This window comes from Mycobacterium sp. shizuoka-1 (assembly GCF_002723835.1).
Lineage (GTDB): Bacteria > Actinomycetota > Actinomycetes > Mycobacteriales > Mycobacteriaceae > Mycobacterium.
Genome location: NZ_BEWG01000015.1, coordinates 1 through 56,211 on the forward strand (window position 1 = coordinate 1; position 56,211 = coordinate 56,211).

Here is a 56,211-nt window from a genome sequence, read left to right on the forward strand (position 1 = left end):
TCGCAGTTGGGGAACCGGCAGGTGAGGTCGCGCATGCGGATGAAGTCGTCCAGGGCGGTGGAGGGCCGGTAGCCGGGTTCGGGCGTGTCGCTGGGGCGGCGTAGTGGTCGGATGGTGGCGCCGGCGGTGATGAGGTCGGCGAGCAGGGGGGCGGGCACGATGCCGCGGGTGCCGGTCAGCACGCCACCGGCGCGGGACTCGCGCACCGGGTCGTCGGTGTCGGCGTCGGTCAGCACGTGCACCACGACGGTGGCCGCGCGGGCGTCGGGTGCGGTGGCGGGGCAGTCGGGGTTGTCGCAGGTGCAGGCCAGATGCTCGGAGCCGGCGCCCAGGGCGCCTAGGGCGTCGGAGCGGCGTTGGCCGAGGGTGCGCGGATCGTCGTCGCAGACGGCGTGTGCCATGGCGCTCAGGCGTCGGTCGAGGGCGGCGGCGTCGGTGACCAGCAGCGATCCGCGGATGTCGGCGACCCCGCCGTGGGCGTTGGGTAGGTCGACGACGATATCGCGGTCGCGCAGGCGGGATTGGGTGCGGCGCAGCGCGCCGGGGTCGTAGCGGTCGACCCAGGCGTCGATGGCGCGTTGCAGTTTGAGGGCGGACATCGGTCCCCAGGTGAGCGCGTCGTCGGCGATCGCGCGGTCGAGGACGGCGAGCACGGCGTGGTCGTGGACGAGGTAGGTGCGGTCGACGATGGCCTGGCACACCCGGTAGCTCAGAGCGCCTTCGGTGAACAGGGCGGCGACTCGGGGCAGGCGGTGGCGCAGCGACATCGCCATCAGCATCTCGGCGCTGGCGCGGCCGTGGGTGATGCCCAGGGCTGCGGATACTTCGGCTGCGGCGGCGTCCCAGTCGTCGCAGGCCCAGTGGGCGCGCTCGTCGTCGGGGCAGCGGCGGGCGACGAGTTCGGCGATCGCGGCCAGTCGGCGGGCGGCGGCCTGGGCCTCCTGGCGGGCTGAGTCGGTGATCGCGGCGACTACCGCCGCGTCACCCGATCCACCCAACCCACCATCGAACACGTGTTCGAGTATGCCACCGGGGTCCGACAGAACTCGCCGAGTCGGGCTACGCGGTGTACCGGCCGTGCCGTCCGGTGTCGGCGTGGGCGAGTGCCCAGTCCAGTGCGTGATCGGCGACCGCCTCCCAGCCCGGCGCACCGCAGGTCCAATGGTCCCGGCCGGCGAACTCGTAGTACTCCGTGACCGCCGGCGACTTGTGATAGTGCTTGGCGTTCGACTTGTTGACGGCCGGCGGCATGATGTGGTCCTTCTCGCCGCCGATGAACAGCAGTGGGGCTCGGTCGGCCTGGTAGTCCACCCAGGTCTCCTGGTGCCCGGGCTGATAGTTCGCGAGCAGGCCGTAGTGCCACACCCAACTGCCCGGTGCCGCAATGGCATATCGCTCCCACACCTCGTCGGACTCCGCGCGGGTCATCGTGTTGGTGAAGGCGTAGTGGAACTCCTCGGGGGTGAAGCCGACGGCCTTGTGGATGTTGGCGGGGTTCTTCAACGCCGGGAACAGTGACTTCACCTGGGACAGCGGGCTGACCCGCACGCCTTCGGTCGGCGCGGAGTCGATGACCACCGCGGCCGCGCCGAGCCCCCGGGCCAGCAGCAGCTGGGTGAGGGTGCCGCCGAACGAGTGGCCGATGATGATCGGGGGGACATCGACCGACGCAATGACGCCGGCCAGATGATCGACGGTCTCGGGCACCGTGAGTTTTGCGATGACCTCGGGGTGCTTGCGGAGTTCTTCCACCTCGATCTCGAAACCCGGGTAGGCCGGGGTCAGTACTCGGAACCCCTTGGCCTCGTAGTAGGTCTTCCACTCCGCCCAACTGGCGGGGGTCATCCACAGGCCGTGGACCAGAACGATGGTGTCGGGACGGTCGGACATGACGATCTCGCTTTCTTCAGGAGACGAACGTGAGTAGATCTGCGTGCAAACGGTCGCGGTCGGTGTCGGGAAGGCCGTGCGGCCGGTGGTGATAGACGATGAGACGCGCACCGGGGATCAGCGCCGCCGAGCGTTTGCCGCCCACTTCGAACGGCACGATCTGATCGTCGTCGCCGTGGATCACCAGCGTCGGTATGTCGATCTTGGCCAGATCCCCGCGAAAGTCCGTGGCGGAGAATGCTGCTATGCACTCATAGGCGGCTCGGTGCCCGCAGGCCATTGCGCGTGCCCAGAACGCGTCACGGATTCCCTGTGAGATGTCACCGCTGCGGTTGTGGCCGAAAAACGGTCCATCGGCGAGGTTTCGGTACAACTGTGAACGGTCGGTGGTCTCGCCGGTGCGCAGTTCGTCGAACGTGGCGGCTGAAAGACCGCCGGGATTGTCGGGGCCCTCCAGCATCAATGGTGGGACTGCGGCGACCAGTACCAGCTTGGCGACTCGGCCGGTGCCGTGCCGGCCGATGTACCGGACGACCTCGCCGCCGCCGGTCGAGTGGCCCACCAGGGTGGTGTCGCCGAGATCGAGAGCATCGATCAGGACCTGCAAATCGTCTGCGTAGGTGTCCATTTCGTTGCCGTGCCAGGTCTGCGAAGAGCGGCCGTGGCCGCGGCGGTCGTGGGCGATCACCCGGTATCCGTGGCCGGCGAGGAACAGTGCCGCCGCTTCCCACGAGTCGGAGTTGAGCGGCCAGCCGTGGCTGAGGATGACCGGCCTGCCGCCGATCGCCCCCCAATCTCTGAAGAAGATCTGCGCGCCGTCTTCGGCGGTCACGAACGGCATAGGGTCAGTGTTGTCTGGCGACCTGCCGCACCGCACCACGTGCGGCTCGTAGTCGTGACCGTCAGCCGTCGGCGCCGAACCTTTCGGCGAGCTGTCTGCGGGAGGACACACCGACCTTGGCGAAGACCTTGCGCAGGTGGTAGTCGACGGTATTCGAGCTGATGAACAGGGTGGCGCCGATCTCGGCGTTGGTGTGGCCGTCGGCTGCCATCCGGGCCACCGACGCCTCCTGCGGTGACAGCTCCACCCCGCCGACGAGCTTGCGTCCGGTGCTGCGTTCTCCGGTGGCGGCCAATTCGGCGCGGGCCCGGTCGGCGAATGCGGGTGCTTCCAGCCGGTCGAACAACGCGATCGCCGACCTCAGCTGGTCGCGGGCGTCACGCCTGCGTTTCATTCGGCGCAACCACTCGCCGTACAGAAGATGGGTCCGCGCCAGATCCGCGGGAAGGTGCGCCTGTTCGAGTAGCCCGAGCGCCTGCCGGTACTGGTCTTCGGCTTCGTCGTCGGCGGCCAGCAGCGCCTGACACCGGTGGTCCTGGCTGTGCAAGGCGACGGTGCCACTTGCCGCCGCCATCATGGTGATTCGCGCCGCCACTCGGCGGGCGTCGGCGTCATGGCCGCTTCGGGTGGCGGCCTCGACGAAGTCCGCGAATCGGACGTAGGCCACCTGCAGCAGCGGCGCATCGACCACAGTCCGCAGTGCGGTGTACGCGTCGTGGTAACGGCCTTCGGCGATGTCGCTGAGTGCGATCGCACTGACGGCCGAGGTGTGCACGCCGCCGAACCCCATCTCTTTGACGGCCTGCGCGACCAGCTCCAACTCATCGCGGGACATCCCGGTCCAGGCCAGATAGCCGGCGTTGACGACGTTTTCGGCGTCGTAACCGATGGCCCGTCGAAGCTCTCGAACCTGGCGGATGGATGCGCCGCATGCGGCAGGCTCACCGTGTTCGAGTTCGAAGATGGATCGTACCCACAACACCGTGTCCAGCGCGCGCAGTGCGCCGGCGTCGCGGGCGATCGCGGCAAGTCGGTCCAGGTATCGGCCGCCGGCGTCCTTCTCGAAAAGTGCTGTCGCAATCGTAATTCCGACGAAGCCAAAGTCGGTGACGGTGGCGTCGTCGAGTTCGCCGAGCATGTCCAGTGCGGTGCGCATCAGCGGCACGGCATCGGGATAGGGGTCCAGGATGTGGGCGGCCAGTGCGTGCAAGACCACTGATCGCGGTCCCGGGAGCACGTCGGCGCCGGCCCCGATGCGCCGGCCCAGCTCGTCGAGTGTGAGGCCTTCCATCTGCAGCTCGGTCACCGACCACAGTTCGAAGGCCCGCAACAGGGCGGCCTGTTCCAGTTCGGGAGCGCGGTCGTGGAAGAGCGCCGCCGCGCTGAGCAGGTCGGCGGGTCCGCGAACCACGAGTGCCGAATCCGCCAGGAACAGCGCCAATTCGGTGCGGATCATGATCAGCCGACCGTGTGCGACGGCGTCGAGTCCGTCGGCGGAGATCCGATCCACCAGGTCCTGTGCCAGTTGGGCGGCGCCGGCGTCCGCGGCGGCCCGGGCCGCCGCCAGCAGCAGATCGTCGCGGCCGGCGCCCGGCGGGGTCAGGTCGGCTGCGCGGATCAGTAGTCGCGCCTGAGACACCAGGCCGCCGCGGCGGGCGGCTCGGTCGGCCACAGCGGCCAAGCGGTCCGCCACGACCGGGTCGGGGCCCTCGGCTGCCTCCGCCGCATGCCAGGCCTCGAGGTCGGCGAGGCCGAGGGTGGCCGCCGCGGTGCGCAGCGCCGCGTGGACCCGGCGGCGGTCGGAGCCGGTCATTGCACCGTAGACCGCGGATCGCACCAGCGGATGGCGGAAGGCGATGGTCTCGCCGGCAGTCACGAGCCGAGCGCGTTCGGCCTCGATGCGGCAGTCCGGCGAAAGGTCCAGCGCCGCAGCAGCGGTGGCGATCAGCATCTGCTGGGCCGACGGCTCGGCCGCCGCCAGGGACAACCACAGTCGGATGTCGTGCGGCAGTTTTCGAATCCGGTGGAGGTAGTGCTCCTCGAGTTGGCTGCCGATCGGGGCCGGCGCCGACGACAACCACAACCGGCTCAGCTGATGCGGGCGCAGGTCCTGGGTCAGGTCCAGCAAGGCCAACGGGTTACCGCCGGTCGCGGTGGCGATGCGCGTGGCGGCATAGGGGTCGATCGGCTCGGCGGCGGATGCGGCGAGCAGCCGGACCGCGGACTGGGCGTCCAGGCCACCGAGTTCGAGTACCGGGATACCGGCCAGCTGGATCTGCGATTCGGCGCTGTCGCGCGCCCCGAACAGCAGCACAGTGGACTCCGCTTGCAGCCGGCGAGCCACGAAGGCCAGCACCTCCCGCGATTCCGAATCCAGCCAGTGTGCATCGTCGACCACACAGAGCACCGGTCGCTGCCCGCTCGCCGCGGCGAACAGGCCGAGCATGCCCAGCCCCACCAGAAACCGATCGGGCGGCGGGCCGTCATCCTGCCCCGCCGCGACCCGCAACGCCTGCTGCTGACGTGCGGGCAGCCTTTCGAGGTGATCGGTCAGTGGCGACGCAATCCGCTGCAGTGCCGCGTACGGCATCGCCAGCTCCGCCTCGAATCCGTCGGATCTGATCACGGCGGCGTCGCCCGCGTGGGTGGTGGCGGCGTCGAGCAACGCGGTCTTGCCGATTCCGGGCTCACCGCGGACCACCAGCGCGCCGCCCACCCCGTTGCGGGCGCGCGTCATCAGCGCTTTGAGGGTGTCCAGCTCCTCGACGCGGCCGACGAACGTCGTGGGCGACGTCATCGCGCTAGACCCAGTACGGCACGCGCGCCCGGTACTGCCGCAGCGCGAACGCGGCGACCAGCCAGCCGATCACAGTCAATGCGATCACCACCAGCCAGTGCCGCAATTCCTGATCGGCGCCCAGCAGCGGCGCGCGCAGGATGTCGAGGTAGTGCAACAACGGGTTCAATTCGATGATCTTCGCCCATTGGCCGGCACCTTGCTGCCGCAGCGTGTTGTCGTTCCAGATGATCGGCGTCATGAAGAACAGCAGTTGCACGATCGAGAACAACAGCGGCCCGATGTCGCGGTAGCGGGTGGCCAGGATGCCGAAACAGAACGACACCCACACGCAGTTGAGCATGATCAGCAGCAGCGCCGGGATCGCCGACAGATCCGCCCACGACCACGGTTTCGGGAAGATGATCGCGATCACCACATAGATGACGATGTTGTGCGCGAACAAGATCATCTGCCGCCACACCAGCCGGTAGACGTGCACGCTCAGCGGAGTCGGCAGCTGTTTGATCAAGCCCTCGTTGGCGATGAAGACGTCGGCGCCCTCGATGATCGCTGCGTTGATCATGTTCCAGATGATCAATCCCAGTGTCACGTAGGGCAGATGCTCGGACAGTTCCAGGTGGAACAGCTGCGAGTACAGCCCGCCCATCGCCACAGCGGTGGTACCGGTGGCGATGGTGATCCAGAACGGGCCCAGCACCGAACGGCGGTACTTCTGTTTGATGTCCTGCCAACCGAGGTGCAGCCACAGTTCGCGCTTGCGGTAGCCGTCGATCAGGTCGCCCCACGCGCGAGTGAATGTCTTCGACTGCGCGGCGGCGTCAATGAACGTCATCTGCTGAACCTTTCGCGCCTACCCAGGCGTCGCAACCTCATCCACTCCACGAATCCCGCGGGATCGCGGCGCGTTATCAAGAAGTACCAGCCGAACCGCAGCCATTCCTGCGGCACCAGCTTGCGCATGCCGCGCTGCGACTGCAGGTATCCGCGGTTGCGATAGGTGAAGAACCGTTTGGTCGGGTCATCGGGATACTGGGTGTGCATCCGCCCGCCCAGGATCGGCTTGAACTCGTCACTGCCGTACGGATGCAGGTAGGTCGCCTGAAGGCTGGTGCCGAACGGCAGGCCGGAGAGCACCAGCCGCCGGTGCATGTCGACCTCGTCGCCGCGGATGAACAGCCGGATATCCGGAATGCCCACCGCCAGAATCGTTTCCGCGCGAAACAGCGCACCGTTGAACAGTGACGCGATCCCCGGCAGCAGGTCGCGATCGCCGAGTTCGGAGACGTTGCGGCGCCACTCCAGGCCGCGCCGCAACGGGAACGCCAAGCGCGTCGGGTCGTCGATATCGCACACCATCGGCGACACCTCGGCCAGCCCGTGCCGCTGCGCGCAGGCCAGCAGGGTGGCCAGCACCTCGGCGTTTTGAGGGCGGCCGTCGTCGTCGGCCAGCCAGACCCAGTCCGCACCGAGGGTCAGCGCGTGCAGCATCCCCAACGCGAATCCGCCTGCGCCGCCGAGGTTTCGGCGGGAGCCCAGATAGCTCGTCGGAACCGGCTGACCGGCCACGAGGTCGCGCACCCGGTCGTCGGCATCGTTGTCGACGACGATCAGGTGGTCGATCATGCGGGTCTGGGTGGTCAGCACGTCCAGCGACTTGGCCAGTTCGTCGGGACGGCGATGCGTGACGACGACGGCGCACACCATGTCGGTCACGGCGTGACTGCCCCGTCCGACCAATCGGACTTGTGCTCGTCGAGCACCTCTCGGACATGGCGCGCCGCGTCTTCGCCCTCGTAGGCCCGGACCACCTCTTCGATGCTGCCGGCCATCTTCACGGTGCCGTGGTCGATCCACATCGCGGTCTTGCACAGCCGCGCGAGGAACTCGTTGGAGTGACTGGCGAACACCAGGATTCCGGATCGCTCGACCAGGCTCTGCAGCCGGGACTGCGCCTTCTTGAGGAACTCCGCGTCGACCGCACCGATCCCCTCGTCGAGCAGCAGGATCTCCGGGTCGATGCTGGTGACCACCCCCATCGCCAGCCGAACCCGCATACCGGTCGAATACGTCCGCAGCGGCATCGACAGGTACTCGCCGAGTTCGGTGAAGTCGGCGATCTCGTCGACCTTGGCCAGCATCTGCTTGCGGGTCTGGCCCAGGAAGAGCCCGCGGATGATGATGTTCTCGTAGCCGGAGATCTCCGGATCCATGCCGACACCGAGGTCGAACACCGGGGCAACCCGGCCGCGCACGGTGGCCGACCCGCGAGTGGGCTCGTAGATGCCGGACAGCAGCCGCAGCAGGGTGGACTTGCCCGCGCCGTTGTGTCCGACCAGGCCGACCCGATCGCCCATCTTCAGCGACAAGGTGATGTCCCGCAGCGCCTCGATGACGACGACGTTCTCAGTGTTGCGGCCGATCGCGCCGCCGGCCTTGCCCAGGAAGGTCTTCTTCAGTGAGCGTGTCTTCGCGTCGAAGATCGGAAACTCGACCCAGGCGTCCCGGGTTTCGATGAAGGGATCGTCGGCAGCCACCGTGCGTCTCGGATCAGAGGTACTGGCCGGTGCCGTGACCGGGGACACCGGCCGGGCCGGGTTGCGCCATTCCCGGCGGGAGCGCGCCCTGGCGCATGTGCTCGAGCTGGGCGCGGGCGGCCATCTGCTGAGCGAACAACGCGGTCTGGATGCCGTGGAACAACCCTTCGAGCCATCCGACCAGCTGGGCCTGTGCGATGCGCAGTTCGGAGTCCGACGGGATGGTGTCCTCGGAGAACGGCAGCGCCAGGCGTTCCAGTTCGTCCCGCAGTTCAGGGGCGAGGCCGTCTTCCAGCTCGCGGATGGAGGTCGCGTGGATCTCTCGCAGCCGGCTGCGGCTGGCGTCGTCCAGCGGTGCCGCACGCACTTCTTCGAGCAGCTGCTTGATCATCGTGCCGATCCGCATCACCTTGGCGGGCTGCTCCACCAGGTCGGTGACCGAGCGCTGGTCGTCACCCTCGGCCGAGCCGCCGTCGGGCCCGGTGATGATCTCGATGTTGTCGTCGTCTGTGTTCGTCGTCATGGAAGTGAGCATTCCCTCGGGTTCCATTGTTATCGGCCGTCCGGCGGCGAAGATCCGCGCCATTCGTAGATGCGAGCCTCGCCGTTGTCGTAGATCTTCGCCCACGACTTGGACTTGTCTAGTGACACTAGACCGTCGGGCATGACGAACCCGCGGACCACCGGGGTACTGGTCAGCACATAGCGGATGTTCAGCGCCTTCACCGCCTCGGCGATCCTCGGATCGTGGTCGGCGTCGTCGGCGTACGCCCAGAAGATGAACCGGTGGTATCCGGGCCCCTGCTGCACGGGATAGTCGTAGTGCGTCCACAGCGGGTGCAGGCCCGCCACCGCGTACATCCATGCGGTTCCGTCGACATTGGCGTCGCCGATGATCGTGTCGCGGGCGCCCGGCAGCGTGGCCAGGTAGGCCATCGCCTCCAGATCTTTGTCGTCGATGATCACCTGGTCGTACTTTTCGCCGAGCAGGAAGCGGTGCCGGGGGAAGTAGTGCCAGGCCAGCCCCGCCGTCACCGCGACGAGCAGCATCGCGGTGGCCCCGATCCAGAACCGGCGGTCGGGATCCCGGGCGGCGGCCAGGCGTCGCGTCAACCGGCGTGCACCGGCGACCACCAGCAGCACGGCCGAGTACAGCGCGATGCCCGCCATCGGCGCCAGCAGGAGCGTGACGACCGCCGACAACCGGCGCGGATCGCTGTAGAACAGGTCGCTGTACTTGCCGATGATCGCCCCCACCGGGCCGCCGAACGGTGCTCCGGAGTGCACGATCGACACGATCATCACCAGCCACACCGCCGCCGGCCACCAGATCCGCTTGGTCAGCAGCAGCACGAAGCCGACACCCGCCAGCGCGATCAGGATGTTCTGGATCGGGAAGTCGTTGAGATGGCGGGTGTGCTGAACGATCGCGTTGAACAGGGTCCGTTTGCGGCCCTGGTAGGTCAGGAAGGCGTGGCCCGCGATGACCTCGGCCTGTTGCAGGACGCCGAGGAACTGCGGCAGCAGGACCGCCAGGGTGGGTGCGGCGATCGCGACCAGGGTGATGAAATCGCGCAGCCGGCCCAGCACCGGCCGCCGCAGGGCATCCAGCAGCCACCAGGCGGCCACGAATGTGACCACCACCACGCCGCCGGTGATGTGCACCGAGAACACGCCCACCAGCGCCAGCACCGCCAGCGGGATCCGGTCGCGATGCCGCAGCGACGAGGTGATCAGCACGAACGCGGGTATGGCGATGCCGTAGGCGGCCATGTTGGGCATCGAGGCGGTGTCGAACTCCACGTAGGGCACCGCGGTGAACGACGCCGACAGCGCGGCCGCAGTGGCCGCCGCTCCCGCGGTGCGCCACTGTGAGGTGCCGCGAGAGCGGAGCAGCTGCCAGGTCAGCAGGGCCGCGCTGAGCGGGAACAACCACACCGCAGCCGCCAGTGAACTCAGCGTGTATGCGGTGGTCGGCGCGGCGCCGATCAGCTGGGCGAGCACGGCGCCCAGCGCGTGGAAGACCGAGGGGTAGTAGAGCGCATCGTGGGTTTCGACGTTGCGCAGCTCGCCCATGTGCGTCGACGACGCCTGCCCGGTGTCGAGGATCCAGCGGATGGTGTTGGCGTGCCAGACCGAATCCCAGTTGCTCGGGATGGACTGCCAGTTCGGCATGCCCCGCCAGGCCGCGAGCGCGATGAACAGTGCGCCCAAGATCACGCCGGCCGCCACGGTCAGGGCGGGCCACACGGACACCGCGTCCGTGTCGGCCCCGGCGACGCGATAGCGGGAGAGCAGAATCCGCAAACCGAATGCCGCGGCGGACACGATGGCCAGGGCCAGCAGTGCCGTCCAGACATTCCAACGTATTCCGACAGCGCCGAACGGGATGATGGCCAGGCCCACAACGCCGTACGTCAGCACCGGGCCGACACCGAGCGCGACGGGCCAACTCAGCCGCCCGGCCAGCGCGACCACCGCGCCCGGCAGGATCAGCAACAAGACCGCGATCATCAGTCCGAACGCGAAGCTCACTGGACTAGTATGGCTGCCCAGGTGAACCTGTCCGCGGGGACCGCAGGCGCCCTTGCTGTCTCGATAGCGCTATCACCAACGCTTTAAGGTGGTCTCCATGGCATACGACGTCGCCCGGGTGCGTGGTCTGCACCCCGCGCTGGGCGACGGATGGATGCGCTTCGACGCCCAGGCCGGGATGTTGATCCCCGAGTCGGTGGCCACCACGGTGTCCACGGCGTTCCGCGGTTCCGTGCCCAACACCGCCAGCCCGCATCCCGCCGCCCGCCGCAGCGTGGCGGTGCTGGACGCGGCGCGCCAGGCGGTGGCCGATCTGGTCAACGGCGATCCGGCCGGGGTGGTGCTCGGTGCCGACCGCTCGATCCTGCTGACGTCCCTGGCCGATGCGTCGTCCTCGCGGGCCGGGATCGGTTACGAGGTGGTCGTCAGCAGGCTCGACGACGAGGCCAACATCGCGCCGTGGCTGCGTGCGGCCAACCGGTACGGGGCCAAGGTCAAGTGGGCCGAGGTGGACATCGAAACCGGCGAGCTGCCGTCCTGGCAGTGGGAGAACCTGATCACCGCGCCCACCAAGCTGGTGGCCATGACCTCGGCATCGTCGACGCTGGGGACGGTCACCGATGTCGGTGCGGTCACCAAGCTGGTGCACGACGTCAGCGGGCTGGTCGTGGTGGATCATTCGGCCGCCGCGCCATACCGGCTGATGGACATCGAGGAGACCGAGGCCGATGTCGTCGTGCTGAACGCGCCCGCGTGGGGTGGCCCGCCGATCGGCGCGCTGGTGTTCCGCAACCCGTCACTCATCGACACCTTCGGATCGGTGTCGATGAACCCCTACGCCAGCGGGCCGGCCCGGCTGGAGTTGGGCGGGCACCAGTACGGTCTGCTGGCCGGTGTGGTCGCCAGCATCGAATATCTGGCCGGACTGGACGAGTCGGCGCGCGGCACACGCCGCGAAAGACTGGCCTTGTCAATGCAATCCGCGGGTGCTTACCTCGGCGGGTTGTTCGACTACCTGATGGCATCGCTTCGGTCGCTGCCGCTGGTGATGGTGATCGGGCGGCCCGAGGTGCACATCCCGGTGGTCAGCTTCGCCGTCACCGGGGTGCCTGCCGAGCGGGTGGTCCAGCGGCTGGCCGACAACGGGATCCTGGCCGTCGCCAACGCCAATTCGCGGGTGCTGGACTTGATCGGTGTCAACGACATCGGTGGCGCGGTCACGGTCGGGCTGGCGCATTATTCGACGACGGCCGAGGTCGATCAGCTCGTGCGGGCGCTGGCGTCGCTGGGCTGACGCCGCCCGCTCACTCCAGGGTCAGCAGGACCTTGCCGAAGGTCTCGCCGGCGGCGAGCACCCGGTGCGCCTCGGCGGCCTCCTCGATCGGGAAGCGGGCACCGATGATCGGGCGGACCCGGCCGTCGGCGACCATCGGCCACACCGACGTCACCACCGCGTCGACGATCGCGCCCTTGCCGTTGGCGCCGGTGACGGGCCTGCCGCGCAACGAGGTGGCGATGACCTGCAGTCGCTTGGCGACCATCTTGCCGATGTTGAGTTCGCCCTTGACACCGCCCTGCATGCCGATGATCACCAGTCGGCCGTCGGCGGCCAGCGCGTCGAGATTGCGATCCAGGTAGGCCGCGCCCATGATGTCGAAGATGACGTCGGCGCCATGACCGTCGGTCGCAATATTGACGCGAGCGACGAAATCTTCGTCGCGGTAGGAGATTAACGTCTCGGCGCCCAGTTCTGCGCACAGGTCGAGCTTGGCTTGCGAGCCGGCGGTCACCGCGACCCGGCTGCCCAACGCCGTGGCCACCTGGATGGCATGGGTGCCGATTCCGCTCGCCCCGCCGTGCACCAGCAGCATCTCGCCGGGAGCCAGGTGGGCGGTCATCGCCAGGTTCGACCACACCGTGCACGCGACCTCGGGAAGCGCGGCGGCGTCGGACACGCTCACGCCGGCAGGGACGGGCAGGACCTGGGCGGCCGGCACCGCCACGTACTGGGCGTAGCCACCGCCGGCCAGGAGAGCGCAAACCTCTTGTCCGACAGTCCATCCGGATACGTCATCGCCGAGCTCGGCGATCACGCCGGAGACCTCGAGGCCCATGATGTCGCTGGCTCCCGGCGGGGGCGGATAGTGCCCGGCGGCCTGCAGCAGGTCGGCCCGGTTGACGCCCGCGGTGGTGACCTTGATCAACACCTCACCGTGGCCCGGTGTCACGTCGGGCACGTCGCGCCAGGTCAGACGGTCGGCGGATTCAGCGACGATGGCCAGCATTCGGCCTAGGTTACTCCGGAGTCATTTCCGCCTCGTACCGCGCTGTGTCGCTTACGATTGCGCTATGGGAGGGATTATTGCGGGGCGGACCGCTAGTGAGATGCCGGGGTTGGATATAGCTGAGCAACGAGCTTGGCAGAACTTCCTCGACGCAGCACTGCGGCTGTACGGAACACTGAATCGCGGACTCGTCGACAAGCACAAGTTGAGCTTGGTCGACGTACGACTGCTGGAAATACTGGACCACTCCGACACGGGTGCGGCGCGGATGGGGGATCTGGCCGAGCAGCTGATGTCGCTGCCGAGCCGGGTGACGCGCCAGATCCGTCGGCTCGAGAACGCCGGACTGGTGCACCGGGAGGCCAGTCCCGACGACGGGCGCGGAGTACTGGCCGCCATCACCGACCAGGGCCGCGAGGTCGTCGAGGACGCGATGCTGACGTACGCCACGGGTGTTCGGGAGAACTTCCTGGGCCCCCTGTCGCGGCCGCAGATGGCGGCGATGGGGGAGAACTGCCGTCGGATCAGCGCCTCGCTGAAGAACGGCGGCAACTCGACCAAGGTCGGCCGGGTCTGAACCGCTACGCTTAGCGGCGGTGGCGTGGCAGAGCGGCCTAATGCACTCGCCTTGAAAGCGAGAGACGGCTAACACCGTCCGGGGGTTCAAATCCCTCCGCCACCGCTGTGCGGGCCGGTTATCGATTCAAAGCCGTTGTGCCGCAGGCGATATGAATGTGCCCTCGGGCTTGGTGGTCGGGCAATCGGTAAGTGTGCCGGGCTGGGCGAAGGCCACGGACACCAGCTGAGCCCTAGCTGTGCGGCTGGCTCCGGACGTCTGTGGATCACCTTGGGACGCGTGCATTCGGGCGGGCCCCGGGCATACAAAGGATGAAAGCGTTTGATTGGTTGCCCTGAGCGCTCCTACCGAGCGTGCAGGCGGCCCGTCTGCGCCCGCGAATATCCCGAAAGGTGCAGCTCAGCGTGTCATCCCATCAGAAGCTTCGAAAAGGCTTGACTTTGAATAAAAGGTTGCTGGGTACGGTCGTGGGCAGTGCAGCGATCGCCGTTCTCGCGCTCTTCGGACTGACCCACCCCGCCCCGGCGTCGATCAACGGAACCGTCACCGCAGACTCCGGCGACGAGACGAAGTTCCCGCCCTATTCGTCGCCGGCCGTGGCCGCGATGAACATGGGCGCGACCACCACAGAGCAGCCCACCGATGAACCGACGGCACTGGCCACGACGAAGGCGGTACCGGCGATCAAAGCCGGTCACTAGCGGCTATTCGCCGGTGAACTCCGGCGGGCGCTTGGCGAACATCGCCGAGATGCCCTCGGACAGATCCTTCGACGGCAGGAACGCCGAGTTCCACGCCGCGACGTAGCGCAGGCTGGCTGCGACGTCGGCGGTGCGCTGCTCGTCGAGGACATCCTTGATGCCGTGGGTGACCAGCGGTGAATTGGCGGCGATCTCGGCGGCGGTCTGGTGGGCCGCGGCCAGCGTGGCGTCCGCGTCGGGATAGACGTCGTTGACCAGACCGATTTTCTCGGCGCGGGCGGCGTCGATGTCCTTGCCGGTCAATGCCAATTCGCGCAGATGTCCGTCGGACAGGATGTAGGGCAGCCGGGCCAGGCTGCCGACATCGGCGACGATGGACAGCTTCACCTCGCGCACCGAGAACTTCGCGTCGGCGCTGGCGTACCGGATGTCGACCGCACTGATCAGGTCGACGCCGCCGCCGATGCACCATCCGTGCACGGCGGCGATGGTCGGGGTACGGCAGTCGGCGACCGCCGTGATCGACTGCTGCATGCGCTTGAGCTTGGCGTGGAACTGCGCGCGCGGGCGAGCCGAGACCTCCGTGGTCATGGCTGAGCCGATGGTGTCGCCCATGGCGACCAGATCCAGGCCGTAGCTGAAGTTGCGGCCCGAGCCGGTCAGCACGATCGCTCGGACGTCGGGGTCGGCGTCGAGGTCGGCGAAGACCACCGGCATTTCGGCCCAGAATGCCGGGCCCATCGCGTTGCCTTTACCAGGCCCGATCAGGGTGACCTGGGCGATGTGGTCCTTGACCTCGACGGTGAGGGATTCGTACGGCTCGCTCATGACCATGAAGGCTACGGCGCGCGGCCGCCGGCGTCACTCGAGGGTCACGTCCGGGCGTCGGGCCGCGATGCCTGCGCCCAGCGCGAAGAACGCGACCAGCAGCGCGACCACACCGATGGCGATGGGTGTCGAGTCGCCGACCAGCCCCGGCAGGTTCTGCAGGATCAGCGCGAACGACACGACCAGCCCGACCAGACCGAGACCGGGGGCCACGAACGCCCGCCACGTCGACACCTCCAGCGCTCCGGCCCGCTTGCGCCGGGCGAAGAAGGCGAGCACCGCGACAGTGGTCGCGATCAGCAGGATGGTGATGCCGACGGTCGAGATACCGGCCAGCCAGGTGTAGAACTGCGTCACCGGGTCGAGCTGGAATGCGATCGCCACCACGATGGCGACTGCCACGACGATCGCGTCCACCCCGGAAGCGATATGCGGAGAGCCGTGGGCGGAGTGCGCCTGGCCGAGTTGGCCGGGGAACACCTTGCGGTTGGACAAGGTGAACACGTAGCGGGCGACGATGTTGTGGAACGACAGGATGCAGGCGAACAGGCTGGTGACGAACAGCACCTGGACGATGTGCAACCCGGCGGCGCCGAGGTATTGCTCGGTGGCGTTGGGTAGCAGCGCCGACGGATCAGCCTGGGCCTGCTCGACGGCCTGGCTGTCACCGACCGCCGAGATCAGCGCCCAGGTCGAGACGGTGTAGAACGTCCCGATCAGGATGACGGCCAGGTAGGTGGCCTTGGGGATGGTGCGCAGCGGCTCGCGCGCCTCGTCGCGGAACACCGCGGTGGCCTCGAATCCGATGAAGCTCAAAATCGCGAACAGCAGGGCGATACCCGGTGCGCCCGAGACGATTTCGGACGGCGTGACGATCCCGGTGGACAGGCCTTCCTGGCCGCCGCTGAACACGACCGCGGCGTCGAGCGCCAACACGATCGCCACCTCACCGATCAGCAGGACGCCGAGGACGTTGCGGGACAGGTCGATGTTGAAGTGACCCAGTGCCGTCACGGCCGCGAAGGCCACGAAAGCCCAGACCCCCCAATGGATGCTCGGCAGGCCGTAGGAGGCGAACAGCGCCTGCGCGCCCTGGCCGATCAGGCCGTACACCGCGACCTCGAGGGTGAGGTAGGAGATCAGCGCGACGAACGCGAACCCGAAACCGGTCACCCGGCCAAGGCCTTTGCCGATATAGGAGTAGAACGCGCCCGCGTCGGGGACATACGGCGTCAGCGCGGTGAAGCCGACCGCGAACAGCAGGATGATCAGGGTGCTGACGATGAAGATCGCCGGGAATCCGATGCCGTTGCCGTTGGCGATGCCCAGCGGAACCGGTCCGCCCATGACGCCGAGCGGCGACGCGGCGGCCACCACCACGAACACGATGCCCCAGACACCGAGCGAGCCTCGAAGCTTGCGATGGGGGCGGCCGTCGGCCGGATCCACAGCGACTCCAACGCTGCCGGATTGCTCAATGTGGTTGGTCATGTTGCCCTTTCGCCTGTGTTCGCGCCTGCAGACGCTAATCCCGCGAAGGGCCGGTTCAGACAGTTCGGATCAGCCGGATTCGATGCCGTCGATTCAGATGTACATGGCGGGGTCGACGTAGGTGGTCGGGTCGACGAGCTGTTCACGCTGCTTCTCGGTGCGCGCCCGGATGACGGCGGGGATGCCGGTGGCGATCGAGTCGGCGGGAACGTCATGGGTGACGACGGCGTTGGCGCCGACGGCGCTGTCGTCGCCAATGGTCAACGGGCCCAGGATTTTCGCTCCGGCGCCGACGACCACTCGGTTACCGAGGGTGGGGTGGCGCTTGCCGTGTTCCAGCGAGCGGCCGCCCAGGGTGACACCGTGGTAGAGCATGACGTCGTCGCCGATCTCGGCAGTCTCGCCGATCACCACGCCCATGCCGTGATCGATGAAGAACCGGCGACCGATGGTGGCACCGGGATGGATTTCGATGCCGGTGAAGAAGCGGGTCAGCTGCGACAGCACCCGAGCCGGTCCGCGAAACGCGGGCGTCGCCCACAATCGATGGGCCAGCCGGTAGGACCAGATGGCGTGCAGACCGGAGTAGACCAGAGCGTTCTCCAGGTCGCCGCGCGCGGCCGGATCATGGCCGCGCGCATTGCTCAGATCCTCGCGCAGGGTGGACAGCAGACCCATCGAATTCAGTCCCTGATGTGTTCGTACAGCACGGTGGAGATGTAGCGCTCACCGTAGTCGCAGACCACCGCGACGATGAGTTTGCCGGCATTCTCCGGACGCTTGGCGAGTTCCAGTGCGGCCCAGACGATTGCGCCCGAGGAGATCCCGCCCAGGATTCCCTCCTCGGTGCCGAGCTCGCGGGCGACCCGCACCGCGTCGTCGAGTTCGACGTCGATGATCTCGTCGTAGACGTCGCGGTCGAGCACCTCGGGAACGAAGTTGGCGCCGATGCCCTGGATCTTGTGCGGCCCGGCAGTGCCCTCGGTCAGCAGCGGTGAGTCTTTCGGCTCCACCCCGACGATCTGGACGTCGGGCTTGCGCGACTTGAGGACCCGGCCCACCCCGGTGATCGTGCCGCCCGTGCCGATCCCGGCCACGAAGATGTCGACCTTGCCGTCGGTGTCCGCCCAGACCTCCTCGGCCGTGGTCTTCTCGTGGATCGCGGGGTTGGCGGGGTTGGCGAACTGGTTTGCGGAGACGGCATTGTCGGTCTCGGCGATGATCTGGTTCGCCTTGGCCACCGCGCCCGCCATGCCTTCGGAGCCTGGAGTCAGCACGATCTCGGCACCGTAGGCACGCAGCATCACCCGGCGCTCGGTGGACATCGTCTCGGGCATGGTCAGGATTACCTTGTAGCCGCGGGCGGCACCGATCATGGCCAGCGCGATGCCGGTGTTGCCACTGGTGGCCTCGACGATCGTCCCGCCGGGGAGCAGATCACCGGAGGCCTCGGCGGCGTCGATGATCGCCGCGCCGATCCGGTCCTTGACGCTGTTCGCCGGGTTGTAGAACTCGAGCTTGACCGTGACGTCGGCGCCGAGACCGTCGGTCAGCCGGTTGAGCCGTACCAATGGCGTGCGGCCGATCAGCTCGCTGACATTGTCGTAGATCTTGCCCATGCTGCTCGTCCTTTCCCGTGCTCTCCACCGAACACTATTCGGCTGTCGGTGACCGGCCGTACCTTGGGGGCATGGCTGACGAATTCACCGCCGGACCGGAAGCGCCGCCCACCGACGAACTGGCCGCCGCCGAGGCGTCGCTGAAAGTATTGCAGCAGGTGGTGCACGGCATAGCCACTGACGACCTGAGCAAGCAGACCCCCTGCCGGGAGTTCGACGTCGCCGGGCTCACCGATCATCTGCTGAACTCGATCACCCTGCTCGGCGGCGCCGCCGGCGCGCAGCTGCCCGAACGTAACCGGGACGACTCGGTGGAACGGCAGATCATCAGCGCCGCGCGGCCGGCACTGGACGCCTGGCATGGCCGCGGCCTGGAGGGCACCGTCCCGTTCGGTGACCGCGAGTCGCCGGCAGCTGTCATGGCCGCCATCTTGTCGCTCGAATTCCTGGTACACGCTTGGGATTACGCCTCGGCAACAGACCGCCAGATCGATTCCCCGGACTCGCTGACCGACTACGTGACGACCCTGGCCCAGCGCATCATCACCCCGCAGGGCCGGGTCAGGGCCGGGTTCGACGACCCGGTCGACGTCGGCGCGCACGCGTCCAAGCTGGATCGGCTGGCCGCGTTCACCGGCCGGGTGCCGGTCAGCGGGTCGTGATCCAGGTACGGGCGAACGCCAGGAACACGTCGTTCTCCTCGGGTGCGCCGATGGTCACCCGCACCCCGTCGGTGCCGTAGGGCCGCACCAGCACGCGGGCGTCGGCGGCCTGCTCGACGAAGTCCGGGGTGTCCTGCGGGGACAGGGGCAACCAGACGAAGTTGGCCTGCGACGGCGGGAAGGCGTAGCCCAGTTCGGTGAGCTCGGCGCACACCCGGCGCCGTTCGGAGACCACGGCGTCGGTGCGGGCCAGCAGTTCGTCGGCGGCGTTCACCGACGCGATGGCGGCGGCCTGCGAGACGGTGGTGGCGGTGAACGGCACGTAGACCTTGCCCAGCGCGGTGATCACATCCGGGTCGCCGACGGCGTAACCGATGCGCAGGCCGGCCAGGCCGTACGCCTTGGAAAACGTGCGCAACACAACGACGTTGGGGTGGTTGCGGGCCAGCGCGAGGCTGTCGGGCAGCATGCCGTCGCGGATGTACTCGACATAGGCCTCGTCGATGGCGATGAGGATGTCCGACGGCACGGCGGAGACGAAGCGGGCCAGCTCGTCGGGGTCGACGACGGTGGACGTCGGGTTGTTCGGGTTGCACACGAAGATCAGCCGGGTCTTGTCGGTGATCGCGGCCAGCATGGCGTCGAGGTCGAAGGTGTAGTCACGCAGCGGCACCTGGACCGCGGTCGCGCCGGCCACCCGCACCTGCAGCGGATAGATCTCGAAGCTGCGCCAGCCGAAGATCACCTCGTCGCCGACCGAGGCGGTGATCTGGATGAGCTGCTGGCACAGACTGACCGATCCGCAGCCCACCGCGATGTTCTCCGGGGCGAAGGTCTGATGCTTGCTCAGGTGTTTGGCGAGGTGCTCCTTGAGCTCCACGTAGCCGTTGTCGGGGTAACGGTTGATGGTCTCGGCGGCGGCCGCGATGGCCGCACGCACGCTGGGCAGCGGTCCGTGCACGGTTTCGTTGCTGGCCAACTTGATGGCGCCGGGTACCGTCTTGCCCGGGGTATACGCCGGTAGATCAGCCAGTTCGGGGCGCAGGCGGGCGGTCACCCGGTCAAGTCTAGGCGGCCTCAGGGAGCTGCTTTGCCACGAGCCGTGGCCGCTGTGTACTCTCATCCATCGGCGGTTCCGGGGCTTTGACCAGGCTCCGGTACGCTCAGGTAGTTCAGGAGGCGTGCCAGAGCGGCCGAATGGGGCTCACTGCTAATGAGTTGTTCCCCTCAAAGGGAACCGGAGGTTCAAATCCTCTCGCCTCCGCCGCGGTTGACTCGTCAGCCACGAACAACTGAAGACGGACGGCGCCCGTAGCTCAACGGATAGAGCATCTGACTACGGATCAGAAGGTTAGGGGTTCGAATCCCTTCGGGCGCACTTCACCGGGATTGTCCCGGGTTGCACCGCAGTAAGCTGTCAGGTCACTGTCACCGAACCCCGCCTCCGCAAAACGGCAAAATGCCGAAATTACGAGTCGCCAAATTCGGGAACTCCGAAAATCACTAGGGGCTGCGCAGCCACGCATAACTGACCTAGATGGGGCGATTACGGGCCTGTCACTCCCTGGCGAGCACCGCCCCGAGGGTGGCACCGGCAGCCTTCAACTGGTCCGTCACGCGCTCGCACGAAGCGAACGGCTATTTCTCCTGCCGTCAAGTCCTGGAAGAGACGCAGTCGGACGAAACGTCCAGCGACACGACCGAACTCAGGCTGCCGGAGGCTGGCCGTTGTCGGGCCAGGCAAGAGTTCCAGTCAGCCCTGCACAAGGCCCTTGCACGCCCCTTCACGCCAGTTCTGCCAGCTCACGTTGGCGATCGTCGGCGGACCCGACATAAACACCATTTCGATGAACTCATCGGTTCCCGGCTTGATCCATGAGTACGGGCCTCCGACGTAGATGGTGCACTGCTGCCATCCCTGGCGTAGCAAGCTGCCATCAGCCACCGCGAATATCGTATTGCGGATCCCAACGTCGTTCCCCGGATTGAGTCGGTCGCCTTTGTATCCCCACGCCTCACGTGACGAGCTTCTGGCGTAGCTTGCCTGTACAAGCCACGTCCCACTCGGCATATTGATTCCGAGCAGCTTTGACATGTTGTCGGGGGCGTCGGAGGTCGTCGGGGTCGCTAGCGCCGACTTCTTTTCGTCCAGATTCTCACGGATTGTGTCGTTTGCAATCCTGTCGATATCGGGAGAGCAGCCTGTCAGGGCCATTGGACCAGCAACGGCGGCGATAGCGAGAGCGACAAAGGTGCGCGTAATGATTCCTCCCCGAAGTCAGTTAGACCGATGCATCAGTGTATGAGCAACTTCACCGGCAGAGGCAGCTTGTCGGGGCGCAGCGGGTCCGGGGTCGACAACGAAGCAGCGGGACGCGCGCAGAACACGAAGGGGCGACTCGGCTCGAGAAATTTGCAAATCTACAAAACACGAAGGGCGGGTCACTCCCCGCCCAGGACAGCACCGAGGACGGCGCCGGCAGCCTTCAACTCGTCCGGCTGGCTGTGCGCGTAGATACGGGCAGTGATCGAGGGGTTGGCCTGGCCGAGCCACTTGGAGATCGTCGCCGTCCCCGACATGATGGGCAGGCTACGCCGGTGTGGTCGTCAGTCGCTCAGTGTTCCCTGAACGGGGGGCGCACTTCACCGGGATTGTCCCGGGTTGCGTAAGCGGGCCGCGCGTTCCCGCGCCAGGGCCAGGTAGGCCTGCCGCAGATCGGGTTTCTGCACGCGGGTCAAGTTGGCGGCATGACCGCGTCGATGCAAGAGCACCTCGGGCAGTTCGACGATGACGATCCCGAGATCCCGGGCCCGCACCATCCACCGCATCTGGGCGATCAGATCGGAGCCGAAGCCGCCGATCGTCTCGACGGCCTCGCGGGTGACCAGCGCGGTGCCGGGCACCGGAGCCGGCGCCGTGGCTGCCTGCAGCGTGCCGTCGTCGTCCATCTCCCGCAGATGCCCCACGACCATCTGCGCGCCGGGGACGCTGCGCGCGGCATCCAGACCGGCCGCCACCCGCCCGTCGGGCCAGCAGTCGTCGGCGTCGAGGAACGCCACCCACTCCGCGGTGGTGGCGGCGACCCCGGCGTCAAGGTTCTCGCCCGCGGACGGCCCGCCGGAGATGACCAGCCGAACCCGGGGGTCGGGATGGGTGGTGGCCAACTGTGCGGTGGCCGAGCCGGTCTCGTGGGTCGCGATCACCACGTCGACGACGTCCGGCTGACGCAGCACCGAGCCCACCGCCTCGGCCAGGTACGGCTCGCTCGGCCGGGCGGGGATGACCGCGGCCACCCCGCCGGCGGCATCAGCCATCGGTGGCCCGCTTCCTGGCGATCGACGCCCGCGCGATCGCCAGGTGTTCGCGCACCCGCAACACCTGGTCGCGTGACGTGTTGTCGCCGTGAATCCGGCGTTCCAGCAGAACCTGATCGACCAGTGTCGAGCGCAGTCCCGCGTCGTGGGCGCGCGCCGTCCACGCGACATCTTCGGAGATCTGGATTCCCGGCGTGTGAAACCCGCCGATGCTTGCGAAAGCGTTGCGACGGTAGAGGGTTGCGCCCGGTGCCAGCGAAGGCTCGGGCGCACCGTCATCCCAGTCCGGTTTCCACCACGGCGGCCGTTGGGTGCCGGGCTGCAGGAACGTCGTGCACAGCGATCCGACGAAATCGATGTGCGGCTGCGCCTCCAGTACGGCGAGCTGATGGGTCAGCTTGTCCGGACACCAGCGGTCGTCCTGGTCCAGGAACGCCAAGACCTCACCGTCGACCGCCTTGATGCCGTGATCGCGGGCCAGCGCCTGGCCCACCCGGTCGGTGTGCAGGACCCGGATGCCGTGCTCGCGCAGAATCTGGGGGCTGCGATCCGTCGATCCGTCGTCGACGGCGACGACGTCACTCGGTTGCAGTGTCTGTGCCGCAATCGAATCCAGCGCTTCGGACAGGTAGGGTGCACCGTTGAAAACCGGCAGCACCACGCCGATTCTCATGGCGGAGTTCATCTCTCGGGAGCGACGGCGGGCCACCCGGTTTCGCGATCGACGTCGTGTACCGGATCGGCCAGCAGATGTTCCCGCAGGTCGGTGTAGACGTGCAGTTCCGGTGCCTGGAACGTGCCGAGGTCGGCGCTGTCGGACACGGGCATCGGCACCGGGGCCGCGATGATGAGGCCGTGCTCGAACAGATGCTGGTGGAACGCGGCGATCGTGCCTTCGATCGCGGCGGCGTCGCCGTTGTGCTCGGCGGCCAGCGTCGCGGCGGTGTCCGCGGTCGCCTCGCCGGCGAGCAAGCGCGACCACAGATCGGCCGCCGTCCCCTCGAGGGAGTAGTAGCTTCCCGTGGCGAGGTTGATCAGGACCGTTTCACCGTCGATCGTCTCGTGGACGACCTGGCTACCTAGCATGGAGGCCATTAAACCGCACCGCTGGCCTGTCAGGACGGTGGAATCCGGCTGGCTCCGCCTGCCCGGCCGCGGTTCCCGATCAGAAAGCAGGACTGCGTTGTCCGCCGCTGCGCCGGCCGCCGGGCTCGAGGGATCCGCCCGGCCCGGTTTCCGCCCGGACATCGAGGGACTGCGGGCGGTGGCGATTCTCGCGGTGGTCGCATTCCACGCGAGCCTGCGCGGCGGCGGATTCGTGGGCGTCGACGTCTTCTTCGTGGTCTCCGGATTCCTGATCACCCGCCTGCTGTGGGCGGAAGTCACCGCGACCGGCGGCGTCCGGTTGGTACGGTTCTACGCCGCCCGCGCCCGCCGGCTGCTACCCGCCTCGGCGACCGTGCTCGTGGTGACCGCGGTGGTCGCCGCCTGGCTGCTGCCGCCACTGCGAGTGCCGGCGGTTCTGGGTGACGCGCTGGCCGGCGCGCTATACGTCGTCAACTATCGCTTCGCGGTCAATGGCACCGAATACCTTGTCGACCACTCGGATTCGCCGTTTCAGCACTACTGGTCGCTCAGCGTCGAAGAGCAGTTCTACCTGCTGTGGCCGGTACTGCTGTTGGCGGCTGTCTGGCTTCGCCGCCGCCGGTCGGTTCCCTCGGTCAGGCCGTACTGGATCGGCCTGGCGGGAGTGGCCGTCGCCTCCTTCATCGCATCGCTGCTGTGGACCCACTCCGCGCCGCCCGGTGGAGTGTTCCTACTTCCGCCATGGGCGTTCTTCTCGCTGCCCACCAGGGCGTGGGAGCTCGCGGTCGGCGGCTTGGTCGCCCTGGCAGTGCCGACGCTGTGCCGGATACCGGCATCGGTGGCCCGGGCGGCCGGTGTCGCCGGGCTTGCGGCGATCGGCGTGGCGGTCTTCGGTCTGGGCACCGCGACTCCCTATCCCGGTGTTGCTGCCCTTCTGCCGGTGCTGGGCACCGCCCTGGTGATCGGTGCGGGCTGCGCGCTGCCGTCGGGCGGCGCCGCACGGGTGCTGTCCTCGCGACCGCTGCGGCCCGTCGGGCGAGTGTCCTACTCCTGGTATCTGTGGCATTGGCCGCTGCTGATCTTCGTCCCGCTGCTGATACCGCAGCACCGACTGGCGGTGGCGGTGGCGGTGGTGGCGTCGTACGGGTTGGCGGTGCTGACCGAGCGCTATGTGGAGCGACCACTGCGATACTCGCCGGCATTGCGGCGCTCGTCGGCATCGAGCCTGGCCATGGGTGCGGCGGCGACCGACCTCGCGGCGGGTGTTGCCGTCGCATTGGCCGCCCTGGTGGTCATCCCGGTCGGCCCCGGCGACGCGGCGGCCTCGATCGACACCGACTCCGTTGCCGAGTTCCAGGCAGCAGTCGAGGCCGCCGCGCACCAACGGGCGCTGCCGATGAACCTCGACCCGCAACTGGCCGACGTGGCCGAAGCAGTCCACTCGGCGCAGTCGGATGTCTGCGTCGACTCGTGGCGCGATGTCGAGGTAGGCGACTGCATCTCGGGTGATCCCGGTGGTCGGCAAACGGTGGCACTGGTCGGTGATTCGCATGCGGCGATGTGGCGACCGGGTTTGGAAGACGCTGCCCGGCAACATAATTGGCGGCTGATGACGATGGCCAAAAACACCTGTCCGTTGCCTGACCGGCCGATCTACAACCCCTTCCTTGGTCGGCGCTACGTCGAGTGTGAGCAGTGGCGGGACAATGTCATCGAGCGGCTCGCGGAGGTGCGACCGGCTGTTGTCGTGGTCAGTGTCTCGCGTCGCTACGGATCCCGTTGGGGCCTGGCCAGTTCGGGTCCGCAGTGGGATGCCAGCCTGTCGGCCCTGATCGACGTCCTGCGCGCCAGGACCGGCGCGGCGGTCGTGGTGCTCGGCCCGGTCCCGGACCCGCATACCGACGTGCCGGTGTGCCTGTCGGCGCATGTCGATGACATCTCGGTGTGTGCACCGCAGCGTGACGCCGCGGTGAAGTCGAGCGTGATCGCCGCCGAGGAGCGGGCCACGCGGGCCGTCGGCGGCCGCTACGTCGACGTGTCCGACCTGTTCTGCACCAGCCAGACGTGTCCGGCGGTGGTCGGCCGGTATCTGGTCTTCCGTGACGACAACCATCTGAGCGCGGCCTACGCCGGCGCGCTGGCCGGCGTCCTCGGCGGCACCCTTGCCGAGGTGATGGCCCGGCCGCGGTGACCGCTACGTGACACACGTCAAATTGACGGCATCGTCGTGGTGGCCCAGAGTGGAACAGTGGGAAACGTAAGCGAAGTTACGTTAATCGAGCAGGTCGTGGACCGGCTGGCGGCCGCCCACCCCGACGTGCCTCGCGACGAGATCGCGCACATCGTCGCCACCGCACACGAACAGTTCGAGCACAGCAGGATCCGCGAGTTCGTCCCGCTGTTCGTCGAGCGCCGGGCCCACGCGGAGCTCGCTCGTCGCGAATCCCTGCTGGTCTGGTCGTCGTGACCGGCCGGGGCTAGACAGCCCCGGCGTTCGCACCCTCATCGGTGTACTCGGGACCGCTGGGCTGGGGAGCATTGCCCGTCCCACCGGCGTCCTCCCCCTCTTTCCAATAGAGGTCGTCGGTCGGCAGCGGCGCGGGGCCGGTCCCCCCGGCATTCTCGTTGGCATCCCAGTAGTACGGCTCGGTGGGATCCGGCCAGAGCAGTCCGCTCCCCGAATCGTCGGCGCCTGCCGTCGCCGCGGTCGAGAGCGTGATCGCCGTCACCGCCAGGGCGGCAAAGCCCACGAGTTTTGCGTGCACCATCACGACCGATCTCCTCCTGCGTCAGTGGTCGCCGGTTTGCCGGCAACTCAGGCTGTCGTCCGGAGTTGGCCACACGGTGAACGCAGGGTGAAGATCAAGCGCGCAAACTGACGTCGAGCAGCGCGGGCTCGGCGGCCAGATCGAGTTCGACGCTGCGAGCGGGGCGCAGCTTCCGCAGCAGGTGGCCGATGGCGTAGACCTGAGCGACTCCGATCAGGACCAGTGGCCACAACGCGCCGGCAACGGCGGACCAGAACATCCGTGCGACGTCACCGGGCGGGTCTATCGACTGAAAGCGGGGGCTGACCAGCCAGGCGGAGACGGCGATGACGACTGCCGCCACCAGGTACAGGTCGATCCACATGTGATCGAGAGTTGCAGAGCCGTCTTAAAGGGAGATGTCGTGATGGTGTGAAGGCACTGAGAAGCTCGGATCGACGCGTGACCGTTACCACTAAGTGATGGTGAGGCTAAGTGATGGTGAGGCCACCGTCGACGATAATTGTCTGGCCCGTCACATAACCGGCGGCCGCCGACGCCAGCCATACTGCGGTGGCAGCCAATTCGGCGGGATCGCCGAGCCTGCCCAGCACGATCCGCGGTAGCTGGGTCTCCAGGTAGCCGGGCTTGTATTCGTCGGTCATCTCGCTCTTGAAAAAGCCCGGTGCCAGCGCATTCACCCGAATTCCCTTGCGGGAGCCCCATTGTTGGGCCAAATCGCGAGTCAGCCCCATCACCGCTGCCTTGGACGCGCTGTACGCGGCCTGCGGGAGACCGCCGGTGGTGACGCCAAGAATGCTGGAAATGTTGATGATTGAGCTTCCGGCCGGCATCACACGGCCGCACGCCTGAGCCATCCAGTACGAGCCGTTGAGGTTGACGTTGATGACCTTGCGGAACTCGTCGGGGGTTTCGCGGGTCGCCGGCACCGCGGTACCGACGCCGGCATTGTTGATCAATATGTCGACCCGGCCGAACTCGTTGACAGCCGCCTCGACCAACTGCTGGCACTGCTCCGGGTCGGCTACATCGGTCTTCTGGCTGTACACCCGGCGCCCGGCCTGCTCGACCAGGGCCGCCGTGCCCGCCATCTGCTCCACCCGCCGGGCGCCGAGCACCAGGTCGGCGCCGGCCTCGGCGAAAGCCTGCGCGAACGACACCCCCAGACCGGATGACGCGCCGGTGACAATGACGACCTTGTCGTCGAGACGAAACAGGTCCAGCGTGCTCATGACGGGTTCCTCAGGACTTGGCGGGCGATGGCGTACTTGTGGACTTCGGTCGGCCCGTCGTAGAGCCGGAAGGCGCGCATATCGGAAAAGATCATCCCGACCGGCGTCTCATCGGAAATGCCCATGCCGCCGAGGATTTGCACGCAGCGGTCGGCCACCTTGAACAGCTCCTCGGACACGTAGGCCTTCACCATCGAGCTCTCGTGGCGGCCCTTGGCGCCGGTGTCCAGCGCCCAGCAGGCCCACCAGATCGCCAGCCGGCACTGCTGCATCGCGATCTCGTTGTCGGCCAGCATGAACCCGACACCCTGATGCTCGCCGAGCGGCTTGCCGAACCCGGTGCGGGTGCGGGCGTGCTCGATCGCGATCGACTGGGCCCGCATGGCAGCCCCCAGCCAGCGCATGCAGTGGGTCAATCGGGCTGGGGTGAGCCGCAATTGGGCGTACCGCAAGGCCTGGCCGACCTCACCGAGCACCGCTGAGGCGGGCAGCCGCAGGTTGTCGAAGCGGATCACGCCGTGGCCCTCGACGTAGTTGCGGTCCATCGTGTCCATCACGCGTTCCAGCTCGATCCCGGGCGTCTGCCCGTCGCACAGGAACAACGTGGGGCCGTCGGCGCCGTGCGCGTTCGGGGCCACCCGGGCCATGATGATCCAGGTCCGCGCCCGGTTGGCGCCGGTGATCAACCATTTGCGTCCGTTGATCACGTAGTCGGTGCCGTCGAACACCGCTTCGGTGGCGAGCTGATTCGGGTCCGATCCGGCACCGCCGGGTTCGGTCATCGCGAACACCGAGCGTTGCCTGCCGTCGATCACCGGGACCAGGAACTTCTCCGCCTGCTCCTCGGTGGCGATCTTGGACAGCACGTACATGTTGCCCTCGTCGGGTGCCGCGCAGTTCAGCGCGACCGGCCCGAGCGTGGACCAGCCTGCGGCTTCGAACAGCACTGCCTGTTCACGGTGGGACGGCTCACGGCCGCCGAATCGGTGCGGTGCCTGAAAGGTCAGCAACCCGGCTTCGCGGGCCAGTTCGACGAGCTCGGTGCGCAGCTCTTCGTTGGGGCCGTGCCGGGTGATACGCGGGTCGCGTTCGTAGGGAACGATCTTGTCGACGACGAACGCGCGAATCTCGTCGCGCAGCGCCGCCAGGTCATTGGGAATCTCGAAATCGATCATCGTTGTCCCTCCATCAGTGCCAGGGCGCGCTCGAACAAGCGCACTGTCGCGATATGCAATCGATCGCCAATCTCCTTGGGCGCCAAGCCCGCGCAAGCGCGTGCGTTCGATCCCTCGAGGATGATGCCGAGCTTGAAACAGGCCATCACCGTGTACCAGTCGATGTTGGACAGGTCACGGGTCGTGTTGCGGGCGTAGCGCTCGATCAGCTCGTCCGGGGTGGCCAGGCCGCCGGCGTCCATCAGGACGTTGGTCAGCACCGAGTCACGGCCAGGTGCGAACCAGGTGGCCAGCATCCAGCCGAGGTCCAGCAGCGGGTCGCCGATGGTGCACATCTCCCAGTCCACGATCGCCACCACGTCGGGACCGGTCGGGGAGAACATCACGTTCGCGGCGTGATAGTCACCGTGCATGATGCCCGGTTGCCAGTCGGCCGGCTGGTTGTCCTGCAACCAGGTGGCGACGGCGTCGACGTCGCCGATCTGCGGTCCGGGGTAGTTGTCGAAACCGCTGTAGGACTCCAGCTCGGAAAGCCACCGCGGCACTTGACGTTCCAGGAAGCCCTCCGGCTTGCCGAAATCGGCCAGGCCGACCGCGACATGGTCGACCGCGCCGAGCTTGGCCACCGACTCGGCCATCGACAGGCCCATCTCGTGCCGGATACCTGCGTCGCCGGCATGCAGTGGCGGCAGCGTGGCGCCGGCGTTGAAGCCGTCGACCGGCTCCATCAGATAGAACACCGCGTCGCCGAGCACCGAGGTGTCCTCGCACACCGCGATCAGCCGGGGGTGCGGCACGTCGGTGCCGGCCAGCGCGTGCAAAACCCGCGTCTCGCGCAGGATGACCTTGTTGCTTACCGGCCGCAGGTGGCGCGGTCCCCGGCGGAACACGTACTCGCGGCCCGACCGGGTGAAGCGCAGCATGACGTTCTGGGTGCCGCCGGCGATCTCGGACACGTCATCGAGGGGGCCCTCACCAAGGCCCTGCTCCGACATCCACGCCGTCACCGCGCTCAGGTCATCCACCCGGGTGAACCTACCGTACGGTTGGTTGAGCCAGTCCCTTCGGCCACGGCAATCGGCTGTCGATGGTGCGGAACACGCTCCAGCCGATCACGGTGCCCAGCGCGATCGAGAGCACCGCCGCGCCGGTGACACCTAGATTGGCCGGCCCGATCTCGCCGCCGGTGGCGGCCTGGCTCACCGATTCGAAGCTCAGCGCACCGGGGACCAGCGCCCAGAACGCCGCCAGCATCATCACGATCGCCGGGGGAGAGGTCTTGATCCGCGCCGCCAGCATCGCGAACGGGACCGTCAGGAACGCGCCGATGAATCCGGAATAGGCTGCGGCCACGAACTTTCCGGCGATCGCCTGGCCCACCAGGGCGACCGCGATCGCGGCGGCCAGCCAGACCAGCGATCCGCGCGGCGCGGAGAGATACACATAGAGGCCGATCGCCACCACGATGATCGCCACGTACAGCGACCACGAGCCCATCTGCGCCGACGGGGTCTGCGGATTGACCCTGCCCGCTACGTGCTGGCCGAGCGCCACCCCGAACACCAGCAGGGCCAGCTGCGCGACACCGTAGACCAGTCGGCTGGTACCTCCGATCAGCTGGTTGCTGGCCAGCTCCATCGCACCGATTGTCAGCGCCATCCCGGGCAACATCGCGACCAAGGCCGGGGCGATCACCCGCAGCAGCCCGTCGTTGGCGGTGTCGGCGACGAACCAGGTGGCCAGGATCGTCACCACCATCGCCGCCAGGGTGGGCAGTACCGGATTGAGCGACGGGAACGGTCGGCCCAATTGGGCGATCGCCCCGACCACCAGCCCGAGAAACAGGTACCCCGGCAGCGAGGCCCAGGTGGGGTTGATGACCATGCCGAATCCGATTGTCGTGACGGCATATCCGAGCGTTGTCGCGATCGGGCCGTAGCGCGGAGGCAAGTTGCGCGCCCGGGTGATCGCGGCGATCGCGTCGCTGGGGGTGATGGCGCCGACGGAGGCCAAGCTGGCGATGTCGTCGATACGGCCGGCCATGTCCAGCTGTAGTGAGTAGGTCGTGGAGGTGTCCACCTCGTAGCCGACGGTGCCCACCTGGATCATCAGCACGGTCGGCAGCACGACCACGCGCACCGGTCGGGTGGTGTACTGCGCGGCGATCTCGAGCAGCCGCGCGGTCACCAGTTGGGTGGGCTGCTCGACCTCGAGCAAGGCGATGCCGATCTCGCGCAGCATGGCCGCGACCTCGACCTGATCGTGGCGGTCCGGCGGACCCAACGGTTCCGGGGGCGTCTTGCGGATCGCATCGAAGATCCGGACGCGCCGCGCGTGTCTCTTGTCGTCCATACCCGCACTCATACCCGCATCACCCCGGAGGCAGGGGTGCGGGCGTCGACTCGGTCGCGGCCTGTTGCTGGCGGTTCTTCTGCCACGGCCAGTAGCCAGTGATCTCCAACTCGAGGGAGAAGCTCAGGAAGGTACGGATCAGCACGATGCCGGCCAGCACCGCCACACTGCGGGCATCCGGGGTGACCGCCACGGTGCGGATGATGTCGGCGGCCACCAGGAATTCCAGGCCGAGCAGGATCGAGCGGCCGAGCTGCTCCCGGAACGTGCGGTAGGCCTGACCGGTCTTGAGTCGGGGGATCACGCCGGCCGCCGAAATCAGCGCGCCGAGCGCGATGACCGCCACGCCGACGGCATCGATCCCCTTGCCGACCGTCTCGATGACCTCGAAGAAGTTCACCGAAAAATTATCTGGCCGGCATCACCGTGGTGGCCGTCGCCACGCCGCCCCGCTCGGTCGCCCGCACCGACACCTGCACGCCGGCCTCCAGTGGCTGCGGTGGCCTACGGGTGTCGGCATCGAGCACGTAGGTCTGGCTGTATCCGTCGGCGCTGCGGACGGTGACCGAGGTGGCCGAGGCGGCGGTGACGTCCCCGGTCTGGGTCAACTCGGTGCTGAAGCCGCCCTCACCGTCGGAGACGACGGTCTCCCCGTGCACGGTGCGGCCGACACCCCCGGGCCCGCCGGGGCCACCCCAGCCGGGCGGGCCGCCGGCCGCAGGGTGCCCGGCACTGCCGCCGGTCGCGGCGTACACCGCCACGCCACCGACCGCGGCCAGCGCGACGGCGATGCCGACAGCGGCCACGGTCGTACGAGCTGACCACGTGGTCTGCCGGTCATCGGGTGCGCCCCACACCGGCCGCTCATCCACCCCGACGCGCCGATTCTCCTGATCGCTCGTGCTCATGCCACCACCGTGGGCACCCAACCTGGGTATCAGCTGTGGGCAGTATCGGCGCGCTGTGTGCGTCGGGTTCACAGCGCGCGCATAGCAACGCCATAGGGACGGCTCATCGACGCTCCCATACTGGAGGACATGACCTCTTCAGCGGCCGACCGCGTGGTGATGCGGCGAGCCGACGGAAACCCGATCACGGTGCTGGTCGTCGACGACGAAACCGTGCTGGCCGAAATGGTGTCGATGGCCCTGCGCTACGAGGGCTGGACCATCGCCACCGCCGCCGACGGCGCGTCGGCGATCGCGGCCGCCCGCACCGCGCGACCCGACGCGGTGGTGCTCGACGTGATGCTGCCCGACATGAGCGGGCTGGAGGTACTGCGCAAGCTGCGTGAGCAGAACCCGCAGTTACCGGTACTCCTGCTGACCGCCAAGGACGCCGTCGAAGATCGCATCGCGGGCCTGACCGCCGGCGGCGACGACTACGTCACCAAACCGTTCTCGATCGAGGAGGTCGTGCTGCGGTTGCGGGCGCTGCTGCGGCGCACCGGGGTCACCACGGAGGACAGCGGTGCCCAGATCGTCGTCGGGGACCTGGTGCTCGACGAGGACAGCCACGAGGTGACCCGCGGCGGCGAACTGATCACGCTGACCTCGACCGAGTTCGAGCTGCTCCGGTTCCTCATGCGCAACCCCAAGCGGGTGCTGTCGAAAGCCCAGATCCTGGACCGGGTGTGGAGCTACGACTTCGGCGGCCGGTCCAACATCGTCGAGCTCTACATCTCCTACCTGCGCAAGAAGATCGACAGTGGGCGCGATCCGATGATCCACACGTTGCGCGGCGCGGGCTATGTTCTCAAGCCTGCGAGCTAGCACCTGGTCGCTGAGCGCCCGGCTGCTCATCGGCCAGCTCTGCCTGTTGTTGGTGGTCTGCCTCGGCATCGGTGCGGTCACGGTGCTGGCGCTGCACCAGTACCTGGTCGGCGAGGTCGACGCTGCGCTGCGGGAAACCGCGCACCGCTCGGCGATCATCTACGGCGAACCTCCGCCGCCGCCGTTGCCGCCGTCATTGCGCGACAACCGGCCACCCTGGCCGCGGCCCGGACCCGGCCCGGAATTCCTCGACGCCCCCGGGCAGCCGATCGGCATGGTCGCGGCGGTGATCACCAACGGAACCGCGACCGACGCCGGCGTGCTCGGACCGGGCGGGGTGCGGGCCCGCGTGCCGTCGGCCGCGCTCGCCGAACTCACGCAGGACGACAACCTGCGCCACCCCGTGACACGCAGGCTCGACGGCCTGGGCTCGTATCGGGTCGTGGCGGTGCGCAGCCGGCTGACCGGTGAGACGTTGGTGATCGGGCTGAGCATGGGCAACGTCAACGCGACGCTGCTGCGGGTGGCGCTGATCTTCGCCGTCGTCACTGCGGCCGCGCTGGCGGTGGCCACGACCGTCGGCATCCTGATCAACCGCCGCGCGCTGGCGCCGCTGACCCGCGTCGCGGCGACCGCCGGGGAGGTGGCGAATCTGCCGCTGGACCGCGGCGAAGTGGAGCTGCCGGTGCGGGTCGCCGAACCGGACGCGAACCCCTATACCGAGGTTGGCCGGCTGGGTCTGGCGCTCAACCGGATGCTCGACCACATCTCGGCCGCACTGTCGACCCGGCAGGCCAGTGAGAGCCGGGTGCGGCAGTTCGTCGCCGACGCGAGCCACGAGCTGCGCACGCCGTTGGCTGCGATCCGCGGTTACACCGAACTGGCGCAACGGAAACGGGATCAGGTCCCCGACGATGTCGCCCACGCGATGGGCCGGGTGGAATCCGAAGCCGAGCGCATGACGCACCTCGTGGAGGATCTGCTGCTGCTGGCGCGACTTGACTCCGGCCGTCCCCTGGAACGCGAGCCCGTCGACCTGTCCCGGCTGTCGGCCGATGTCGCGAGCGACGCCCACATCGCCGGCCCGGACCACGAATGGACCCTCGACGTGCCATCGGATCCGCTCTACGTGACCGGCGACGACGCCCGGCTGCATCAGGTGGTGGCCAATCTGCTGGCCAATGCCCGAACCCACACCCCGCCGGGCACCTCGGTGACGCTGTCGTTGCACGCCGAGCCGAACGAGGCGGTGCTGCGGGTGGCCGACAACGGGCCGGGTATCCCCGCCGAGCTGCAGTCCGAGGTCTTCGAGCGATTCGCGCGTGGTGACACGTCGCGGTCCCGCAAGGGTGGGTCCACCGGCCTGGGGCTGGCGATCGCGTCGGCCGTGGTGCGTGCCCACAGCGGCAGGATCGAACTACGCAGCGTGCCGGGCTGGACCGAGTTCACCGTGCGGTTGCCGCGTGCGGCCGAATCGTGAGCCGGGTCCGGCAGCACGCCCCGCTGGCCGTGCTGTTGGTCACCACGGCCGTGCTCTACATCTGGAATCTCGGGGCCAGCGGGTGGGCCAACCCCTTCTATTCGGCGGCCGCGCAGGCCGGTTCGCGTAGCTGGCTGGCGTGGCTGTTCGGGTCCAGCGACGCCGGTAACGCCATCACCGTCGACAAGACGCCGGCGGCGTTGTGGGTCACGGGTCTGTCGGCGCGGCTGTTCGGGGTGAATCCGTGGAGCATTCTGCTGCCGCAGGCGCTGGCCGGGGTGGCGGCGGTGGCGGTGCTGTACGCCGCGGTGCGGTGGGTCAGCGGGCCGTGGGCGGGGTTGTTGGCAGGCGCGGTGCTGGCCTTCACTCCCGCCGCCGCCCTGATGTTCCGCTTCAACAATCCCGATGCGCTGCTGGTGCTTTCGCTCGTCGTCGCCGCCTACTGCACCCAACGGGCACTGGACCGCGGCGCCTCGTGGTGGTGGCTGCCGCTCGCCGGCGTCGCGGTCGGGGTGGGATTCCTGGCCAAGATGCTGCAGGCGTTCCTGGTGTTGCCCGCGCTGGCGGCGGTGTTCCTGGTGGCGGCCGACCTTCCGATGCGGACCCGGATCGGGCGAGTGGCCGCTGCGGCGGGCGCACTGGTGGTCGCCAGCGGCTGGTATCTACTGTTGGTGACCCTCTGGCCGGCGGATGCACGGCCCTATATCGGTGGCTCGCAGCATAATTCGATCATCGAACTGGCCCTGGGCTACAACGGTGTCGGCCGGCTCACCGGCGACGAAACCGGGGGGTTGGGCAACCTCAACCAGGATGCGGGCTGGGCGCGGTTGTTCGGATCGGAGATGGGTACCTACATCGCGTGGCTGGTGCCTGCCGCCGTGATCGCGATCATCGCCGGCCTGGTGATCACCCGGAGAGCACCCCGCACCGACACCACCCGGGCGGCGCTCCTGATGTGGGGCGGCTGGCTGGTGGTCACCGCGGTGGTGTTCAGCTTCGCCAACGGCATCCTGCACCCGTACTACACCGTGGCACTGGCTCCGGCGGTGGGTGCCGGCCTGGCGATCGGCACCGTCGAGTTGTGGCGCCGACGCGCCGATATCCGCAGTGCCATCACATTGTCCGGCATGACGATGATCACCGTGGTGCTGGCGTATCTTCTGCTGCAACGGGATTCGCAGTGGTTGCCCTGGCTGCGGGTGGGGATTGTGGTTGCCGGCTTCGCCGGTGCCGCCTTGCTTGTGGTCGTGGGGCGCCTGCCCCGCGGCGTGGGCGCCGCGGCGGGAGCGCTGGCGCTCACGGCGGCGCTGGCCGCACCGGCGGCATTCTCACTGGCCACCGCCGCTGCCCCGCACAGCGGTGCCATCCCATCCGTCGGCCCCGCGACCGGGCACGGCGGCCCGCCCCGAGGGATGTTCGACGCGCCCCAGCCCGGCGCCGACCTCGTCGAGGCGCTGCGCCTCGACGCCGACCAGTACACCTGGGTGGCGGCGACAGTCGGCTCGAGCAACGCCGCCGGGTATCAGCTCGCGACGGGTCGGCCGGTGATGGCGGTCGGCGGCTTCAACGGCACCGATCCCGCCCCGACCCTCGAGCAGTTCCAGGCCTACGTCGGGCAACGACGCATCCACTGGTTCGTGCGCGCCGACATGCCCGGGTTCATGTTCGGCACGAGCTCGGGCAGCGACGCCGCTGCCCGGATCCAACGCTGGGTCGCCGCCCATTTCACGCCCCGCGAGGTCGACGGCGTCACTGTCTACGACTTGTCGCAGGCATTCACAGCGGCCGCATAGCAAGCACCAATTTCCCCCTCACCGGCACGGCCGACGATCGAAGCATGACCATCACCGACGTCCCCGTGGCACGCCGACGCAACGCGGCCCTGATCGCGTCCGAGCTCGGTGTGCCCGTGCTCGACGTCGTCGTGCCGGTGTACAACGAGCAGGCCGCGCTGGCCGACTCCGTGCACCGGCTGCACCGCCACCTGCGGGAGGACTTCCCATTCTCGTTCCGCATCACCATCGCCGACAACGCCAGCGTCGACGCCACCCCGGCAGTCGCCGCCGAGCTGGCCGCGCAACTGCCCGAGGTGCGCACGGTGCGCCTCGAGCAGAAGGGCCGCGGTCGCGCGCTGCACGCGGTGTGGTCGACGTCGGACGCCCCGGTGCTGGCCTACATGGATGTCGACCTGTCCACCGATCTGGCCGCGCTGGCGCCACTGGTGGCACCGCTGGTGTCCGGACATTCGGACCTCGCGATCGGCACCCGGCTGGGGCGCGGGTCGCGGGTCGTGCGCGGCGCCAAGCGCGAGATCATCTCGCGCTGCTACAACCTCATCCTGCGTTCGACGCTGGCCGCGAAGTTCAGCGATGCCCAATGCGGGTTCAAGGCGATCCGCGCCGACGTCGCATCCGAGCTGCTGCCCTACGTCGAGGACACCGGCTGGTTCTTCGATACCGAACTGCTGGTGCTGGCCGAACGCAGCGGTCTGCGGATCCACGAGGTGCCCGTCGACTGGATCGACGACCCGGACAGCCGGGTGGACATCGTGTCGACCGCCGTCGCCGATCTGAAGGGAATCGCCCGCTTGCTCAAGGGTTTCGGAACCGGACAGATTCCGGTACAGGCGATCGGCGCCCAGTTCGGTAATCGGGCCGGCGCGCCGAGGTCCCTGCTGAACCAGAGCGTGCGGTTCGCCGCCATCGGGATCGCCTGCACGCTCGCCTATCTCGCTCTGTTCCTGCTGTTGCGCCCGATCGGCGCGCAGCCTGCCAACCTGATCGCGCTGTTGGTCACCGCCGTGGCAAACACCGCGGCCAACCGGCGATTCACCTTCGGGGTGCGTGGCCGCACCGGAGTGGCTCGCCACCAGTTCCAGGGGCTCGTCGTGTTCGGGATCGGGCTGGCGCTGACCAGCGGCGCACTGGCAGTCCTGCACACGCTGGGCGAACCGCCGCGGGTGATCGAGCTGCTGGTGCTGGTTGCGGCCAATCTGCTGGCCACCGTCGTTCGTTTCGTTCTGCTGCGGGGCTGGGTGTTTCACCCGCGTCGTGGTGCGCAGACGCGGGGAGGAAAGTGATGACCATGCTCGTCGAACGCCAGAGGACCGAGCCGGTGCTTCCGCCGGACCGCCCGCACCCGATGCGGCCGCCCTGGGCGCGCCCGGCCGTGTTCGCCCTCCTGACCGCGACCGCCGTGCTGTACCTGTGGGGCCTGGGCGCGGCCGGGTGGGCCAACGAGTACTACGCGGCAGCCGTGCAGGCCGGCACGCAGAGTTGGAAAGCCTTGCTGTTCGGTTCGATCGACGCCGGAAACGCGATCACGGTGGACAAACCACCCGCCGCGCTGTGGGTGATGGCATTGTCTGGGCGGATCTTCGGGTTCGGCACTCTGTCGATGCTGGTGCCCCAGGCATTGATGGGTGTAGGTGCGGTGGCACTGGTCTACGGTGCGGTGCGCCGGGTCAGCGGCTACGGTGCGGGCCTGCTGGCCGGCGCGGTGCTGGCGCTGACGCCGGTGGCGGCGTTGATGTTCCGGTTCAACAACCCCGACGCACTGCTGGTTCTGCTGTTGGTGGCCGCCGGATACTGCGTCACCCGCGCACTGGACGGCAGATCCACCCGGTGGATCGCGCTGGCCGGCGTCCTGATCGGGTTCGCCTTCCTGGCAAAGCTGCTGCAGGCCCTGCTGGTCACCCCGGCTCTGGCGCTGGTGGTGCTGGTGGCCGTGGGCGGCAGCCTTGGGCAGCGACTGCGTGACCTGGCAGTCGGCCTGGCCGCGATGGTGGTGTCGGCGGGGTGGTACCTGGCCCTGGTGAGCCTGTGGCCCAGCGCTTCTCGGCCCTACATTGGTGGGTCCACCGACAACAGCCTGTTACAGCTGGCGCTTGGTTACAACGGTCTTGGCCGGGTCTTCGGTGGGGACGGTAACCCGGGCGGTGGTTCGGACTCCGGTCCTTCTGCGATGGGGGGTTCGCCGATGTTCGGCGGGTCCACCGGGATCACCCGGATGTTCGGCGAATCGATGGGCACCGAGATCTCCTGGCTGCTGCCGGCCGCTCTGATCGGCCTGCTGGCCGGGCTGTGGTTCACCCGGCGCGCACCACGCACCGACCGGACCCGCGCCGCCCTGCTGCTGTGGGGTGGCTGGTTGGTGGTCACCGTCGTGGTGTTCAGCTTCATGAAGGGGATCATGCATCCCTACTACACGGTCGCGCTGGCACCGGCGATCGGCGCGGTGATCGGCATCAGTGTGCGAGAGCTATGGCGCGGCAAGGAATTTGTGGCTTCGCGGATCGTGCTGGCTGCCATGCTCACGGTCACCGGGGTGTGGAACTTCGTCCTGCTCGACCGCACGCCGGACTGGCTGCCGTGGCTGCGCTGGGTGGTGTTGGTCGGGGCGATCGTGGTGTCCGCGGTGCTGCTGGCCGGCGCCCATCGCCTGGGCCGGTGGATCGCCGCGGTTGCCGCGGCAGGCCTGCTGTTCGGACTCGGCGCCACCGCGGCGTACACCGTGGAGACGGTCGCCGGTAACCACGGCGGCGGCATCCCGATCTCGGGCCCGGCCCGTGCCGGTGGCGGGTTCGGCTTCGGCGGACCGGGCGGACCGGGCGGACCGGGCGGGCAAGGGGTTGCGCCCTCGGACAACGCCGAGCTCAAGGGTCTGCTGATCCAGGCTGACAATCGTTGGGCCGCAGCAACTGTCGGGTCGCATGTCGCGGGCAGTCTCGAACTGGCCACCGGTACGTCCATCATGTCGATCGGCGGGTTCAGCGGCGGCGACAATTCGCCGACACTGGAGCAGTTCCAGGCCTATGTGGCCGCGGGACAGATCCACTACTTCATCGCCGGCAACGGTCCGGGTGGTGGCCATGGCGGTCCGGGCGGCGAGTCGGGTCCCGGCACGCAGATCACCACGTGGGTGCAGCAGCACTTCACCGCCCTTGACATCGGCGGCACCGAGGTCTACGACCTGACCGCGCAGAACTAACCCGTCGAATACGGTCCGTGCAGGGCCCGTACTTCGTACCATCTGATGATTCGGGTGGCGGGAGTACGGGTCATGGGCAATGCAGCACATGTCGGCAGGATTGGTGCACTGGCGGTAGCCCTGGGGATCGGCTCCTGGTTGGCGAGCACGCCGGGTGTGGCCGACGCGCAGCCGTCGAACACCTCGACGGCCTCGGGGAACACGGCATCGGCGGCCAACTCCAAACCCGCGGGAGTGGCCAAGTCGCACCGGGTGACACCCAACTTGGCTGCCGCCCCGTCGTCGGCCAAAAAAGGTAAGCCTGCGCTTCTTTCGGTGCCGGTTGCGCACGCTCCGACGGCCAAGGGAGTTGCCACCGCGGTGCATTCGCTGCTCGGCGACGGCACGCCGCCTTCGCCGGCGACGATCTCGTCGATGCTGGCATACGCCGGCAACGAGTTGCGTCGCATCACCGGCGTCGGGAAGGCAGGCGCGGTCACCACCGCCGCCGTGCCGGCCACGGGTCCCAATCTCCTGACGAATCCGGGGGCCGAGCTCGGCGACAGCGCCGGGTACGGGAACAGTGCGGTCAGTGTGCCCGGCTGGACGGCCACCGGCACTCCGACGGTGGTTCAGTACGGTGAACTGCGCAACGCCTGGCCGGTTGGGCTGAGCTTCGCGTGGCCGAATCTTCCTGCCATCGTGTCGTTCCCGGGCGTGAACGCCGCGCCGCCCGGCGGTGGCAACCAGTTCTTCAGTGGTGGTGATGTTGCCACTTCGGCGCTCACCCAGACGGTGGACCTCAATGCCTCCAAGGCTGAGATCGACACCGGCACAGTGCCGTTCAACCTCAGCGGTTACCTCGGTGGATACCTGCTGGACCCGTCCTTCGCCACCGTGAAGGTCACGTTCCTCGACGAGAATCAGCTCTATCTCGGCAGCTCGTCGATCGGACCGGTTTCCAACTTGGACCGGTTGGGACAGACCGGATTCCGTCAGCGCACCGCCATCGGCACCGTTCCGGTCGGCACGCGCAGCGCCGTCGTGACGCTCACCATGCACGACCTGAATCCGGTGGTGATCGGCTTCACCGCGCGATTCAACAACGCCTACGCCGACAACCTGTCCTTCAGCATCGGCACCGCGCAGGCCCAGCCGCCCGACCCGGCACCGCCGGTTTCAGACGTCCAGCCGCTCGACCATGTGTTCCTGGTCTATATGGAGAACAAGGGTTACAACGACATCGTCGGAAGCCCCAACGCCCCGTTCCTGAACAGCTTGATGAACGGCTACGGGCTCGCCACCAACTACTACGCCGTGACCCATCCCAGCCTGCCGAATTACTACGCGATCGCCGGCGGACAGGTCTACGGCAAGACCTACAACTGCGCGTCGGTGTGCATCGACGACCCGAACAACCTGGCCTTCACCATGGACCAAGCCGGAGTGACGTGGGCCGCCTATGCGCAGGGCATGACGCCGGGCCAGCCGTTGCAATCAACCGCGAACTATTCGACGGATCAGACCCCGTGGCCGGCGTTCGCCGGGATCGGTGACAACCAGGCGTATGCGGCCGCGCACATGTTCCCGCTGACGCAGATGGCCACCGATCTCGAGTCCGACGCCACCACACCGAATTTCGTGTGGTTCGCCGCCGACGAGGACTCCAACGGCGAGGGCCCCGTCGACTCCCTGGCCGGGGTGGCCCACTTCGCGTTCTCGCAGATCGATCCGCGCCACCAGTACAACGTCGCGGCCCTCGACGAGTTCCTTGCGGAGAACGTGCCGACGATCATGAATTCTGAAGTCTGGAAGACCACGAAGTCGGTGCTGATCGTCACGTTCGACGAGGACAACAACAACATCACGCTGGGCTTCGGCAATGAGGGCAACCATGTCGTCACGGTGGTGATCCCCTCGCCGCTGGCGGTCAGCGCGGGCGGCATGAAAGGTGGCGCATTCGTGGTCACCGATCACTACGACCACTACAGCACGCTGCGGACCATCGAGGACGCGCTCGGGGTGCCCACCATGACCAACAATGACAAGTACGCCGAACCGCTCAACGGATTCTGGACCTGACCCCGGCACGGGGCGCAGCGTGCGCGAAATCTGCAGGAGGGTTGTGGTCGGAGCCAAACCACAGCCCTGCGGTAGATCTCGCTGACGACGGCTAGACCGAGTGCGGCTGGAGAACGAAAGCCGCCGGCGTGCGATTCGGCTCCGATATGGCCAGCGCCGATGTCAGCCTTGACCGCCATTGGCCTTGCCTGGATTGCCGTTCGAACCGTTGTTGTTCGAACCGCTTCCGCGGGTGCCGCCCTGGCCGCCGCTGCCGCCGGTTCCGCCGGCACCGTCGACACCGCCGCCGGAACCACCCGCACCGCCGGCCCCGGCAACGCCACCGTTACCGCCGTCGCCGCCGTTGCCGTTCAAGCTGCCGGAGCCGCCGTTACCACCGGTGCCACCCGTGCCGCCGTTGCCGCCGGTACCGCCCTTGCCGCCGGTGCCGTTCGGGCCGGCGGTACCCCCGGTCAATCCGCCGCGACCGCCGGTGCCGGCATTGCCGCCCGCCCCGCCGGTGCCGCCGTTGCCGCCCTGACCGCCGGTGCCGCCGCTACCGCCGACGGGTTTGGTTGCGCCGCTACTGATCAGGTGAGCCGTGGCCCCATTGCCACCCTTGCCGCCGATGTCACCGTTGCCGCCCTGACCGCCGGTGCCGCCGTCGCCGCCGACACCACCGTTGCCGGCGATCAGGCCGCCGCTGCCGCCGTTGCCGCCGCTGCCACCAGCGCCGCCGGCCTGACCAATGGTCCCTCCACCACCGTTGCCGCCGCTGCCACCGTTGTTGTAGGTGGAGATCGTGGGCCCGATTCCGTAGCCGGCCTTGCCGCCGTCTCCGCCGTTGCCTCCGCCGGGCGCGCCGTTGCCGCCGTTGCCGCCCGCACCGGCCTTGCCGCTCTCGGTCACGTTCCCGCCGACTCCGCCCGTTCCGCCGGCCTGGCCGGGCAGCGTGCCGTCGGCGCCGTTCGTTCCATTGCCGGCGGTACCGGAGGTCACGCTCGCGCCGGCGGTGCCGTCCTGGGCGTGGGCCGGCGGGGTCGGGTTGACGCCGTCGGCGCCCGCCGCTCCCGCCCCGCCGCTGCCCCCGTTGCCGCCGTTGCCGAACAGTCCTGCCGAGCCGCCGTTACCGCCGCTGCCGCCCGCCTGGCCCGGGTCCGTGCCGTCGGCGCCGTTGCCGCCGTTGCCGCCGTTGCCGAAGAACAGTCCCGCGCTCCCGCCGTTGCCGCCGGTTGCGCCGGCTTCGGTTGCGGCGCCGCCGTTCCCGCCGTTCCCCCCGAAGAATCCGCCGTTGCCGCCGTCCTGGCCGGGCGCGCCGTCGGCGCCGTTGCCCCACAACAGCCCGCCGGCCTGGCCGGGCTCGGTGCCATTGCCGACGAGCATCACTCCGCCGGCGACGACCGTCAGTTGCCCGTCGACGGTGTAGACCTGGAACAGCGCCGTGATGGTCGTGGTGCCGTCACTGACGGTGATCAAAGCGGGTACCGATGCATTGCCGGAATGTGCGCTGCGTTTCGTACTGGTGGCGACCGCAGCCTGCGCGGCGCCATAGGTCAGCTCGCCGGGGTGGTTGGCGATCCGCGATGCGACGTCGCCGGCCGTGCTCGCCACGGCGGCAGCGGTCGCGGCATCGGATCCTGGCGCCGCCGACCACTGCACCTGGATGCCGGGGGACGTGCTGATCGCCCCCGCGAGGCGCACGCCCGGCGTCGTGGCGGGGCTCGGCGTGGGGGTCCATGGCGTCACGATCGCGCTCAGCTCAGGCGTCGAGGCGTGGAGCGCGAGACGGGGCCGTTCTGCCCCCAGCGCCACCGCGCCGATCAATTCGCCGGCGGCGACCAGAGACAGCAGACCGACAGGCCGAACGCGGGTGATCATGGACCCTCCTGAGCTAATTTCTGTGCGTCATGGTCGCAGTGGGTGAAGGCAAACCGCAAGCTTCTCGTCGACAAATGTCGAAACCCCAGGTCGCCAAGACCTGGTGACCCGCAATGCGGATCACATCGCTGATAGTGGACTAGAAGTCGTCGATAGAGATTCGTAATGCGGATTACAGAGATCCGTCCAGATATCGCGAGATCAACCGCCGCGCTCCGGATCGATCCTCGTAGCGGCATCCGCCGGCATGGGTCGCCTCGGGCCGCTGGTTAACTCCCGGTCGTCGCTGTGCCCGCGGGTGCCGGCCGGCGTCGCCGTGAACCGTTCACGTGCCATCCGAGGATGGGGAAGGATCTGCCGCATGACTCCCAAGCCGCCGTCCGCGGCCATCGAAGCCGCCCACGCCGAACACCTGCAGTCGCTGCCGTTCGAGGACACCGCCGACTTCGCCGATGCCGACCGCGGCTTCATCGCCGCGATGACACCGTGCGTGGTGAAGGCCGCCGACGGCCGGGTGGTGTGGGACAACGACGCCTACGCGTTTCTCGCCGGTGACGCGCCGACGTCCGTCCACCCGAGTCTGTGGCGACAGAGCACGCTGGCCGCCAAACAAGGGCTCTACGAGGTCGTCGAGGGCATCTATCAGGTGCGTGGGCTGGATTTGTCGAACATCAGCTTCATCGAGGGCGACACCGGCATCATCGTCATCGATCCGCTGGTGTCTACGGAGACGGCCGCGGCCGCACTCGCGCTGTACCGCGCGCATCGCGGCGACCGGCCCGTCGTCGCGGTCATCTACACCCACTCCCACGTCGACCACTTCGGCGGTGTCCTCGGGGTGACCACCCAGGCCGACGTGGACGCCGGCAAGGTCGCAATCCTGGCTCCGGAAGGCTTCACCGAACACGCGGTGCAGGAGAACGTCTACGCGGGTACCGCGATGGCCCGCCGGGCCGGCTACATGTACGGGGCCGTGCTGGAACGCGGCCCGCAGGGCCAGGTCGGCTGCGGGCTGGGCCAGACACCGTCGACGGGTGAGGTGGCGATCATCGTGCCCACCATCGACATCGCCAGCACCGGCGAGACGCACACCATCGACGGACTCGAGATCGAATTCCAGATGGCCCCCGGCACCGAGGCGCCCGCCGAGATGCATTTCTACTTTCCGAAGTTCCGCGCGTTGTGTATGGCCGAGAACGCCACGCACAACCTGCACAACCTGCTGACGCTGCGCGGGGCCCTGGTGCGCGACCCGCACGCCTGGTCGGGCTATCTGACCGAAGCGATCGACACCTTCGCCGACCGCTCCGACGTGGTGTTCGCCTCCCACCATTGGCCGACGTGGGGGCAGGACAACATCGTCGAATTCCTTTCGCTGCAACGTGATCTGTATGCCTACCTACACGACCAGACGCTGCGCCAGCTCAATCAGGGCTTCACCGGCATCGAGATCGCCGAGACTTTCCAGATGCCGCCTGCGCTGCACAAGGCGTGGCACGCCCACGGCTACTACGGCTCGGTCAGCCACAACGTCAAGGCCGTCTACCAGCGCTACATGGGCTGGTTCGACGGCAACCCGGCGCGGCTGTGGGCACATCCTCCGGAGTCGATCGGACCCCGCTACGTCGAGGCGATGGGCGGTGCCGACCGGGTGGTGGAGCTGGCCCGAGCGGCGTTCGAGGACGGTGACTACCGCTGGGCGGCAACGCTGCTCGACCACGTCATCTTCACCGACGAGCAGCACACCGCCGCCCGCGAGCTGTATGCGGACACCCTCGAGCAGATGGCGTATGGCGCCGAATGCGCCACGTGGCGCAACTTTTTCCTGTCCGGGGCGACCGAACTGCGCGACGGGAACTTCGGCACGCCCACCCAGGTGTCGCCGACGACGCTGCTCGCCCAGCTCACCCCGGAGCAGATGTTCGACGTCCTGGCGATCAGCGTGAACGGGCCGCGGGCTTGGGAGCACGACATCGCGCTCGACGTGACGTTCGCCGACCTGGGCACCAACTACCGGCTCACCCTGCGCAACGGTGTGCTGGTCTACCGTCAGTCCCCGGCCGACGAATCCACTGCCACCGCGACTGTCCGTTTCGCCGGCAAGCTGCGGCTGTTGGCCGTCGCGGCAGGCGATTTCGCATCACCCGGGATGGACATCACCGGCGATGCCCAGGCGCTGCAGACGCTGCTCGGCGTGCTGGATCAACCCGATCCGAGCTTCAACATCGTCACGCCGTAGGACGGGAGCTAGGCGACGTCGATCACGACCTTGCCGATCGCTTTGCGGTCGGCCACATAGCGCAACGCGGCGGGAGCCTGGTCCAGCGGGAAGCGCGCCCCGATGTAGGGGCGCAGCTTGCCCTCGGCGAACAGCGCCGCCAGCTCGGCGTCATCACGGCCGATCTGGTCGGGGTAGTCGGTGGCGAAGGTGCGGATCTCCATGCCCACCACGGTGATTCCCTTGAGCATCACCAGGTTCAGCGGGATCGCGGGAATCTCGCCGGCGGCATACCCCAGCGTCACGAACCGGCCGCCCCGGCCCAGCCCGCGCAAGGCCGGCTCGGAGTAACGGCCACCTACCGGATCGAGCACCACCTGCGCACCGGCCGCACCGGTGATCTCCTTGAGGCGGGCCTTGAGATCCTCGCGGTCATAGTCGATGACCTCCGTGGCGCCGCGCCGGCGGCACACCTCGAGCTTCTCGGCGCCCGACGCGGCGGCAATGACTTTGGCGCCCATCAGAACCGCGATGTCGACGGCGGCCAGGCCCACTCCGCCGCCGGCACCGAGGACCACCACCCAGTCGCCGGGCCGAACCGGAGCCACCGTGCGCAGTGTGTAGTAGGCGGTCCGGTTGGTGACCCCGAACGCGGCGGCGTCGGCGTAGTCGACACCGTCGGGTATCCGGCTCAGGCCACGGGCGTCCACCACCGCCTGTTCGGCGAAGGCGCCGACGAACGACGTCGCCGACACCCGGTCGCCGGGGCGTAAGTCCACACCGTCACCGACGGCCAGCACCTCGCCGGCCAGTTCGCTGCCCGGACTGAACGGAGGGGGCACCTTGATCTGGTACTTACCCGCAATCAGCAGGACATCGGGGTAGTTGACCGCGGCGGCACGCACTTTCACCACCACCTGTCCGGGTCCCGGGGTGGGGTCGGGCAGTTCCTCGATCGCCAGGTCCTCGGGGGTGCCGTACTCCCGGCAGACGACCGCACGCATCAGCTCATCCCTTCCGGCACCCCGAGCCCGCGCAGGCAGAACCCGACGAGGTGACTGATGTCCGTGCCTCCCGGCTCTTCGGTGGAACTCACGTAGCGTCGCATCGTGCCGACGGTACACACGAACACCGCGTCAGCATCACGGCGGGGATCGGCACTGCCCAGATCGCGGATCGGCGGCACCAGCAGATCGCGCATCGCCGCCATCGTCTCCTCCTCACCCAGCCGGCGCTTGTCGGAGTCCGACATCTGGCCGACCAGGGCCCGGCTCATGCCGATCAGTTCGGGGTCGGCCACCTGGGCGAGCGCCCCGGTGATCCAGCGGGTGATCTTGCCCGCCGGTGTGCTCTCCTTGGCCATCTGGTGTTCGAGATATGAGACAACCAGGGCGACACCGCGTTCCATGACGGCCAGCATCAGGTCGTCCTTGCCGGCGAAATAGCGGTAGAAGGCCTTGTTGGACACGCCGGCCGCAGCGACGATGTCGCTGACCCTGGGCGCGTCGGGGGAGACTCGCTGCATCACGGTGACTGCGGCGGCCAGGATGCGCTCCACCTCCTCGGTGGCCTCCCGCTGACGGTCGTCGAGGGCGCGCACGACGGCGGCCGCGGCCCGGCTGGTCATGGCGAAACGGGCAGCGCGGGAATGCGATCGACCAGATGGCCGTACTTCTCCCGCGCTCGCTCGATGCGGTTGGCCAGGAACTCGCCGGGCCAGACCGGGTCCTCGGCTTCGTAGCCGTCGAGGATCTGGCGGGCCAGGTTCACCTTGTGCGCCTCGGTGGGGCCGTCGGCCAGCCCCAGAGCCAGGCCGCCGAACAGCACCCCGGTCAGCGGCATCTGGTCGGTGAGCCCGAGCCCGCCATGGGTCTGGATGGCGCGCATGCCGATGGACTTGAGCACGTTCGGGGTCTGGATCTTGCACGCCGCGATCTCTTCCCGGGCCGCGCGTTCGCCCTGGGTGTCGATCAGCCAGGCGGCGTGTAACACCATCAACCGGAACTGGGTCAGCTCGACGAAGGAGTCGGCGACGAATGCCTGGATGAGCTGTTTGTCGGCCAGCAGACTGCCTTGGGTGAAACGGCTTTTCGCGCGCCGCGCCATCATGTCGACGGCGCGCTGGGCCACCCCGATTGAGCGCATCGCGTGATGCAGCCGCCCGCCGGCGAGCCGGGACTGCGCGACGGCGAAGCCGTGGCCCTCCTGGCCCAGCATCGCCGAGGCCGGGACCCGCACGTTGTCGTAGTGCACCAGCGAGTGGCCGGGGTCGTGCGGGTGCGAGCCGACCAGATGGTGCGTCGCCTCGATGTTCACCCCGGGGGTGTCGGCCGGGACCAGGAACGTGGAGGCGCCCCGGTGCACCGGCACGTCGGGGTCGGTGATCGCTACGACGATGAAGAACGATGCCACCGACGCATTCGACGACCAGTACTTGTGGCCGTTGATGATCCAGTCGGCGTCCGCTTCGGAGCCGTCGCGCACCGCACGGGTGGTGAACACCCGCGGGTCCGAGCCGCCCTGCGGTTCGGTCATCGAAAAAGTGGAGAAGATCTCGCCTGACAGCAATCCGGTCAGGTAGCGGTCCTTCTGTTCCTGGGTGCCGAACCTGGCGATGATCTCGGCGTTGCCGGTGTCGGGCGCCTGGGTGCCAAAGATGATCGACGACCACGTTGTGCGACCGAGAATTTCGTTGATCAGCGTGAGCTTGACGGCACCGAATCCCTGACCGCCTAGCTCGGGGCCGAGGTGCGGGGCCCACAGGCCCTGATCGCGCACCTTCTGCTTGAGCGGGTCGATGATCTGGCGGCGTTCGTCGTTGAGCGGCAGGAACTCGCAGCCGGGGAAGATCACCTCGAGCGGTTCGATCTCGTCGCGAACGAAGTTACGGATCCATTCGAGTTTCTCTTCGAACTCCGGCTCGGTGGAGAAGTCCCATGCCATGCCATTCCTCCTTACGCACCACCGTCGGCGCGAAGGATCGAGCCGGTGGTGAAACTGGACGCATCCGACATCAAGAACAGTGCGGCGCCGACGATCTCGGTAGGTTCGCCGGCCCGTTGCAGGGCGTGGTTCTTGAACGGATTGCTCTCGCCGAAGTCCCAGGCCTTGCTGATGTCGGTCAGGAACGGGCCCGGCATCAGGGTGTTCACCCGCACGGTGGGTCCGAACGCCGCGGCCAGGCCCTCGGTCATCGCGTTCAAGCCGGCCTTGGAGGCGGCGTAGGGGATGAACGACGGGTGCGGTCGCAGTGAGCCGTGGGTGCTGACGTTGATGATGACGCCGCCACCGTCGGCGACCATGCGTTCACCCACCAGTGCCGAAAGCCGGAACGGGCCTTTGAGATTCAAGTTCATCACCGCGTCGAACAACTTCTCGCTGACGTCGGTCAGCCTGTCGTAGGTGGGTGACATCCCGGCGTTGTTCACCAGCACGTCAAGCTTGCCGAATCGGTCGTAGGCCGCCTGCACCAATCCGTCGAGTTCGTCCCAGCGCCCGACGTGCACCCCATACGGCATCGCCGTGCGACCAGTCTGGTCCTCGATCTCCTTCGCGGTGGCCACGCAGGCGTCGTATTTGCGGCTGGCGATGATGACGTCGGCTCCGCAGTGTGCCGCGGCCATCGCCATCTCCCTGCCCAGGCCCCGGCTGCCACCGGTGACCAGGACCACCCGGCCGCTCAGGTCGAAGAGCTTGTCCGCGTAGCCCATTCAGGCCACCTTTCCAGATCGGGCGAGGCGGGCAGCCGTCGCGATCAGATCGGGCACCATCGCCCCGAACGCCTCGGTGATCGTCGGGTCGGCCTTGCCGCCGTTGACCGCCGCGGCGTACGTCTTCTCCAGCACGATGCCCAGCTTCCAGTTGGCGAGCACCAGATAGTAGTGAATGTTCTCGCATGACAGGCCGCTTACCTTCTCGTAGTGCGCCAGCAGCTCAGTGCGGGTGGGCATCCCGTCCATCGGCAGGTAGAAGCCGGTCTGCTTCGGGTGCTCGCCGTCATAGCCGAGCAGCGCCCAGGCGACATCGAGCAGCGGATCGCCGATGGTGGTCATCTCCCAGTCGACGATCGCGGCGAGGCGCCCCGGAGCGCCGTGGGCGTACATCACGTTGGCGAACTGGTAGTCACCGTGCATGATCCCGGGGGTGAAGTGTGCGGGCCGGTTGACGCGCAACCACTCCGAGGCGACGTCCAGGCCGGGCAGTTCGCGCACCTGGAAGGCGGCGAGAAAGGCCAACCAGCGGTCCACCTGGCGGTCGTGGAAGCCCTCGGGTTTGCCGAACCCCTCCAGCCCGTGGGCCTTCCAGTCCAGCCGGCCCAGCTTCGCGGCTCCCTCGATCAGCTGGAACGCGAGGTCGCGGCGTGCGTCGAGATCGGTGTCGAACGGACTTTCCCAGCCCCCTTCCATCGGGCTCCAGCCGTCGACTTCGGCCATCAGGTAGAACGGCACGCCCAGCACGTCGCCGGTCTCGTCGGCGGCGATCAGTTCGGCGTGCGGCACGTCGGTGCCCTTCAACGCGCGCTCCAGGCGGATCTCACGGAGCAGTTCGGCCAGCCGCCGCTCGTCGGCGCGGGGGCCGGGCATCCGCAGCACCATGCCCTGGTCACCGCGGGTGATCCGGTAGAGCATGTTCTGCGATCCGCCCTTGAGGACCTCGGCGACGGGCTGCTCGCCGGCGCCGGGCGCGTCCTGGATGTCGAGCCATCTGCCGAGGGTCACGGTGTCCAAGTCGCCGGGGTGTGCCGTTCTCGCCATGGAATTCCTCACTCTCCAGGCGGAGAATAGCATTCTCCGCGATCGGAACCACTAGCCTTTGGCGAACGCATGGCGAAAGGGGCGACGGTGGCCGGACCGCTGGAGGACATCAGGGTTGTCGAGCTCGGCGTGTGGGTCGCCGGTCCGGCCGCCGGAGGAATCCTGGCCGACTGGGGCGCCGACGTCGTCAAGATCGAACCGCCGACCGGTGACCCCGCTCGCATGTTCGGCCGGATGCTCGGGCTCGACGACGGCACCAATCCGCCGTTCGAGATGGACAACCGCTCCAAGCGCAGCATCGTGCTCGACCTGACCACCGATGGCGGACTGGCGACGGCGCGCCAATTGCTTTGCAGTGCAGACGTGTTCATCACCAACGTCCGGCCCGACGCCCTGGCCCGGCTGAATCTGGACTTTCCCGCGGTGGCTGCGCTGAACCCCGGTCTGGTGTACGGGCTGATCACCGGCTACGGCGAGACCGGGCCGGAAGCCAACCGCCCGGCCTATGACGTGGCCGCGTTCTGGGCCCGCTCGGGGGTGGCCGATCTGCTCACCCGGCCCGGCGACAGCCCGCCGTTCCAGCGCGGCGGCATGGGCGACCACGTCACCGGGATGACGCTGGCCGCGGCAATCAATGCGGCGCTGGTCGCGCGCGCTCGTACCGGCGAGGGCCAGCTGGTCACCACGTCGCTGTACCGCCAGGGCGCCTACACCGTGAGCTTCGACCTCAACACCTTTCTGCTGACCGGCAGCCCGATCGCGATTGGGCTGCGCGAGACGATGTTCAACCCGTGCATGAACAACTACCTGGCGGCCGACGGCCGGCGGTTCTGGATCGTCGGACTGGAGGCCGATCGCCACTGGCCGTCGCTGTGCCGGGCGGTGGGCCACCCGGAATGGTGCGGCGACACCAGGTTTGCCACTGCCAGGGATCGCGCGGTGCATTCCCGAGAGCTCATCGCGACGCTCGACGAGATCTTCGCGACCAGAACCTTGGCCGAGTGGGCCGAGGCATTCGACGCCGAGCCCGACCTGTTCTGGTCGCCGGTGAACTCCATGGAGGACGTGCTCGGCGACGAACAGTTCCACGCCGCGGGCGGTCTGGTCGACGTCCCCGACGGCGGCCCGATGATCGCCACCCCGGCCGACTTTCACGGCACGCCCTGGGCGCCGCGCTCGGCGGCCCCGGCGCTCGGCGAGCACACCGAGCAGATCCTGGCCGAGCTCGCCGAGGACGCGCGATAGCGTCACTGCTGACACTTCGGCGCCGCCGAGCTCGGGAAAGGACCGTCTCAGTCATGCAGTTGCTGCTCGTCAGGCACGCGTTGCCCCATCGGACCGAGGCCGGTGAGGGCGCCGACCCCGAGCTGTCCGAGGACGGCTGGCAGCAGGCCCGGCGGCTGCCCGAGGCGCTGGCCCGATTCCCGCTCACCCGGCTGGTCAGCAGTCCGCAGCGGCGGGCGATCCAGACCGCCGAACCCGTCTCCCGGGCCATCGGACTGACCCCCGACATCGACGAGCGGCTCGCCGAGTACGACCGCGGATTGACGCACTACGTGCCGATCGAACAGGTGCGCACCGAACGGCCCGAGGAGTGGGCCCGGATGGCGCAGGGGCATCTGCCCAGCAGTGTGGACGAGGGCGAGTTCCGCGCCCGGGTGGCGGCGGCGCTGTCCGACATCGTCGCCACGTCCGGTCATGACGACACGGTGGCCGTGTTCAGTCACGGTGGCGTGATCAACGTGATCCTGCACGAGCTGCTGGGCACCAGGCGGCTGCTGTCGTTCCCGATCGACTACGTGTCGATCACCCGCCTGCTCTATGCCCGCAGCGGGCAGGCCACCGTGGCGGCGGTCAACACCACCGAGCATGTGTGGGACCTCTTGCCGCGCAATCAGCGCTATTAGCTATACATAGCTGATGACTGCACCCGACGGGCTCGACCTGGTGGCACTCGACCGGCATCTGCGCGCGGTGGGCATCCCACGCAGCGGCGAGCTGCGGGGCGAGTTCATCTCCGGCGGCCGCTCCAACCTGACCTTCCTGGTCTTCGACGACGCCTCCAAGTGGGTACTGCGCCGCCCGCCGCTGCATGGCCTCACCCCCTCGGCCCACGACATGGGCCGCGAGTACCGGGTGGTGGCCGCGCTGGCCGGCAGCGCGGTGCCGGTGGCGCGGGCGGTCACCATGCGTGACGACGACTCGGTGCTGGGAGCACCGTTCCAGATGGTCGAATACGTCGCGGGCAATGTCGTGCGCAGCCGCGCCGAGCTGGACGCCCTCGGCGGCCCCGATGTGGTGGGCGCGTGCGTCGACAGCCTGATCCGCGTCCTGGTCGATCTGCACGAGGTCGACCCGAACGCCGTGGGCCTGAGCGATTTCGGGAAACCGACGGGCTATCTCGAACGGCAGGTGCGGCGCTGGGGTTCGCAGTGGCAGCATGTCCGGCTGCCCGAGGATGACCGCGACCGCGACGTCGAGCGGCTGCACACCAAGCTCGCCGACGCCGTTCCCGAACAGAGCCGCACCTCGATCGTGCACGGCGACTACCGCATCGACAACACGATCCTGGCCGCCGAGGATCCGACTGTCGTTCGGGCCGTGCTGGATTGGGAGATGTCCACCCTCGGCGATCCGCTCGCGGATGCCGCGCTGATGTGTGTACACCGCGATCCGGCGCTGAACCTGATCCTCAACGAGGAGACGGCCTGGACGGCGCCGCAGATGCCGTCCGCCGACGAACTGGCGCATCGGTATTCGGTGGTGTCCGGAAACCCGCTGGCGCACTGGGATTTCCAGATGGCGCTTGGCTACTTCAAGCTGGCGATCATCGCCGCCGGTATCGACTTCCGCCGGCGGATGGCGGCCGGGCACCCGGACACCGACGACCGTGCGGGGCAGGCCGTCGCGGTCCTGATCAGTCGTGGTCTGGAGACGTTGAGCTAGGTCTTCCTGGCTGCTTTGAGGTTCTTCTTCGCCACCCGGCGGAGTTGGAAGATCCGGGCCGCACCGGCGAGCACGGTCACCAGGCCGCCGCACACCGCCGCGGCGAGGACTCCGACACCCAGCGGCAGCGACCAGCGCCAGCCCAGGAAGGCCACGGTCACCGCGTTGGTGTTCTGGGCGATGAAGATCAGCAGGATCGTCAGCACCAAAAACCCGGCGATCACCGAAGACCACAACGCCGCTGCCCGGGTGAACTTCACTTCGGACACGTTGGTCACCGGCCCCGGCGCGGGCGGTTCCGGGACCGGCGGTGCCGGCGGAACCGGGGGCGTGGGCTCGTCGCGCGGGCCCAGCGGTTCACTGCTCATGGCGCCATCTTTGCCCGTTTCCGGCCATAAGGAAACCATCGCGGCGAAACGTCACCATGTCGTTCGTCGTGATCCAAACGCGGGCGGGTCGCGGACACTGCCGTTACTGTCGGTGAAACGGGTCGGGGTGAAAGGACGCTCATGAACGCGTCGCGGGGCGGATTGCGACTCTGGTTGGTGGCGACTTTGCTCCTGCTCGTCGGGCCGGTGGCGGCATGCGGCAGCGCCAATCCCCTGGGCGGCGGGTCGGCGTCGGGTGACCTGAAGACGCTCGTCGTGGGTTCGGCGGACTTTCCGGAATCGAAGATCATCGCCGAGATCTACGCTCAGGCCTTGGAGGCGAACGGTTTCACGGTCGGGCGGCAGTTCGGTATCGGCAGCCGTGAGACCTATATCCCCGCCGTGCGTGACCACTCGATCGACCTGGTGCCCGAATACACCGGAAACCTGTTGCAGTACTTCGATCCCAAGACCACCGTGACCACGCCTGAGCAGGTGGAGCTCGCGTTGGTCCGGGCGCTGCCCGGCGACCTGTCGATCCTCACTCCGTCACCGGCCAACGACACCGACACCGTGGCGGTTTCCGAATCCACCGCGCAGAAATGGAATCTCAAGACCATCGGCGACCTCGCGGCGCATTCCGCCGAGGTCAAGTTCGGCGCACCCTCGGAGTTCCTGAACCGCACCGAGGGACTGCCGGGGCTGAAAGCCAAGTACGGCCTGGACATCAAGCCGGACAACTTCGTCGCGATCAGTGACGGTGGCGGTCCGGCGACCGTACGCGCACTCGTGGACGGCACGGTCACCGCCGCCGACATCTTCAGCACCTCGCCGGCGATCCCGCAGAACAAGCTCGTGGTACTGGAGGATCCGAAGAACAACTTCCTGGCCGCCAACGTTGTGCCGCTGGTCAGTTCGCAGAAGAAGTCCGACGAACTCAAGAAGGTGCTCGACGCGGTGTCGGCGAAGCTGAGCACCGAGGGCCTCATCGAACTCAACACCGCCGTGTCCGGCAACTCCGGCGTGGACCCCGACGAAGCCGCACAGAAGTGGATCCGCGACAACGGATTCGACAAGCCGATCGGGAAATAGATGATCACTTTCGAAGCGGTCACCAAGACGTACCCGGACGGCACCGTCGCCGTCGACAACCTGAGCATGGAGGTGCCGACCGGCACCCTGACGGTCTTCGTCGGACCGTCGGGATGCGGCAAGACCACCTCGATGCGGATGATCAACCGGATGATCGAGCCCAGCTCGGGCACGATCACGGTCGACGGCCGTGACATCGCCACCGTCGACCCGGTGAAGCTCCGGCTCGGCATCGGCTACGTGATCCAGAGCGGCGGCCTGATGCCGCACCAGCGGGTGATCGACAACGTCGCGACCGTGCCGGTACTCAAGGGCGAGTCCCGCCGGGCGGCCCGCAAGGCCGCCTACGCGGTGCTGGAGCGGGTGGGTCTGGACCCCAAGCTGGGCGACCGGTATCCGGCGCAACTGTCCGGCGGCCAGCAGCAACGCGTCGGGGTGGCCCGTGCGCTCGCGGCTGACCCGCCGGTGCTGTTGATGGACGAACCGTTCTCCGCGGTCGACCCGGTGGTGCGCGACGAACTGCAGGCCGAAATCCTGCGCCTGCAGGGCGAATTGCGCAAGACGATCGTGTTCGTCACGCACGACATCGACGAGGCCATCAAGCTGGGCGACCGCGTCGCGGTGTTCGGGCCGGGTGGCACCCTGCAGCAGTACGACGCCCCGGCACGGCTGCTGTCCAATCCCGCCAACGAGTTCGTCTCGGGATTCATCGGTACCGACCGCGGCTACCGCGGTCTGCAGTTCCGGGAGGCGACCGGACTCCCACTGCACGACATCGCGACCGTCAGCGAAGACGAGATCGACGCGCTGTCGCTGGATGCCGGACAGTGGCGGCTGGTGACCAAGTCCGACGGCAGGCCGTATGCCTGGATCAACGCCGAGGGCGTCGCACTGCACCGGGGCGGAAGCTCGTTGTACGACAGCACCATTGCGGGGGGATCGCTGTTCGGGCCGGGTGGCACGTTGCGGCTGGCGCTGGATGCGGCGCTGTCGTCGCCCGCCGGGCTCGGGGTGGCCGTCGACGACGACGGGCAGGTGATCGGCGGGGTACGGGCCGACGACGTTCTCGCAGCACTGGAATCGCAACGACGGGGGTGAGCGCGTGAACTATCTGCTCACCCATCTCGACAAGGCGTGGGCGCTGACGGTGATCCACCTTCGGCTGTCGTTGATCCCGGTGGTGCTCGGCTTGGTCATCGCGGTGCCCCTGGGCGCCTACGTGTGGCGGACAACGGCGCTGCGTCGGTTGACCACGGTGACGGCGAGCATCATCTTCACCATTCCGTCGCTGGCGCTGTTCGTGGTGCTACCGCTGATCATTCCGACCCGGATTCTCGACGAGGCGAACGTCATCGTCGCGCTCACCCTCTACACCACCGCGCTGCTGGTCCGGGCGGTGCCCGAAGCGTTGGACGCGGTGCCCGCCCAGGTCCGCGACGCGGCCACCGCCGTCGGCTACACCCGGGTCTCCCGGATGCTCAAAGTCGAACTGCCGCTGTCCATTCCGGTTCTCATCGCGGGGCTGCGGGTGGTGGCGGTGACCAACATCTCGATGGTGTCGGTGGGGTCGGTCATCGGGATCGGCGGGCTGGGCACCTGGTTCACCGAGGGCTATCAGGCCGACAAGAGCGACCAGATCGTCGCCGGGATCATCGCGATCTTCCTGCTGGCCATCGTCATCGACGTGCTGATCCTGCTGGCCGGTCGGCTGATCACCCCGTGGGCCAGGGTGAAGGCGTCATGAACTTCCTGCATCAGGCGCTCGCCTACATCTTCACCTCGGCCAACTGGGCAGGTAAGGCCGGTCTCGGGATGCGCATCCTCGAGCACCTGCAGTACACCGCGGTGGCCGTCGTCTTCTCGGCGCTGATCGCCATCCCGATCGGCATGCTGATCGGGCACACCGGGCGCGGCACCTTTTTGGTGGTCACCGGCGTCAATGCGCTGCGCGCGCTGCCGACTCTGGGGGTTCTGCTGCTCGGG

General features: G+C 68.0%; 55 protein-coding genes and 3 tRNA genes (1 of these 58 only partly in view). 23 read left to right on the plus strand and 35 right to left on the minus strand.

The window, feature by feature from the left end; translation table 11 throughout:
- The 9 genes from MSZK_RS03735 to MSZK_RS03775 all read right to left on the minus strand — a co-directional run.
- The coding region (locus MSZK_RS03735) for a DUF222 domain-containing protein (RefSeq protein WP_233211104.1) at positions 1–1,013 on the minus strand (1,013 nt) is incomplete at its 3' end.
- A gap of 46 nt (positions 1,014–1,059) precedes the next feature.
- Positions 1,060–1,890: an alpha/beta hydrolase gene (locus MSZK_RS03740; RefSeq protein ID WP_099244975.1), complete on the minus strand. Its 831-nt coding sequence runs from the start codon at positions 1,888–1,890 to the stop codon at positions 1,060–1,062.
- 16 nt (positions 1,891–1,906) lie between these two features.
- A complete protein-coding gene (locus MSZK_RS03745) occupies positions 1,907–2,731 on the minus strand; it encodes an alpha/beta fold hydrolase (protein ID WP_099244976.1) in 825 nt (274 codons plus the stop codon).
- Positions 2,732–2,792: 61 nt separating this feature from the next.
- A complete protein-coding gene (locus MSZK_RS03750; protein ID WP_099244977.1) occupies positions 2,793–5,528 on the minus strand; it encodes a LuxR family transcriptional regulator in 2,736 nt (911 codons plus the stop codon).
- Between the two features lie 4 nt (positions 5,529–5,532).
- Positions 5,533–6,363 (minus strand): ABC transporter permease, encoded by an 831-nt coding sequence (locus MSZK_RS03755; protein WP_099244979.1) that lies wholly within the window; start codon positions 6,361–6,363, stop codon positions 5,533–5,535.
- Entirely contained in the window at positions 6,360–7,244 is an 885-nt protein-coding gene (locus MSZK_RS03760) for a glycosyltransferase (RefSeq protein WP_099244981.1), read from the minus strand. The genes MSZK_RS03755 and MSZK_RS03760 overlap by 4 nt, the downstream gene beginning before the upstream one ends.
- Positions 7,241–8,065: an ABC transporter ATP-binding protein gene (locus tag MSZK_RS03765; RefSeq protein WP_099244983.1), complete on the minus strand. Its 825-nt coding sequence runs from the start codon at positions 8,063–8,065 to the stop codon at positions 7,241–7,243. Before MSZK_RS03765 ends, MSZK_RS03760 begins: the two co-directional genes overlap by 4 nt.
- 13 nt (positions 8,066–8,078) lie before the next feature.
- Positions 8,079–8,600, minus strand: coding sequence for a bacterial proteasome activator family protein (locus tag MSZK_RS03770; protein ID WP_199203178.1), 522 nt, complete (start codon positions 8,598–8,600; stop codon positions 8,079–8,081).
- A gap of 17 nt (positions 8,601–8,617) precedes the next feature.
- The gene (locus tag MSZK_RS03775; protein ID WP_099244985.1) at positions 8,618–10,600 is read right to left on the minus strand and encodes a DUF6541 family protein; all 1,983 of its coding nucleotides are present in this window, start codon (positions 10,598–10,600) and stop codon (positions 8,618–8,620) included.
- Positions 10,601–10,697: 97 nt separating this feature from the next.
- Here MSZK_RS03775 and MSZK_RS03780 point away from each other — a divergent pair, with 97 nt between their 5' ends.
- Positions 10,698–11,894, plus strand: coding sequence for a cysteine desulfurase-like protein (locus tag MSZK_RS03780; protein ID WP_099244987.1), 1,197 nt, complete (start codon positions 10,698–10,700; stop codon positions 11,892–11,894).
- A 10-nt stretch (positions 11,895–11,904) separates the two neighbouring features.
- Here MSZK_RS03780 and MSZK_RS03785 read toward each other — a convergent pair whose 3' ends face one another.
- Entirely contained in the window at positions 11,905–12,885 is a 981-nt protein-coding gene (locus MSZK_RS03785) for an NAD(P)H-quinone oxidoreductase (protein WP_099244989.1), read from the minus strand.
- A 64-nt stretch (positions 12,886–12,949) separates the two neighbouring features.
- Between MSZK_RS03785 and MSZK_RS03790 the strand changes: the two genes are divergently transcribed.
- The 3 genes from MSZK_RS03790 (at position 12,950) to MSZK_RS03800 (ending at position 14,163) form a co-directional block, all read left to right on the plus strand.
- Positions 12,950–13,462 (plus strand): MarR family winged helix-turn-helix transcriptional regulator, encoded by a 513-nt coding sequence (locus MSZK_RS03790; protein WP_099244991.1) that lies wholly within the window; start codon positions 12,950–12,952, stop codon positions 13,460–13,462.
- 18 nt (positions 13,463–13,480) lie between these two features.
- Positions 13,481–13,567, plus strand: a tRNA-Ser gene (locus MSZK_RS03795).
- Between the two features lie 362 nt (positions 13,568–13,929).
- The gene (locus tag MSZK_RS03800) at positions 13,930–14,163 is read left to right on the plus strand and encodes a hypothetical protein (RefSeq protein ID WP_099244993.1); all 234 of its coding nucleotides are present in this window, start codon (positions 13,930–13,932) and stop codon (positions 14,161–14,163) included.
- Between the two features lie 3 nt (positions 14,164–14,166).
- Here the strand turns inward: MSZK_RS03800 and MSZK_RS03805 are convergent, their stop codons facing one another.
- From MSZK_RS03805 to cysK, 4 genes are all read right to left on the minus strand, one after another.
- Positions 14,167–14,991 carry a crotonase/enoyl-CoA hydratase family protein gene (locus MSZK_RS03805; RefSeq protein WP_099245265.1) on the minus strand — a complete coding sequence of 275 codons (825 nt, stop codon included), beginning with the start codon at positions 14,989–14,991 and terminating at the stop codon, positions 14,167–14,169.
- 33 nt (positions 14,992–15,024) lie between these two features.
- Entirely contained in the window at positions 15,025–16,482 is a 1,458-nt protein-coding gene (locus MSZK_RS03810) for an APC family permease (RefSeq protein ID WP_099244995.1), read from the minus strand.
- Positions 16,483–16,575: 93 nt separating this feature from the next.
- Entirely contained in the window at positions 16,576–17,160 is a 585-nt protein-coding gene (epsC, locus tag MSZK_RS03815; RefSeq protein ID WP_099244997.1) for a serine O-acetyltransferase EpsC, read from the minus strand.
- A gap of 5 nt (positions 17,161–17,165) precedes the next feature.
- On the minus strand, positions 17,166–18,101 hold the full coding sequence (gene cysK, locus MSZK_RS03820; RefSeq protein WP_099244999.1) for a cysteine synthase A: 936 nt from the start codon (positions 18,099–18,101) through the stop codon (positions 17,166–17,168).
- 71 nt (positions 18,102–18,172) lie between these two features.
- On the opposite strand from cysK, the gene MSZK_RS03825 reads away from it, so the two are divergent.
- Positions 18,173–18,763, plus strand: coding sequence for a TIGR03086 family metal-binding protein (locus MSZK_RS03825; RefSeq protein ID WP_099245267.1), 591 nt, complete (start codon positions 18,173–18,175; stop codon positions 18,761–18,763).
- Here MSZK_RS03825 and hisC read toward each other — a convergent pair.
- A complete protein-coding gene (gene hisC / locus MSZK_RS03830; RefSeq protein ID WP_099245001.1) occupies positions 18,750–19,820 on the minus strand; it encodes a histidinol-phosphate transaminase in 1,071 nt (356 codons plus the stop codon). The two genes, MSZK_RS03825 and hisC, sit on opposite strands and share 14 nt — an antisense overlap.
- Positions 19,821–19,938: 118 nt before the next feature.
- Here hisC and MSZK_RS03835 point away from each other — a divergent pair.
- A tRNA-Ser gene (locus tag MSZK_RS03835) sits at positions 19,939–20,027 on the plus strand.
- A gap of 41 nt (positions 20,028–20,068) precedes the next feature.
- A tRNA-Arg gene (locus MSZK_RS03840) sits at positions 20,069–20,141 on the plus strand.
- Positions 20,142–20,516: 375 nt separating this feature from the next.
- Here MSZK_RS03840 and MSZK_RS32810 read toward each other — a convergent pair.
- The 5 genes from MSZK_RS32810 to MSZK_RS03860 all read right to left on the minus strand — a co-directional run bounded on the left by MSZK_RS32810 (position 20,517) and on the right by MSZK_RS03860 (position 23,164).
- On the minus strand, positions 20,517–20,978 hold the full coding sequence (locus MSZK_RS32810; RefSeq protein ID WP_099245016.1) for a hypothetical protein: 462 nt from the start codon (positions 20,976–20,978) through the stop codon (positions 20,517–20,519).
- 227 nt (positions 20,979–21,205) lie between these two features.
- The gene (locus tag MSZK_RS32560) at positions 21,206–21,343 is read right to left on the minus strand and encodes a hypothetical protein (protein ID WP_199203179.1); all 138 of its coding nucleotides are present in this window, start codon (positions 21,341–21,343) and stop codon (positions 21,206–21,208) included.
- Positions 21,344–21,406: 63 nt separating this feature from the next.
- Positions 21,407–22,078, minus strand: coding sequence for a glycosyltransferase family A protein (locus MSZK_RS03850; RefSeq protein WP_158230540.1), 672 nt, complete (start codon positions 22,076–22,078; stop codon positions 21,407–21,409).
- Positions 22,071–22,751, minus strand: a complete 681-nt coding sequence (locus MSZK_RS03855) for a glycosyltransferase family A protein (protein WP_158230541.1) — start codon at positions 22,749–22,751, stop codon at positions 22,071–22,073. Before MSZK_RS03855 ends, MSZK_RS03850 begins: the two co-directional genes overlap by 8 nt.
- Positions 22,752–22,759: 8 nt before the next feature.
- A complete protein-coding gene (locus MSZK_RS03860; RefSeq protein ID WP_158230542.1) occupies positions 22,760–23,164 on the minus strand; it encodes a PqqD family protein in 405 nt (134 codons plus the stop codon).
- Between MSZK_RS03860 and MSZK_RS03865 the strand changes: the two genes are divergently transcribed.
- Complete coding sequence (locus MSZK_RS03865) at positions 23,163–25,355, plus strand: acyltransferase family protein (RefSeq protein ID WP_099245024.1); 2,193 nt, start codon at positions 23,163–23,165, stop codon at positions 25,353–25,355. The genes MSZK_RS03860 and MSZK_RS03865 overlap by 2 nt on opposite strands.
- Positions 25,356–25,412: 57 nt before the next feature.
- Positions 25,413–25,631 (plus strand): three-helix bundle dimerization domain-containing protein, encoded by a 219-nt coding sequence (locus MSZK_RS03870; RefSeq protein WP_099245026.1) that lies wholly within the window; start codon positions 25,413–25,415, stop codon positions 25,629–25,631.
- Between the two features lie 10 nt (positions 25,632–25,641).
- Here MSZK_RS03870 and MSZK_RS03875 read toward each other — a convergent pair whose 3' ends face one another.
- From MSZK_RS03875 to MSZK_RS03910, 8 genes are all read right to left on the minus strand, one after another.
- On the minus strand, positions 25,642–25,935 hold the full coding sequence (locus MSZK_RS03875; protein ID WP_099245028.1) for a hypothetical protein: 294 nt from the start codon (positions 25,933–25,935) through the stop codon (positions 25,642–25,644).
- A 91-nt stretch (positions 25,936–26,026) separates the two neighbouring features.
- A complete protein-coding gene (locus MSZK_RS03880) occupies positions 26,027–26,296 on the minus strand; it encodes a hypothetical protein (protein ID WP_099245029.1) in 270 nt (89 codons plus the stop codon).
- A gap of 106 nt (positions 26,297–26,402) precedes the next feature.
- On the minus strand, positions 26,403–27,164 hold the full coding sequence (locus MSZK_RS03885; RefSeq protein ID WP_099245031.1) for an SDR family NAD(P)-dependent oxidoreductase: 762 nt from the start codon (positions 27,162–27,164) through the stop codon (positions 26,403–26,405).
- Positions 27,161–28,339: an acyl-CoA dehydrogenase family protein gene (locus tag MSZK_RS03890; RefSeq protein WP_099245033.1), complete on the minus strand. Its 1,179-nt coding sequence runs from the start codon at positions 28,337–28,339 to the stop codon at positions 27,161–27,163. The genes MSZK_RS03885 and MSZK_RS03890 overlap by 4 nt, the downstream gene beginning before the upstream one ends.
- Positions 28,336–29,334 (minus strand): phosphotransferase family protein, encoded by a 999-nt coding sequence (locus MSZK_RS03895; protein WP_233211110.1) that lies wholly within the window; start codon positions 29,332–29,334, stop codon positions 28,336–28,338. The genes MSZK_RS03890 and MSZK_RS03895 overlap by 4 nt, the downstream gene beginning before the upstream one ends.
- Positions 29,335–29,374: 40 nt before the next feature.
- Entirely contained in the window at positions 29,375–30,691 is a 1,317-nt protein-coding gene (locus MSZK_RS03900) for a threonine/serine exporter ThrE family protein (RefSeq protein ID WP_099245269.1), read from the minus strand.
- Between the two features lie 19 nt (positions 30,692–30,710).
- Positions 30,711–31,091 (minus strand): DUF1622 domain-containing protein, encoded by a 381-nt coding sequence (locus MSZK_RS03905; RefSeq protein WP_099245037.1) that lies wholly within the window; start codon positions 31,089–31,091, stop codon positions 30,711–30,713.
- Between the two features lie 7 nt (positions 31,092–31,098).
- A complete protein-coding gene (locus MSZK_RS03910; protein WP_099245039.1) occupies positions 31,099–31,599 on the minus strand; it encodes a hypothetical protein in 501 nt (166 codons plus the stop codon).
- 159 nt (positions 31,600–31,758) lie between these two features.
- Between MSZK_RS03910 and MSZK_RS03915 the strand changes: the two genes are divergently transcribed.
- From MSZK_RS03915 to MSZK_RS03940, 6 genes are all read left to right on the plus strand, one after another.
- On the plus strand, positions 31,759–32,463 hold the full coding sequence (locus tag MSZK_RS03915) for a response regulator transcription factor (protein WP_199203187.1): 705 nt from the start codon (positions 31,759–31,761) through the stop codon (positions 32,461–32,463).
- Positions 32,441–33,943, plus strand: coding sequence for a cell wall metabolism sensor histidine kinase WalK (locus MSZK_RS03920; RefSeq protein WP_099245043.1), 1,503 nt, complete (start codon positions 32,441–32,443; stop codon positions 33,941–33,943). Before MSZK_RS03915 ends, MSZK_RS03920 begins: the two co-directional genes overlap by 23 nt.
- Complete coding sequence (locus MSZK_RS03925) at positions 33,940–35,736, plus strand: glycosyltransferase family 39 protein (RefSeq protein ID WP_233211107.1); 1,797 nt, start codon at positions 33,940–33,942, stop codon at positions 35,734–35,736. The genes MSZK_RS03920 and MSZK_RS03925 overlap by 4 nt, the downstream gene beginning before the upstream one ends.
- A gap of 44 nt (positions 35,737–35,780) precedes the next feature.
- Positions 35,781–37,022 (plus strand): bifunctional glycosyltransferase family 2/GtrA family protein, encoded by a 1,242-nt coding sequence (locus tag MSZK_RS03930; protein ID WP_099245047.1) that lies wholly within the window; start codon positions 35,781–35,783, stop codon positions 37,020–37,022.
- A gap of 5 nt (positions 37,023–37,027) precedes the next feature.
- Positions 37,028–38,932 carry an ArnT family glycosyltransferase gene (locus MSZK_RS03935; RefSeq protein ID WP_371411286.1) on the plus strand — a complete coding sequence of 635 codons (1,905 nt, stop codon included), beginning with the start codon at positions 37,028–37,030 and terminating at the stop codon, positions 38,930–38,932.
- A gap of 72 nt (positions 38,933–39,004) precedes the next feature.
- Positions 39,005–40,993, plus strand: coding sequence for an alkaline phosphatase family protein (locus MSZK_RS03940; protein ID WP_099245051.1), 1,989 nt, complete (start codon positions 39,005–39,007; stop codon positions 40,991–40,993).
- 162 nt (positions 40,994–41,155) lie between these two features.
- Here MSZK_RS03940 and MSZK_RS32255 read toward each other — a convergent pair whose 3' ends face one another.
- Positions 41,156–42,850, minus strand: coding sequence for a PGRS repeat-containing protein (locus MSZK_RS32255; protein ID WP_102869252.1), 1,695 nt, complete (start codon positions 42,848–42,850; stop codon positions 41,156–41,158).
- A 361-nt stretch (positions 42,851–43,211) separates the two neighbouring features.
- Between MSZK_RS32255 and MSZK_RS03950 the strand changes: the two genes are divergently transcribed.
- Positions 43,212–45,089 carry an alkyl/aryl-sulfatase gene (locus tag MSZK_RS03950; protein WP_099245053.1) on the plus strand — a complete coding sequence of 626 codons (1,878 nt, stop codon included), beginning with the start codon at positions 43,212–43,214 and terminating at the stop codon, positions 45,087–45,089.
- Positions 45,090–45,097: 8 nt separating this feature from the next.
- Here the strand turns inward: MSZK_RS03950 and MSZK_RS03955 are convergent, their stop codons facing one another.
- Genes MSZK_RS03955 through MSZK_RS03975 form a run of 5 tightly spaced genes read right to left on the minus strand, consistent with a single transcriptional unit; the run spans position 45,098 to position 49,822 of the window.
- Entirely contained in the window at positions 45,098–46,072 is a 975-nt protein-coding gene (locus MSZK_RS03955; protein WP_099245055.1) for an NADPH:quinone oxidoreductase family protein, read from the minus strand.
- Positions 46,072–46,695 carry a TetR/AcrR family transcriptional regulator gene (locus tag MSZK_RS03960; RefSeq protein WP_099245057.1) on the minus strand — a complete coding sequence of 208 codons (624 nt, stop codon included), beginning with the start codon at positions 46,693–46,695 and terminating at the stop codon, positions 46,072–46,074. Before MSZK_RS03960 ends, MSZK_RS03955 begins: the two co-directional genes overlap by 1 nt.
- Positions 46,692–48,011, minus strand: coding sequence for an acyl-CoA dehydrogenase family protein (locus tag MSZK_RS03965; RefSeq protein ID WP_099245059.1), 1,320 nt, complete (start codon positions 48,009–48,011; stop codon positions 46,692–46,694). The genes MSZK_RS03960 and MSZK_RS03965 overlap by 4 nt, the downstream gene beginning before the upstream one ends.
- An 11-nt stretch (positions 48,012–48,022) precedes the next feature.
- Positions 48,023–48,778: an SDR family NAD(P)-dependent oxidoreductase gene (locus MSZK_RS03970; protein WP_099245061.1), complete on the minus strand. Its 756-nt coding sequence runs from the start codon at positions 48,776–48,778 to the stop codon at positions 48,023–48,025.
- Complete coding sequence (locus MSZK_RS03975) at positions 48,779–49,822, minus strand: phosphotransferase family protein (RefSeq protein WP_099245063.1); 1,044 nt, start codon at positions 49,820–49,822, stop codon at positions 48,779–48,781.
- An 87-nt stretch (positions 49,823–49,909) separates the two neighbouring features.
- Between MSZK_RS03975 and MSZK_RS03980 the strand changes: the two genes are divergently transcribed.
- Genes MSZK_RS03980 through MSZK_RS03990 form a run of 3 tightly spaced genes read left to right on the plus strand, consistent with a single transcriptional unit; the run spans position 49,910 to position 52,768 of the window.
- Positions 49,910–51,067 carry a CaiB/BaiF CoA-transferase family protein gene (locus MSZK_RS03980; RefSeq protein WP_099245271.1) on the plus strand — a complete coding sequence of 386 codons (1,158 nt, stop codon included), beginning with the start codon at positions 49,910–49,912 and terminating at the stop codon, positions 51,065–51,067.
- Between the two features lie 53 nt (positions 51,068–51,120).
- Positions 51,121–51,729, plus strand: coding sequence for a histidine phosphatase family protein (locus MSZK_RS03985; RefSeq protein WP_099245065.1), 609 nt, complete (start codon positions 51,121–51,123; stop codon positions 51,727–51,729).
- Positions 51,730–51,742: 13 nt separating this feature from the next.
- On the plus strand, positions 51,743–52,768 hold the full coding sequence (locus MSZK_RS03990) for a phosphotransferase family protein (protein WP_099245067.1): 1,026 nt from the start codon (positions 51,743–51,745) through the stop codon (positions 52,766–52,768).
- Here the strand turns inward: MSZK_RS03990 and MSZK_RS03995 are convergent.
- On the minus strand, positions 52,765–53,136 hold the full coding sequence (locus MSZK_RS03995) for a lipopolysaccharide assembly LapA domain-containing protein (RefSeq protein ID WP_099245069.1): 372 nt from the start codon (positions 53,134–53,136) through the stop codon (positions 52,765–52,767). The genes MSZK_RS03990 and MSZK_RS03995 overlap by 4 nt on opposite strands.
- 141 nt (positions 53,137–53,277) lie before the next feature.
- Here MSZK_RS03995 and MSZK_RS04000 point away from each other — a divergent pair, with 141 nt between their 5' ends.
- The 4 genes in view from MSZK_RS04000 to MSZK_RS04015 are tightly spaced (at most 4 nt apart) and all read left to right on the plus strand, a layout consistent with a single transcriptional unit that may run on beyond the window.
- A complete protein-coding gene (locus MSZK_RS04000) occupies positions 53,278–54,228 on the plus strand; it encodes an ABC transporter substrate-binding protein (RefSeq protein ID WP_099245071.1) in 951 nt (316 codons plus the stop codon).
- On the plus strand, positions 54,229–55,326 hold the full coding sequence (locus MSZK_RS04005; protein ID WP_099245073.1) for an ABC transporter ATP-binding protein: 1,098 nt from the start codon (positions 54,229–54,231) through the stop codon (positions 55,324–55,326). It begins immediately after the preceding gene.
- 4 nt (positions 55,327–55,330) lie between these two features.
- Positions 55,331–55,972, plus strand: a complete 642-nt coding sequence (locus tag MSZK_RS04010) for an ABC transporter permease (protein WP_099245075.1) — start codon at positions 55,331–55,333, stop codon at positions 55,970–55,972.
- A protein-coding gene (locus MSZK_RS04015) for an ABC transporter permease (protein ID WP_099245077.1) crosses the window boundary here: on the plus strand, positions 55,969–56,211 show its start. 546 nt of this gene lie beyond the right edge of the window; only the first 243 of its 789 coding nucleotides appear in the window; it begins with the start codon at positions 55,969–55,971; its stop codon lies off the right edge, out of view. Before MSZK_RS04010 ends, MSZK_RS04015 begins: the two co-directional genes overlap by 4 nt.

Excerpts from the sequence above, each read along its gene's own strand:
- MSZK_RS32810 (WP_099245016.1), bottom strand. The coding sequence starts at position 20,978 with ATGGCCCTGACAGGCTGCTCTCCCGATATCGACAGGATTGCAAACGAC.
- MSZK_RS03750 (WP_099244977.1), bottom strand. The coding sequence starts at position 5,528 with ATGACGTCGCCCACGACGTTCGTCGGCCGCGTCGAGGAGCTGGACACC.
- MSZK_RS03895 (WP_233211110.1), bottom strand. The coding sequence starts at position 29,334 with ATGTCGGAGCAGGGCCTTGGTGAGGGCCCCCTCGATGACGTGTCCGAG.
- MSZK_RS04000 (WP_099245071.1), top strand. The coding sequence starts at position 53,278 with ATGAACGCGTCGCGGGGCGGATTGCGACTCTGGTTGGTGGCGACTTTG.
- MSZK_RS03810 (WP_099244995.1), bottom strand. The coding sequence starts at position 16,482 with ATGACCAACCACATTGAGCAATCCGGCAGCGTTGGAGTCGCTGTGGAT.
- MSZK_RS03965 (WP_099245059.1), bottom strand. The coding sequence starts at position 48,011 with ATGGCATGGGACTTCTCCACCGAGCCGGAGTTCGAAGAGAAACTCGAA.
- MSZK_RS03910 (WP_099245039.1), bottom strand. The coding sequence starts at position 31,599 with ATGAGCACGAGCGATCAGGAGAATCGGCGCGTCGGGGTGGATGAGCGG.
- MSZK_RS03970 (WP_099245061.1), bottom strand. The coding sequence starts at position 48,778 with ATGGGCTACGCGGACAAGCTCTTCGACCTGAGCGGCCGGGTGGTCCTG.
- MSZK_RS32560 (WP_199203179.1), bottom strand. The coding sequence starts at position 21,343 with ATGTCGGGGACGGCGACGATCTCCAAGTGGCTCGGCCAGGCCAACCCC.
- MSZK_RS03755 (WP_099244979.1), bottom strand. The coding sequence starts at position 6,363 with ATGACGTTCATTGACGCCGCCGCGCAGTCGAAGACATTCACTCGCGCG.
- MSZK_RS03950 (WP_099245053.1), top strand. The coding sequence starts at position 43,212 with ATGACTCCCAAGCCGCCGTCCGCGGCCATCGAAGCCGCCCACGCCGAA.
- MSZK_RS32255 (WP_102869252.1), bottom strand. The coding sequence starts at position 42,850 with ATGATCACCCGCGTTCGGCCTGTCGGTCTGCTGTCTCTGGTCGCCGCC.
- MSZK_RS03890 (WP_099245033.1), bottom strand. The coding sequence starts at position 28,339 with ATGATCGATTTCGAGATTCCCAATGACCTGGCGGCGCTGCGCGACGAG.
- MSZK_RS03975 (WP_099245063.1), bottom strand. The coding sequence starts at position 49,822 with ATGGCGAGAACGGCACACCCCGGCGACTTGGACACCGTGACCCTCGGC.
- MSZK_RS03860 (WP_158230542.1), bottom strand. The coding sequence starts at position 23,164 with ATGCTAGGTAGCCAGGTCGTCCACGAGACGATCGACGGTGAAACGGTC.
- MSZK_RS03880 (WP_099245029.1), bottom strand. The coding sequence starts at position 26,296 with ATGTGGATCGACCTGTACCTGGTGGCGGCAGTCGTCATCGCCGTCTCC.
- MSZK_RS03885 (WP_099245031.1), bottom strand. The coding sequence starts at position 27,164 with ATGAGCACGCTGGACCTGTTTCGTCTCGACGACAAGGTCGTCATTGTC.
- MSZK_RS03780 (WP_099244987.1), top strand. The coding sequence starts at position 10,698 with ATGGCATACGACGTCGCCCGGGTGCGTGGTCTGCACCCCGCGCTGGGC.
- MSZK_RS03930 (WP_099245047.1), top strand. The coding sequence starts at position 35,781 with ATGACCATCACCGACGTCCCCGTGGCACGCCGACGCAACGCGGCCCTG.
- MSZK_RS03855 (WP_158230541.1), bottom strand. The coding sequence starts at position 22,751 with ATGAGAATCGGCGTGGTGCTGCCGGTTTTCAACGGTGCACCCTACCTG.
- MSZK_RS03935 (WP_371411286.1), top strand. The coding sequence starts at position 37,028 with ATGCTCGTCGAACGCCAGAGGACCGAGCCGGTGCTTCCGCCGGACCGC.
- epsC (WP_099244997.1), bottom strand. The coding sequence starts at position 17,160 with ATGGGTCTGCTGTCCACCCTGCGCGAGGATCTGAGCAATGCGCGCGGC.
- MSZK_RS03990 (WP_099245067.1), top strand. The coding sequence starts at position 51,743 with ATGACTGCACCCGACGGGCTCGACCTGGTGGCACTCGACCGGCATCTG.
- cysK (WP_099244999.1), bottom strand. The coding sequence starts at position 18,101 with ATGGGCAAGATCTACGACAATGTCAGCGAGCTGATCGGCCGCACGCCA.
- MSZK_RS03915 (WP_199203187.1), top strand. The coding sequence starts at position 31,759 with ATGCGGCGAGCCGACGGAAACCCGATCACGGTGCTGGTCGTCGACGAC.
- MSZK_RS03985 (WP_099245065.1), top strand. The coding sequence starts at position 51,121 with ATGCAGTTGCTGCTCGTCAGGCACGCGTTGCCCCATCGGACCGAGGCC.
- MSZK_RS03825 (WP_099245267.1), top strand. The coding sequence starts at position 18,173 with ATGGCTGACGAATTCACCGCCGGACCGGAAGCGCCGCCCACCGACGAA.
- MSZK_RS03955 (WP_099245055.1), bottom strand. The coding sequence starts at position 46,072 with ATGCGTGCGGTCGTCTGCCGGGAGTACGGCACCCCCGAGGACCTGGCG.
- MSZK_RS03920 (WP_099245043.1), top strand. The coding sequence starts at position 32,441 with ATGTTCTCAAGCCTGCGAGCTAGCACCTGGTCGCTGAGCGCCCGGCTG.
- MSZK_RS03770 (WP_199203178.1), bottom strand. The coding sequence starts at position 8,600 with ATGCTCACTTCCATGACGACGAACACAGACGACGACAACATCGAGATC.
- MSZK_RS03940 (WP_099245051.1), top strand. The coding sequence starts at position 39,005 with ATGGGCAATGCAGCACATGTCGGCAGGATTGGTGCACTGGCGGTAGCC.
- MSZK_RS03960 (WP_099245057.1), bottom strand. The coding sequence starts at position 46,695 with ATGACCAGCCGGGCCGCGGCCGCCGTCGTGCGCGCCCTCGACGACCGT.
- MSZK_RS03745 (WP_099244976.1), bottom strand. The coding sequence starts at position 2,731 with ATGCCGTTCGTGACCGCCGAAGACGGCGCGCAGATCTTCTTCAGAGAT.
- MSZK_RS03865 (WP_099245024.1), top strand. The coding sequence starts at position 23,163 with ATGGAGGCCATTAAACCGCACCGCTGGCCTGTCAGGACGGTGGAATCC.
- MSZK_RS03790 (WP_099244991.1), top strand. The coding sequence starts at position 12,950 with ATGGGAGGGATTATTGCGGGGCGGACCGCTAGTGAGATGCCGGGGTTG.
- MSZK_RS03995 (WP_099245069.1), bottom strand. The coding sequence starts at position 53,136 with ATGAGCAGTGAACCGCTGGGCCCGCGCGACGAGCCCACGCCCCCGGTT.
- MSZK_RS03785 (WP_099244989.1), bottom strand. The coding sequence starts at position 12,885 with ATGCTGGCCATCGTCGCTGAATCCGCCGACCGTCTGACCTGGCGCGAC.
- MSZK_RS03740 (WP_099244975.1), bottom strand. The coding sequence starts at position 1,890 with ATGTCCGACCGTCCCGACACCATCGTTCTGGTCCACGGCCTGTGGATG.
- MSZK_RS04005 (WP_099245073.1), top strand. The coding sequence starts at position 54,229 with ATGATCACTTTCGAAGCGGTCACCAAGACGTACCCGGACGGCACCGTC.
- MSZK_RS03850 (WP_158230540.1), bottom strand. The coding sequence starts at position 22,078 with ATGGCTGATGCCGCCGGCGGGGTGGCCGCGGTCATCCCCGCCCGGCCG.
- MSZK_RS03805 (WP_099245265.1), bottom strand. The coding sequence starts at position 14,991 with ATGAGCGAGCCGTACGAATCCCTCACCGTCGAGGTCAAGGACCACATC.
- MSZK_RS03900 (WP_099245269.1), bottom strand. The coding sequence starts at position 30,691 with ATGGACGACAAGAGACACGCGCGGCGCGTCCGGATCTTCGATGCGATC.